This is a genomic window from Enterobacter adelaidei (assembly GCF_041937165.1).
Classification (GTDB): Bacteria; Pseudomonadota; Gammaproteobacteria; order Enterobacterales; family Enterobacteriaceae; genus Enterobacter; species Enterobacter adelaidei.
This window is the reverse complement of record NZ_CP154353.1, coordinates 3547769-3605439: the sequence shown is the minus strand read 5'-3', so window position 1 is coordinate 3605439 and position 57671 is coordinate 3547769. Positions and strand designations below refer to the sequence as shown.

The 57671-nt window shown below is 51.4% G+C and carries 52 protein-coding genes (2 of these 52 running past the window's edge); 20 read left to right on the top strand and 32 right to left on the bottom strand.

Translation table 11 applies throughout. From position 1 onward, the window contains the following. The 8 genes from proX to AAHF05_RS17485 all read right to left on the bottom strand — a co-directional run. Positions 1–32: the 5' end (the start) of a glycine betaine/L-proline ABC transporter substrate-binding protein ProX gene (gene proX, locus AAHF05_RS17520; protein WP_028016799.1), read on the bottom strand. The gene continues 964 nt to the left of window position 1, outside the view; the window shows 32 of its 996 coding nt (coding positions 1–32); it begins with the start codon at positions 30–32; the stop codon falls past the left edge of the window. A gap of 9 nt (positions 33–41) precedes the next feature. Further along, positions 42–1106, bottom strand: coding sequence for a glycine betaine/L-proline ABC transporter permease ProW (gene proW / locus AAHF05_RS17515; RefSeq protein ID WP_028016798.1), 1065 nt, complete (start codon positions 1104–1106; stop codon positions 42–44). Then, entirely contained in the window at positions 1099–2301 is a 1203-nt protein-coding gene (gene proV / locus AAHF05_RS17510; protein ID WP_028016797.1) for a glycine betaine/L-proline ABC transporter ATP-binding protein ProV, read from the bottom strand. Before proV ends, proW begins: the two co-directional genes overlap by 8 nt. Before the next feature lie 330 nt (positions 2302–2631). Continuing rightward, positions 2632–3591, bottom strand: a complete 960-nt coding sequence (gene nrdF, locus AAHF05_RS17505; protein WP_028016796.1) for a class 1b ribonucleoside-diphosphate reductase subunit beta — start codon at positions 3589–3591, stop codon at positions 2632–2634. Between the two features lie 9 nt (positions 3592–3600). Continuing rightward, on the bottom strand, positions 3601–5745 hold the full coding sequence (gene nrdE, locus AAHF05_RS17500) for a class 1b ribonucleoside-diphosphate reductase subunit alpha (protein WP_129324916.1): 2145 nt from the start codon (positions 5743–5745) through the stop codon (positions 3601–3603). Further along, complete coding sequence (nrdI, locus tag AAHF05_RS17495) at positions 5718–6128, bottom strand: class Ib ribonucleoside-diphosphate reductase assembly flavoprotein NrdI (RefSeq protein ID WP_028016794.1); 411 nt, start codon at positions 6126–6128, stop codon at positions 5718–5720. The genes nrdE and nrdI overlap by 28 nt, the downstream gene beginning before the upstream one ends. Further along, positions 6125–6364: a glutaredoxin-like protein NrdH gene (gene nrdH, locus AAHF05_RS17490; RefSeq protein WP_028016793.1), complete on the bottom strand. Its 240-nt coding sequence runs from the start codon at positions 6362–6364 to the stop codon at positions 6125–6127. Before nrdH ends, nrdI begins: the two co-directional genes overlap by 4 nt. Positions 6365–6554: 190 nt before the next feature. Beyond that, on the bottom strand, positions 6555–6881 hold the full coding sequence (locus AAHF05_RS17485) for a DUF883 domain-containing protein (protein ID WP_028016792.1): 327 nt from the start codon (positions 6879–6881) through the stop codon (positions 6555–6557). Between the two features lie 160 nt (positions 6882–7041). Here AAHF05_RS17485 and AAHF05_RS17480 point away from each other — a divergent pair, with 160 nt between their 5' ends. Continuing rightward, the gene (locus tag AAHF05_RS17480; protein WP_006811693.1) at positions 7042–7386 is read left to right on the top strand and encodes a DUF2002 family protein; all 345 of its coding nucleotides are present in this window, start codon (positions 7042–7044) and stop codon (positions 7384–7386) included. A 32-nt stretch (positions 7387–7418) separates the two neighbouring features. Here AAHF05_RS17480 and alaE read toward each other — a convergent pair whose 3' ends face one another. Beyond that, positions 7419–7868 (bottom strand): L-alanine exporter AlaE, encoded by a 450-nt coding sequence (gene alaE, locus AAHF05_RS17475; RefSeq protein ID WP_129324917.1) that lies wholly within the window; start codon positions 7866–7868, stop codon positions 7419–7421. 472 nt (positions 7869–8340) lie between these two features. On the opposite strand from alaE, the gene stpA reads away from it, so the two are divergent. Continuing rightward, positions 8341–8745, top strand: a complete 405-nt coding sequence (gene stpA / locus AAHF05_RS17470) for a DNA-binding protein StpA (protein ID WP_028016790.1) — start codon at positions 8341–8343, stop codon at positions 8743–8745. Between the two features lie 38 nt (positions 8746–8783). Here stpA and AAHF05_RS17465 read toward each other — a convergent pair whose 3' ends face one another. The 4 genes from AAHF05_RS17465 to AAHF05_RS17450 form a co-directional block, all read right to left on the bottom strand. Then, on the bottom strand, positions 8784–8963 hold the full coding sequence (locus tag AAHF05_RS17465; RefSeq protein WP_028016789.1) for a hypothetical protein: 180 nt from the start codon (positions 8961–8963) through the stop codon (positions 8784–8786). Positions 8964–9042: 79 nt separating this feature from the next. Next, positions 9043–9564 (bottom strand): rhodanese family protein, encoded by a 522-nt coding sequence (locus tag AAHF05_RS17460; protein ID WP_028016788.1) that lies wholly within the window; start codon positions 9562–9564, stop codon positions 9043–9045. A gap of 9 nt (positions 9565–9573) precedes the next feature. After that, on the bottom strand, positions 9574–9873 hold the full coding sequence (locus AAHF05_RS17455; RefSeq protein WP_028016787.1) for a helix-turn-helix transcriptional regulator: 300 nt from the start codon (positions 9871–9873) through the stop codon (positions 9574–9576). A 37-nt stretch (positions 9874–9910) separates the two neighbouring features. Further along, entirely contained in the window at positions 9911–10849 is a 939-nt protein-coding gene (locus AAHF05_RS17450; RefSeq protein WP_114978685.1) for a LysR substrate-binding domain-containing protein, read from the bottom strand. A 321-nt stretch (positions 10850–11170) separates the two neighbouring features. Between AAHF05_RS17450 and AAHF05_RS17445 the strand changes: the two genes are divergently transcribed. The 7 genes from AAHF05_RS17445 (at position 11171) to AAHF05_RS17415 (ending at position 19596) form a co-directional block, all read left to right on the top strand. Continuing rightward, on the top strand, positions 11171–11776 hold the full coding sequence (locus AAHF05_RS17445) for an ankyrin repeat domain-containing protein (RefSeq protein WP_028016785.1): 606 nt from the start codon (positions 11171–11173) through the stop codon (positions 11774–11776). Positions 11777–11882: 106 nt separating this feature from the next. Continuing rightward, a complete protein-coding gene (gene fdrA, locus AAHF05_RS17440) occupies positions 11883–13424 on the top strand; it encodes an acyl-CoA synthetase FdrA (protein WP_049008736.1) in 1542 nt (513 codons plus the stop codon). After that, entirely contained in the window at positions 13424–14839 is a 1416-nt protein-coding gene (locus tag AAHF05_RS17435; protein WP_206737120.1) for a DUF1116 domain-containing protein, read from the top strand. The genes fdrA and AAHF05_RS17435 overlap by 1 nt, the downstream gene beginning before the upstream one ends. A gap of 11 nt (positions 14840–14850) precedes the next feature. Further along, positions 14851–16401, top strand: a complete 1551-nt coding sequence (locus AAHF05_RS17430) for a xanthine permease (protein ID WP_129324919.1) — start codon at positions 14851–14853, stop codon at positions 16399–16401. Further along, on the top strand, positions 16398–17354 hold the full coding sequence (locus AAHF05_RS17425; RefSeq protein WP_129324920.1) for a carbamate kinase family protein: 957 nt from the start codon (positions 16398–16400) through the stop codon (positions 17352–17354). The genes AAHF05_RS17430 and AAHF05_RS17425 overlap by 4 nt, the downstream gene beginning before the upstream one ends. A gap of 1 nt (position 17355) precedes the next feature. Continuing rightward, positions 17356–18735 (top strand): amidohydrolase family protein, encoded by a 1380-nt coding sequence (locus AAHF05_RS17420; protein ID WP_129324921.1) that lies wholly within the window; start codon positions 17356–17358, stop codon positions 18733–18735. Between the two features lie 126 nt (positions 18736–18861). Further along, a complete protein-coding gene (locus tag AAHF05_RS17415) occupies positions 18862–19596 on the top strand; it encodes a bifunctional 2-polyprenyl-6-hydroxyphenol methylase/3-demethylubiquinol 3-O-methyltransferase UbiG (RefSeq protein ID WP_129324922.1) in 735 nt (244 codons plus the stop codon). On the opposite strand, the gene AAHF05_RS17410 is transcribed toward AAHF05_RS17415, so the two are convergent. Then, the gene (locus AAHF05_RS17410) at positions 19590–20192 is read right to left on the bottom strand and encodes a short chain dehydrogenase (RefSeq protein ID WP_049008726.1); all 603 of its coding nucleotides are present in this window, start codon (positions 20190–20192) and stop codon (positions 19590–19592) included. The genes AAHF05_RS17415 and AAHF05_RS17410 overlap by 7 nt on opposite strands. A 98-nt stretch (positions 20193–20290) precedes the next feature. Here AAHF05_RS17410 and AAHF05_RS17405 point away from each other — a divergent pair, with 98 nt between their 5' ends. The 3 genes from AAHF05_RS17405 to AAHF05_RS17395 all read left to right on the top strand — a co-directional run bounded on the left by AAHF05_RS17405 (position 20291) and on the right by AAHF05_RS17395 (position 22975). Then, positions 20291–21178, top strand: a complete 888-nt coding sequence (locus AAHF05_RS17405; RefSeq protein ID WP_028016777.1) for a LysR family transcriptional regulator — start codon at positions 20291–20293, stop codon at positions 21176–21178. A 20-nt stretch (positions 21179–21198) separates the two neighbouring features. Next, positions 21199–22380, top strand: a complete 1182-nt coding sequence (locus AAHF05_RS17400; RefSeq protein ID WP_129324923.1) for a PLP-dependent aminotransferase family protein — start codon at positions 21199–21201, stop codon at positions 22378–22380. An 85-nt stretch (positions 22381–22465) separates the two neighbouring features. Beyond that, on the top strand, positions 22466–22975 hold the full coding sequence (locus AAHF05_RS17395; RefSeq protein WP_129324924.1) for a DUF6622 family protein: 510 nt from the start codon (positions 22466–22468) through the stop codon (positions 22973–22975). Positions 22976–22977: 2 nt separating this feature from the next. Here the strand turns inward: AAHF05_RS17395 and nudI are convergent, their stop codons facing one another. From nudI to AAHF05_RS17370, 5 genes are all read right to left on the bottom strand, one after another. Then, positions 22978–23403, bottom strand: coding sequence for a nucleoside triphosphatase NudI (gene nudI, locus AAHF05_RS17390; RefSeq protein WP_128347361.1), 426 nt, complete (start codon positions 23401–23403; stop codon positions 22978–22980). Between the two features lie 203 nt (positions 23404–23606). Beyond that, a complete protein-coding gene (locus AAHF05_RS17385) occupies positions 23607–24776 on the bottom strand; it encodes an HlyD family efflux transporter periplasmic adaptor subunit (RefSeq protein WP_108091060.1) in 1170 nt (389 codons plus the stop codon). A 10-nt stretch (positions 24777–24786) separates the two neighbouring features. Further along, positions 24787–26985 carry a type I secretion system permease/ATPase gene (locus tag AAHF05_RS17380; protein ID WP_129324925.1) on the bottom strand — a complete coding sequence of 733 codons (2199 nt, stop codon included), beginning with the start codon at positions 26983–26985 and terminating at the stop codon, positions 24787–24789. Further along, positions 26982–28385 (bottom strand): TolC family outer membrane protein, encoded by a 1404-nt coding sequence (locus AAHF05_RS17375; RefSeq protein ID WP_129324926.1) that lies wholly within the window; start codon positions 28383–28385, stop codon positions 26982–26984. The genes AAHF05_RS17380 and AAHF05_RS17375 overlap by 4 nt, the downstream gene beginning before the upstream one ends. A gap of 80 nt (positions 28386–28465) precedes the next feature. Further along, positions 28466–38593, bottom strand: a complete 10128-nt coding sequence (locus AAHF05_RS17370; protein WP_129324927.1) for a BapA/Bap/LapF family large adhesin — start codon at positions 38591–38593, stop codon at positions 28466–28468. Between the two features lie 757 nt (positions 38594–39350). Here AAHF05_RS17370 and AAHF05_RS17365 point away from each other — a divergent pair. From AAHF05_RS17365 to AAHF05_RS17355, 3 genes are read left to right on the top strand one after another with little or no spacing between them, the layout of a single operon-like run. Then, on the top strand, positions 39351–39878 hold the full coding sequence (locus AAHF05_RS17365) for a tetratricopeptide repeat protein (protein WP_028016767.1): 528 nt from the start codon (positions 39351–39353) through the stop codon (positions 39876–39878). A gap of 7 nt (positions 39879–39885) precedes the next feature. After that, positions 39886–40416: a sigma-70 family RNA polymerase sigma factor gene (locus AAHF05_RS17360; protein ID WP_129324929.1), complete on the top strand. Its 531-nt coding sequence runs from the start codon at positions 39886–39888 to the stop codon at positions 40414–40416. Further along, positions 40413–41204 carry an anti-sigma factor gene (locus tag AAHF05_RS17355; RefSeq protein ID WP_129324930.1) on the top strand — a complete coding sequence of 264 codons (792 nt, stop codon included), beginning with the start codon at positions 40413–40415 and terminating at the stop codon, positions 41202–41204. Before AAHF05_RS17360 ends, AAHF05_RS17355 begins: the two co-directional genes overlap by 4 nt. On the opposite strand, the gene AAHF05_RS17350 is transcribed toward AAHF05_RS17355, so the two are convergent. The 6 genes from AAHF05_RS17350 to AAHF05_RS17325 form a co-directional block, all read right to left on the bottom strand. After that, the gene (locus AAHF05_RS17350) at positions 41196–41753 is read right to left on the bottom strand and encodes a YceI family protein (RefSeq protein WP_129324931.1); all 558 of its coding nucleotides are present in this window, start codon (positions 41751–41753) and stop codon (positions 41196–41198) included. The genes AAHF05_RS17355 and AAHF05_RS17350 overlap by 9 nt on opposite strands. 61 nt (positions 41754–41814) lie before the next feature. Next, positions 41815–42165, bottom strand: coding sequence for a cupin domain-containing protein (locus AAHF05_RS17345; protein ID WP_108090986.1), 351 nt, complete (start codon positions 42163–42165; stop codon positions 41815–41817). Positions 42166–42252: 87 nt separating this feature from the next. Next, entirely contained in the window at positions 42253–42612 is a 360-nt protein-coding gene (locus AAHF05_RS17340; RefSeq protein WP_028016762.1) for a hypothetical protein, read from the bottom strand. Positions 42613–43487: 875 nt separating this feature from the next. Continuing rightward, a complete protein-coding gene (locus AAHF05_RS17335) occupies positions 43488–43766 on the bottom strand; it encodes a hypothetical protein (protein WP_241173342.1) in 279 nt (92 codons plus the stop codon). Between the two features lie 114 nt (positions 43767–43880). Further along, positions 43881–44351, bottom strand: a complete 471-nt coding sequence (locus tag AAHF05_RS17330) for a hypothetical protein (protein ID WP_129324932.1) — start codon at positions 44349–44351, stop codon at positions 43881–43883. 125 nt (positions 44352–44476) lie between these two features. Continuing rightward, positions 44477–44926: a hypothetical protein gene (locus AAHF05_RS17325; RefSeq protein WP_129324933.1), complete on the bottom strand. Its 450-nt coding sequence runs from the start codon at positions 44924–44926 to the stop codon at positions 44477–44479. Positions 44927–45267: 341 nt separating this feature from the next. Between AAHF05_RS17325 and AAHF05_RS17320 the strand changes: the two genes are divergently transcribed. Genes AAHF05_RS17320 through AAHF05_RS17310 form a run of 3 tightly spaced genes read left to right on the top strand, consistent with a single transcriptional unit; the run spans position 45268 to position 46686 of the window. Continuing rightward, positions 45268–45834 (top strand): hypothetical protein, encoded by a 567-nt coding sequence (locus AAHF05_RS17320; RefSeq protein ID WP_129324934.1) that lies wholly within the window; start codon positions 45268–45270, stop codon positions 45832–45834. A gap of 15 nt (positions 45835–45849) precedes the next feature. Continuing rightward, positions 45850–46401, top strand: coding sequence for a lipoprotein (locus tag AAHF05_RS17315; RefSeq protein ID WP_129324935.1), 552 nt, complete (start codon positions 45850–45852; stop codon positions 46399–46401). Between the two features lie 9 nt (positions 46402–46410). Further along, the gene (locus AAHF05_RS17310) at positions 46411–46686 is read left to right on the top strand and encodes a hypothetical protein (protein WP_129324936.1); all 276 of its coding nucleotides are present in this window, start codon (positions 46411–46413) and stop codon (positions 46684–46686) included. A gap of 121 nt (positions 46687–46807) precedes the next feature. On the opposite strand, the gene AAHF05_RS17305 is transcribed toward AAHF05_RS17310, so the two are convergent. After that, complete coding sequence (locus AAHF05_RS17305) at positions 46808–48652, bottom strand: nuclease-related domain-containing protein (protein WP_332617086.1); 1845 nt, start codon at positions 48650–48652, stop codon at positions 46808–46810. Between the two features lie 711 nt (positions 48653–49363). Between AAHF05_RS17305 and AAHF05_RS17300 the strand changes: the two genes are divergently transcribed. Next, positions 49364–50347 carry a hypothetical protein gene (locus tag AAHF05_RS17300; protein WP_129325493.1) on the top strand — a complete coding sequence of 328 codons (984 nt, stop codon included), beginning with the start codon at positions 49364–49366 and terminating at the stop codon, positions 50345–50347. Between the two features lie 183 nt (positions 50348–50530). Here the strand turns inward: AAHF05_RS17300 and mobQ are convergent, their stop codons facing one another. Continuing rightward, complete coding sequence (mobQ, locus tag AAHF05_RS17295; protein WP_332617084.1) at positions 50531–51991, bottom strand: MobQ family relaxase; 1461 nt, start codon at positions 51989–51991, stop codon at positions 50531–50533. 820 nt (positions 51992–52811) lie between these two features. Here mobQ and AAHF05_RS17290 point away from each other — a divergent pair. Further along, entirely contained in the window at positions 52812–53123 is a 312-nt protein-coding gene (locus AAHF05_RS17290; protein ID WP_129325495.1) for a conjugal transfer protein TraD, read from the top strand. A 363-nt stretch (positions 53124–53486) separates the two neighbouring features. Here the strand turns inward: AAHF05_RS17290 and AAHF05_RS17285 are convergent, their stop codons facing one another. The 5 genes from AAHF05_RS17285 to AAHF05_RS17265 form a co-directional block, all read right to left on the bottom strand. Then, positions 53487–54020, bottom strand: a complete 534-nt coding sequence (locus AAHF05_RS17285; RefSeq protein WP_064798425.1) for a hypothetical protein — start codon at positions 54018–54020, stop codon at positions 53487–53489. Beyond that, complete coding sequence (locus AAHF05_RS17280; protein ID WP_050121906.1) at positions 54017–54868, bottom strand: ParA family protein; 852 nt, start codon at positions 54866–54868, stop codon at positions 54017–54019. Before AAHF05_RS17280 ends, AAHF05_RS17285 begins: the two co-directional genes overlap by 4 nt. Before the next feature lie 384 nt (positions 54869–55252). Next, entirely contained in the window at positions 55253–56272 is a 1020-nt protein-coding gene (locus tag AAHF05_RS17275; RefSeq protein WP_374936391.1) for a hypothetical protein, read from the bottom strand. A gap of 170 nt (positions 56273–56442) precedes the next feature. Then, positions 56443–57372: a hypothetical protein gene (locus tag AAHF05_RS17270; protein ID WP_064798423.1), complete on the bottom strand. Its 930-nt coding sequence runs from the start codon at positions 57370–57372 to the stop codon at positions 56443–56445. A 4-nt stretch (positions 57373–57376) separates the two neighbouring features. Then, positions 57377–57671 carry the end of a hypothetical protein gene (locus AAHF05_RS17265; RefSeq protein ID WP_129325472.1) on the bottom strand. It continues 719 nt past the right edge of the window, so 295 of the gene's 1014 nt are visible here — the last part of the coding sequence; its start codon lies off the right edge, out of view; the stop codon is at positions 57377–57379.

Here is a 57671-nt window from a genome sequence, read left to right as displayed (position 1 = left end):
AACGCTGTGGCAAAAAGTACGCTATGTCGCATCGTTGTTCCTTATTTTATGAATGGGCGGGTGAGTAACCCGACAGGGCCGGTGGTATACCAGCGACGGTTGCCGCGACTGCGTGAATCACGACCGACAGCCTGAGTCAGGCGGTCAAGAATAATGGCGAGGATCACAATCCCGACACCGCCGACGGTCGCCAGCCCCATATCGAGACGGCCGATGCCGCGCAGAACCATCTGCCCCAGACCGCCAACGGCGATCATCGAGGCGATCACCACCATCGACAGGGCCAGCATCAGCGTCTGGTTGACGCCTGCCATGATGGTCGGCATCGCCAGCGGAAGCTGAACCTTAAACAGCATCTGGCGCGGGCTGGCGCCGAAAGAGCGTGACGCTTCGATAAGGTCGGCAGGGACCTGGTTAATCCCCAGAATGGTCAGACGAATAATCGGCGGCAGGGCGAAGATAATTGTCACCACCACGCCCGGCACGTTACCGATGCCGAACAGCATCACGATAGGCACCAGGTAGACGAATGCAGGTGTCGTCTGCATCGCATCCAGCAATGGACGAATGATCTTCGCCGCCCGTGGGCTGCGTGCCAGCCAGATCCCCATCGGCAAACCGATGACAATGCAGAAGAGCAGGGCGGTCAGCACCAGTGCCAGGGTGATCATCGCCTGCGACCACGCGCCAATGGCTCCAATCGCAATCAACGAGATCAGCGTGGCGATCCCCATACCGGCACTACCAAACTGCCAGGCGATCAGGGAAAACAGCACAATCGCCACCGGCGCGGGCATGCCCAGCATCAGCTGCTGGAAGCCGTTGAGAATGTAATCTACCGGGACGCGGATCCCCTGGAATACCGGACGGAAATGGGTGACTACCCAGTCGATCCCTTCCGTCACCCAGCTGTCCAGCGGGATCAGCGTCTTGTGGAACGGGTCCATGATGTTGAAGTGTTCTGGCGCCGGTGCCGGTGCGCTATTGAGCCAGTCTGCCGCGCCGCCGCCATCGGCAGGTGCTGGCGTGGAACCCCACGCATCGGCAGATTGTGCCGCGCTGTCTGCGGCCTCAGTGGTGCCCCACGGGTTTGATTGATCAGCCATTGTTTGCCCCCTCGCGATCTAAAGCCTGCAGCAACATGCGTTTTGAGATGATGCCGACGTACTGGTGTTCTTCACTGACGACGGGTACGGCGCACGGCGCCTGACCCACGTGAGAGAGCAGCTCGCTGAGTGGCGTTTCGGCATCGACGGCAAGCGGAGTGTCGATTACCGCCGCATCAATTCCCTGGTTTTCGCTCAGGGCGGTTTTCAGGGAGTCGATGGAAACCACGCCGACAAATTTATTGCCGCGTTCAACCAGATAACCGTATTCCCGGTCTTCATCCTGCAACAGCTTCAGTGCGGAGCGTGGGCCAAATCCAGGCGTTTTACGGATAATGCCGTTCGGTGTACGGCGGGCAATATCTTTGGCGCTAAAGACCTGGCTAATATCCACGCCGCGGAAGAAGGTTCGCACATAATCATTCGCCGGATTATTGAGAATTTCATCCGGCGTGCCGACCTGTACGACTTCGCCATTTTGCATAATGGCAATACGATCGCCAATACGCATCGCTTCATCGAGATCGTGGGAAATAAAGACAATCGTACGTTGATGTTTGGCCTGTAATTTTACCAGCTCATCCTGCATCTCGGTGCGAATTAAAGGATCGAGCGCTGAGAAGGCTTCATCCATTAATAATATGTCTGGATTAATGGCTAATGCTCGGGCTAATCCCACACGCTGACGCATACCGCCGGAGAGTTCATCCGGGTAGGCATGAGCATAATTTTCCAGCCCTACCTGACGCAGTGCATCAAGGGCTTTTTCCTGGCGTTCCTGAGCCGGCGTGCCGGCTAATTCCATGCCGAAAGCGGTATTATCCAGCACCGTCATGTGCGGCATCAGCGCGAATGACTGGAACACCATTGCAATCTTCTTTCTGCGCACCTCGCGAAGCTCGGCGTCTGATATTCTGGCGATATCCACGCCGTCAATCAGTACCTGTCCGCGGGTGGGTTCAATCAGGCGATTGAGAAGGCGAACCATAGTGGATTTACCCGAACCGGATAATCCCATGATGACAAAAATCTCGCCTTCTTCAATGGCCAGACTGGCGTCTTTAACGCCAAGCGATAGCCCGGTTTTTTCCAGAATTTGCTCTTTCGTAAGGCCTTTCTCAATATATTTGAATGCGCGCTGCGGGTGCTCGCCAAATACTTTATAAAGATTTTTCACTTCTAATTTAATTGCCATGCAATAGAGAGTGTCCTGTTATTTGTTTATGCCGATATGATTACCATGGTAAATTGTTAACGGGCATAACCCTAACATACTGAGAATCTGAGACAACCCTGGGTTTGCTTATGGCATGAATTTTGCCGTAAGCGAAACGGCTGAATTTCCCATGAGCAAAGGGCTGAGCGTGATTTGAATTTTTCTCAATTTTTTGTTGCGGTATCGGGGAATTTCGCCTGAAATGGAGCAATTCAGGCGAATATGGCATGGACATTACAGTGTAGTTGCTATGCAAATAGTGACGAGAAAAATATCTATTTATATTAAATTAACGAACGTTAGTGGTGATTAAAAATCCCAGTCCTCATCTTCTGTCTCTACTGCTTTACCCATTACATACGAGGAGCCCGATCCGGAAAAGAAATCGTGGTTCTCGTCAGCGTTGGGTGACAGCGCCGCCAGGATCGCCGGGTTCACTTCCGCCATCTCTGGTGGGAATAACGCGTCGTAACCGAGATTCATCAGCGCTTTGTTGGCGTTGTAGCAGAGGAACGCCTTCACGTCTTCCTCCCAGCCGGTTCCGGCATACAGTTCCTCGGTATAGCTCAGCTCGTTATCGTACAAATCCATCAGTAAATCGAGCGCGAAGCCTTTGAGTTCCTCGCGCTTTTGCTCGCTGACTTTCTCCAGTCCTTTCTGATACTTATAGCCAATGTAATACCCATGCACCGCCTCATCGCGAATGATCAGGCGAATCAAATCAGCAGTGTTGGTCAATTTGCCACGGCTGGACCAGTACATCGGCAGCCAGAAGCCGGAATAGAAAAGAAAAGATTCCAGAAACACACTGGCGATCTTCTTCTTCAGCGGCTCATCAGCCTGATAATGCGCCAGCACCAGATTCGCCTTGCGCTGTAATGACTCGCTCTCTTCGCTCCAGGTATACGCCGCATCCACGTCTTTGGTCTGGCACAGTGTGGAGAAAATCGAACTGTAGGAGCGAGCATGCACCGCCTCCATAAAGCTGATGTTCGACATCACCGCCTCTTCATGTGGCGTCAGCGCGTCGGTCATCAGGGCAGGCGCACCCACGGTGTTCTGGATGGTGTCCAGCAACGTGAGTCCGGTAAAGACGCGGATTGTCAGCTGTTGTTCGGCGTGGTTCAGCGTTTGCCAGGCCGGGATATCGTTGGAGAGCGGCACCTTTTCCGGCAGCCAGAAGTTGCTGGTGAGCCGGTTCCACACCTCCAGATCTTTATCGTCCTGAATTTTATTCCAGTTAACGGCACTCACGCGTGATAGTTTCATCCTTTCTCCTTACAGCGCGCAGGATACGCAGCCTTCGATTTCGGTGCCTTCCAGCGCAAGCTGACGCAGGCGAATGTAGTACAGCGTCTTGATGCCTTTCTTCCAGGCATAAATCTGCGCCCTGTTGATATCGCGGGTGGTGGCGGTATCCGGGAAGAAGAGCGTCAGCGACAGTCCCTGGTCCACGTGTTTTGTTGCCTCGGCGTAGGTGTCGATAATCTTTTCCGGCCCGATTTCATAGGCGTCCTGATACAGCGCCAGATTGTCGTTGGTCATAAACGGAGCAGGGTAATAAACGCGCCCGGTTTTGCCTTCCTTGCGGATCTCTATTTTCGACACAATCGGATGAATACTCGACGTGGCATGGTTGATGTAAGAGATCGAGCCGGTCGGTGGCACCGCCTGCAGGTTCTGGTTGTAGATGCCGTGCCGCATTACGTCATCACGCAGCTGTTGCCACATCGCGCGCGTGGGCAGGGTGATACCTGAACGGGCAAATAGCTGGCGTACTTTCCCGGTTTTTGGCTGCCAGTCGCCTTCCAGATACTGGCTAAAATATTCGCCACTGGCGTAGCGCGACTGTTCAAAACCGGCGAAGCGCTGGTTGCGCTCGCGCGCCAGCATCATTGAGGTATGCAGCGCATGCCAGGTGATGGTGTAAAAATAGAGGTTGGTGAAATCCAGCCCTTCCGGGCTGCCGTAGGCGATACCTTCCCTCGCCAGATAACCGTGCAGGTTCATCTGCCCAAGACCGATGGCGTGCGACGCGGTATTTCCCGCTTCAACAGAAGGCACGCTGCGGATGTGGCTCATGTCTGACACCGCCGTCAGCCCGCGAATGGCGGTTTCAACCGTGCGGCCAAAATCCGGGGAATCCATGGTGTGGGCAATATTCAGCGACCCGAGGTTGCAGGAGATATCTTTGCCGATGTCCGCGTAGTCCAGGTTTTCATCATAGGTCGACGCGCTGTTGACCTGCAAAATCTCCGAGCACAGGTTGCTCATGTTAATGCGGCCGGCAATCGGGTTGGCGCGATTCACCGTATCTTCATACATGATGTATGGATAGCCGGACTCAAACTGAATTTCGGCAAGCGTCTGGAAGAAATCGCGTGCGTTGATGTAGGTTTTACGAATGCGTTCGTCGGCTACCAGGTCGTCGTACAGCGCACTGATAGCGACATCCCCGAACGCTTTCCCATAGATACGCTCGATATCGTAAGGTGAGAACAGCGCCATGTCGGCATTCTCTTTGGCGAGGGCAAAGGTGATATCCGGGATCGCCACGCCGAGCGACAGCGTTTTGATGCGGATTTTTTCATCGGCGTTTTCGCGTTTGGTGTCGAGAAAACGCAGAATATCCGGATGGTGCGCGTGCAGATACACCGCGCCTGCCCCCTGGCGTGCGCCAAGCTGGTTGGCATAGGAGAAGGCATCTTCCAGCATTTTCATCACCGGGATCACGCCGGAGGACTGGTTTTCAATGCGCTTAATTGGCGCACCGGCTTCACGCAGGTTAGAGAGCAAAAACGCCACGCCGCCGCCGCGTTTGGAAAGCTGCAGCGCCGAATTCACCGCGCGACCAATCGACTCCATATTGTCTTCGATACGCAGCAGGAAGCAGGAAACCAGCTCGCCGCGCTGGGCTTTGCCACAGTTAAGGAAGGTCGGTGTGGCGGGCTGGAAGCGGCCGGAGAGGATCTCCGCCATCAGCCGTTCAGCCAGTGCTTCATCGCCCTGAGCCAGCGTCAGCGCCACCATCACCACGCGATCTTCAAAACTTTCGAGGTAGCGTTTACAGTCGAACGTTTTCAGCGTGTAGCTGGTGTAATACTTCCACGCGCCGAGGAAGGTCTGGAAACGAAAACCGCTGGCGTGCGCGCGTTCGAACAACCTCACCACGAAGGCGCGATCATAACGGGTGAGGACGCGTTCTTCGTAATAGCCTTCATTGACCAGATAGTCGAGCCGCGCATTCTGGCTTTCAAACGTTACGCTATTGGGGCGGACATGGGCGGCGAAAAAGGCGTCCACTGCCTCGTGGTCTTTGCCAAACTGGATGTGCCCCTCGCGGTCATAGAGGTTAAGCATCGCGTTTAATGCGTGGTAATCCGGTGTCGCCTGAATTACCCGTTCTGCGGTTGTCGTTGCCAAAATTCCTTCACTCCTTTACGCACGTTCTCTACGTCCTGCTGTGTCCCCATCAGTTCGAAACGATAGAGATACGGCACGCCGCATTTTTGAGAGATAACATCCCCGGCGCGACCAAAGGCGTCACCGAAATTGCGATTACCCGCCGCGATCACGCCGCGAATACGCTGTCTGTTATGGGGATCGTTAAGAAAGCGGATCACCTGGCGGGGAACTGCCCCCGCCGTACCGCCGCCGCCATAGCTGGGCACCACCAGTATGTAAGGTTCCTCTACCTGGATCCGCTCTCGCTCGTTCAGCGGAATGCGGGTCGCAGGCAGCCCGAGGCGCTCGATAAAGCGGAGCGTGTTTTCCGAGCTGCTGGAGAAGAAAACCAGTCCGCTCATGCCCTGGCGGCCTGAGCGGCGAGGCGGTTGATCATATCCGGACGGAAACCTGACCAGCTGGTTTCCCCGGCAACCACCACCGGAAGCTGGCGAAAACCCTGCGCGCGCAGGATATCGGCTGCTTCTGGCTGCTGGTCGATATTCACCATCTCAAATGCCACCCCGCGGCTTTCCATCGCACGTTTAGTCGCATGGCACTGAACGCAATCGTTACGTGTGTAAATAATAATGCTCATGATTCGTATTTCCATTTAAAATGAGAGCACGGCGCGTATGTACGCGTCAGATTTGTGTGTCTTGCTAAAGGAGATACTAGATGTAGTTATCCTAAGTTTCAACCATACAAGATATGGGAAATTTAGATTGATTTTGCCCCGATGATGAGCACAACGGGGCAGGGTGGGCTGTGCGGGTTTTTCAGGCGGGTTACTTACGCAAGTTAAGCAGGGCACCCACAAAGATACCGACGGCGGCTACTGTGCCCAGCGTACAGAGCGGTCTTTCGCGAACAAAGGTGCTTGCACAGCTGACGGCATCACAGGCAGCCTGAGTCGTACGCGAACGGCCGTTCATCCGCGCGCGGGTTTCACGGAGCAGAGACTGAGCCTTACGTTTTGCGGCATCCGCTTCGTCCTTCGCGTCAGTTCCCCAGGATTTCAGTACCTCTTCCAGTGAGTCAGCTAATTGGCTGACATCATTACGAATATCCTGAGCGTCGTCGTTAATATCGTTTCGGTTCGTTCTGTTAAACATACGATCCTCCGTAATTTTGTGTTCCCGCTTAGTTTAGTTCAGAAATGTAATATCTGAAGTGCATCACGCGTTATCCGGCAGTTTATGGAATATTCTGAAAGCCCTGCTAATGCTGAATACTGTAAGGTTGCCGGGCAGGAAAAGATAACGAGGAAAAGATATGTATTTACGACCTGATGAGGTGGCGCGCGTTCTTGAAAAAGAGGGATTCACCATGGATGAGGTGACATCAAAAGCGTATGGATATCGCCGTGGTGAGAATTATGTTTACGTTAATCGTGAAGCCAGAATGGGACGTACCGCGCTCATTATTCACCCGACACTGAAAGACAGAAGTTTGTCATTTGCTGAGCCAGCCTCGGATATTAAAACCTGCGATCATTATCAGCAATTTCCGCTCTATTTAGGCGGCGAGACGCATGAACATTATGGTATTCCGCATGGCTTCAGTTCACGTATGGCACTGGAGCGGTTTTTGAAGGGACTGTTTGGCGACGTACAGTAAATCAGCGACTGGCGTGCGCCAGTCGCCTCACATTACGCTTTGGCCTGATTGTACTGTCTGACCTTGAACAGGCGGCGACAGTAGTCGAGAAAATAGCCGTACACCGCACCCATCAGCATTGAAATCACAATATTCGAACTGACCGCCGCGACGATCTGGTGCCAGTCTGCGCCGACTGTCAGCAGAATAGCTACGTAAACCGGGGACTGGAACGTCACATACGCCAGAACGTCGGCCAGGTTTTTGACCCAGCCAGCGGGGCTGATACGGCGTGCGAGGCGCATGACCGCATCACGGTATAATCCATAAGGCCAGGCAATAATAATGTTGACCGGGATTGCCACCAGACGAGAAGAAAGTGACTGCTCGAAGGTCATTCCGGAGAGGAATATTTCAATCAGCATGTTCACGACAGAACAGTAGACAACCATCGCGAAAGTATCCGCTACCGCATGGCGAAGGCGTGATTGCGGTGAGAACATGTCTGAACTCCTTGAGAAGAACACAATAAAAACGATTTTCCCGCAGCGATTAGTGCTTTAGGTTGGTTTGCTTGACGTGTATAGCGTATATCTCTGCGTTTAAACTAACAACTAGTGAATAATTTTTATTTAGTCGCGTTTTGTCCACAAAATTCTCTAAAATTGATTGTTTTTTGTTCGGTTCGTTATATTGTGTCTTTTCGGGGTGTTTTTTTATAAAAATCAGATGGTTGATTCTGTTGGTCTGAAGGGTGGTGCCAGGAGGGGCTTTTTTTGGAACAGTATGCTGTAATTTGGCTTAACGTTGACCATTTCTGTCGGTGCTGGGGTTGTGCGCGAATATTATTATTGTCGATATTTAAAGATATTTACACTATTGTCAGGAAAGTCCTGTGGGTAGATATTTAGACAGAAATGAATTATTCTGACTGTGATTTATCTATTTACCCCAAAGAAAAGGTTTCCAAATAATATGTCTTTGACGTTACAGAATCTTAATAATATCCGAACTCTGCGCGCCATGGCGCGTGAATTATCCCTGGACGTTCTTGAGGAAATGCTGGAAAAGGTCAGGGTCGTTGCTGAAGAGAAACGTAGTGAACTGGCGGAATTAGAGCAGCAGCGTACTGAGCAGCAGGAAAAAATTAACGCTCTGCTGGAACGGATGAAAGCCGATGGTATTTCACCGACTGACCTGTTAGGTTCAGATCTGGCGCAGGCAGGAAAGACGGCGAAAAAACGTAAAGCGCGTGAAGCAAAATATCGTTTTATTGACCAGAACGGTGAAGAAAAAACGTGGACTGGCCAGGGACGTACGCCGAAGCCAATTGCCAGTGCGCTGGCAAACGGTAAATCACTGGATGATTTTCTGATCTAATCCGTGAGCCGGACGGATCACTCCGTCCGGTTGTCTGTTCAGCAGACGCCGAAATCACCGTCTTCGGTATACAGAGCCAGATCGCTGGCTTTCAGGGTATATTTCTCGCCTTGTTCATTGCTGGCCTGTACCGCCACAACGCTGTCACCCTCAACTTCAATGACTTTCAGTTTCGGACCGCCTTTACGCGGTTGCACATAATCACCGACAGAAAACATATTACCTCCTCATCGTTTTAGTGAACTTCACCTTAGCCCACGCGCGCTGCCGGGTACAGTGTAATTCACGGATTACTGCTTATGAGGTACGCCGGTTCCATGGCATCACTTTCAGCAGTCGTGCCATACCGCAGAAACCTGTCAGACCTGCGAACAGCAGCCCGGCCCCCACAAAACCGCTGAGCAGGAAAAAGCTGCTTGAGACGCTATAGCCCAGCACCACACCACAGAGAATCAACAGCCCGGCGGCAATTTGCACCTGACGCATCAGCGGGAGCGGCTGCGATTTGTCCTCGACAGTCAGCAGTCCAGCCTGCTTCCAGCCCTGAATGCCACCTTCGACGACAAATGCCTGAGCGGGGGCAGCAGCCTGTGCAAGGCGGTCAGCATTTCCGGACGTCCGGGCGCCGGACTGACAGTGAAAAATCACGGTTTCACCCGCCCGTGTAGTAAGCCCGCCGGGTAAGGTGTCCAGCGGTATGGACTGTGCAGCCGGAATATGCTCGCGGGCATACTCATCGGCATCACGAATATCAATCAGTTTTGCACCTTCGGCAACGCGCGCTTTGGCCTGCTGCGGTGATAGAAGAGGAAGTGACATGGCGGCTCCTTACGGGCAATAAAGGGTTTTCAGGGTGCTGATAAGCTGATGTACAGCATCGTTTTTAATGAAATAGAGAATGCGCTGCGCTTCGCGGCTGCTGTCGATAAGCCCTTCTTCACGCATACGCGCCAGATGCTGCGACGTGGCGGAGGGGCTAAGTCCCGTTGCGCGAGCCAGCTCCCCCGCGCTGGTGCCGGGAGCACCGCACAGCGTGCAGAGGATCAGCAGCCGACGCGGGTTGCTCATCGCTTTTAAGAGTCCTGCGGCCTGCTCAGCGCTGGCCTGAAGTTGTTCGAGTTCAGTCATAATAGTTTAGAGTTTACTTAATTAAGCAAATTCTAAACTAATTTATTGCTTCGCGCCACAAGAGATCGCTATAGATGTGGGTCAGCACCCCCGCAGGGCCAAATTGTTGTTTGATCCAGCGCGTGACCTGGCCGGTCGCCGCATGCTGCGTGGCGAGCAGCATGCGTGAGTCCTGACGTGGATTATTAATGCGCCGGGTGACTAACAAGCCTTCTTCCACCGCCTCGCGGGCCATATACTCGGGCAAGAAACCGATCCCTTCCCCCAGGATCTGACACTGACATTTGGTGTTGAAATCCGGCACCAGAATCGCCTCCTGCCCGTGCAGCAACCAGCCGACCTTTTTGTTAATGGTATGGGCGGTATCTTCCACCATGATGTTGGGATACAGGCGTAGCTGGCTCTCTGCTATTGGTTCCGGGACGAAGGCCAGCGGATGTTCCGGAGCGATGGCGAATACCCAGCGGATAGCGCCAATCTCGGTGTAATCAATGCCACCGCCGTCGAGCAGCGTGTCCGGCGCGCCAATGGCAATATTGGCCTGGTTGTTGATGATGGAGTCCCAGACGCCGTTATACACCTCGGTCGTCACGGTTATCTGGCAGGTGGGAAACTGCTTTTTCAGCACCTGCAGCAGCCGCGCGGTATGGCGTGGGGTGTATAAAAGCTGATTAATACAGATGCGTACTCGCGCTTCAATGCCCTGAGAAATGGTGTCTATCCCGCGTTTGATGGCATAAAAATCATTCAACAGATCGGTGGCTTTGCGATAAAAGTAAAAGCCGGACTCGGTCAACTCAATGCTGCGTGTGTTGCGCACAAACAGCACAACGTCTAAGCCGGTCTCCATCCGCTTGATGGTGTAACTGATGGCCGAGGTGGTGACACCCAGCTCGGTAGCGGCCTTGCTGAAACTGCCGAAGCGTGCGGCGGTGGTAAAGGCCAGCAGGTTCTCTTCGGTAAAGATAGAATTCATATCACTGCTCCTGTGAGCCATCAGTTTTGAACATATTTTAACAGCGTTGTTACAACGCATTTGAAGCCGATCACAGTTCTGACTTTTTGCTGTAAGTCGCGCATAGCAAGGCTTTGTCAGGCATAAGCAGAATGCAGCCTTACGCGTTAAAAAGCGCGAAAACATAAGGAAAAGATTGCACGGCCGCACGTTTTGGCTGAATTGTTGAATTTAACTCAATAATGAATTGACTGTCGATGAATCATTTTTAAGCGGATTCTTTTATGACCAGGCTGTTGCTATTCTCAGGTCAACAGAAATAAAAACATCGGGAGTCTGAATATGTCTGGAACTGAACTCGTTACTGAATTTCTGCTGGCGGCAGAAGAGGGCAATAGCGATGCGCTAAAAGCCTGCCTGGAGAAAGGCGTGGATATTAACGCCACCAACCGTCAGAAAAGAACCGCGGTTATTATTGCCAGCCTGAAAAAGCATTATTCTTGTGTGGAGTTATTAATTGCCGCCGGCGCGGATATTGATAAACAAGACCAGACCTGTTTTAACCCCTTCCTGATTAGCTGCCTGACGAACGATTTAACCCTGCTGCGCATCGTCCTTCCGGCAAATCCGGATCTCGACCGTCTGACGCGTTTCGGTGGCGTGGGTATTACACCCGCCAGTGAAAAAGGGCACGTGGAAATAGTGCGCGAATTACTGGAGAAAACCGATATTAACGTTAACCACACCAACTTTGTTGGCTGGACACCGCTGCTGGAAGCCATCGTTTTAAATGACGGCGGCGCGAAGCAGCAGGAAATTGTAAAGCTGCTGCTGAATCACGGCGCGAACCCGCACATGACCGATAAATACGGAAAAACGCCGCTCGAACTGGCGCGAGAAAAAGGCTTCACCGCAATCGCTGACCTGCTGCTGGCGGCGGGCGCGTAACCTATCCGGCCAGCCTTAGCCGGCTGGCAACCCTGACATTAAGCATTTTACCGGCGTGCATTTTGCACGACGGCGGCCCGCTTTTATCCTCTTTCAGGAGAAAATAATGCCAACGAAAATCGTCATAAAAAAGAATACCTACTTCGATTCGGTTTCATTAATGTCCGTTTCGACCAAAGCCAATAAATTGCCGGGCGTTGAGCAGGCCTTTGTGGCCATGGCGACGGAGATGAACAAAGGCGTCTTAAAAAATCTCGGATTATTAACGCCGGAATTAAATGAGGCCAAAAACGGCGACCTGATGATCGTGATTAAAGGCGATGCGGCAAATGAAGAAACGCTGGCGGCCATTGAAGCGCTGTTCACGCGTAAAGAGAGCGCGGGATCCCATGAAGCGCGCTATGCGACGATTGCCAGCGCCAAAACCCATCGCCCGGACAGCAACCTTGCTGTGATTTCCGTCAATGGCACCTTCGCCGCTCGTGAAGCGCGCCAGGCGCTGGAGAACGATCTCAACGTGATGTTGTTTTCCGATAACGTGTCACTCGACGACGAGCTGGCGCTGAAGCAACTGGCGCACCAGAAAGGGCTGCTGATGATGGGACCGGACTGCGGCACCGCCATTATCAACGGCGCGGGGTTGTGCTTCGCCAACGCGGTGCGCCGCGGACCGATTGGTATTGTCGGCGCCTCCGGTACCGGCAGCCAGGAGCTGAGCGTGCGCATTCACGAATTCGGCGGCGGCGTGTCACAGTTGATTGGCACCGGAGGGCGCGATCTCAGCGAGAAAATCGGCGGCCTGATGATGCTCGACGCCATCGAGATGCTGGAGGCGGACGACGCCACGCAGGTGATTGCACTTATCTCCAAACCGCCTGCACCAGCGGTCGCTGAAAAGGTGTTGGCCCGCGCCCGTGCCTGCCGTAAGCCTGTGGTTGTCTGTTTCCTGGGCCGCAATGAACCACCTGCCGATGAAGACGGGCTGCAGTTTGCCCGTGGCACTAAAGAAGCCGCCCTGAAAGCTGTCCTGCTCACCGGCATCAAAAAAGAGTCACTTGATCTGCATCCTCTCAACTGGCCGCTGATCGAAGAGGTGCGTGCCCGTCTGACTCCACAGCAGAAGTACATTCGCGGGCTGTTCTGCGGCGGCACGCTGTGCGATGAAGCCATGTTTGCCGCGCTGGAGAAATTCGACAACGTCTACAGCAACATTCAGCCGGATCCAACAAAACGCCTGAGCGACATCAACGTCAGTAAAGCCCATACCTTCCTCGACTTTGGTGACGACGACTTCACTAACGGCAAACCGCACCCGATGATCGACCCGACTAACCGCATCAGCCGCCTGTTGCAGGAAGCGCGCGATCCGGAGGTGGGGGTGATCGTTATGGACTTCGTGCTGGGCTTTGGCGCACACGACGATCCGGTAGGGGTGATGCTCGACGCCATTAACGAGGCGCAGGCAATTGCGAAAGCTGACAACCGACCGCTGGAAATTCTGGGCTACGTGCTGGGCACTGACCAGGATCCACAGTCGCTGGTGCAGCAGTGCCAGCTTCTGACCGATGCAGGTGTGATTTGGGCCAGCAGCAGCACCAATACCGGATTACTGGCGCGTGAATTTGTCTGCAAAGGGGAGAAAGCATAATGACGACTTTATTTAACCAGCCGCTGAACGTGATTAACGTTGGTATTGCGATGTTCAGTGACGACCTCAAAAAACAGCACGTGCCCGTCACCCAACTCGACTGGACACCGCCGGGGCAGGGCAATATGCAGGTGGTGGAAGCGCTGGACCAGCTGGCGAGTAAACCACTGGCGGAAAAAATTGCCGCGGCCAACACCCTCGCCCTCGAGCGCATTATTCAGTCCCATCCGGTGCTGGTAGGTTACGACCAGGCGATCAACGTCGTGCCAGGCATGACCCGCACCACTATTTTGCATGCTGGTCCACCGGTGACGTGGGAAAACATGTGTGGCGCGATGAAAGGTGCTGTTACCGGCGCGCTGGTGTTTGAAGGGTTGGCAAAAGATATCCGCGACGCCGAACGCGTGGCGGCTTCCGGAGAAATCACCTTCTCGCCGTGCCACGAACACGACTGTGTAGGCTCCATGGCGGGCGTCACTTCTGCCTCAATGTTTATGCACATCGTCGAAAACAAAACCTACGGCAACCGCGCGTTCACCAACTTAAGCGAGCAGATGGCGAAAATTCTGCGTATGGGCGCGAATGATCAGAGCGTGATTGACCGCCTGAACTGGATGCGCGACGTGCTCGGCCCGATGCTGCGCGACGCCATGAACATCATCGGTGAAATCGATCTGCGCTTAATGCTGGCGCAGGCACTGCACATGGGCGACGAGTGCCACAACCGCAACAACGCGGGCACCACGCTGCTGATCCAGGCGCTGACGCCGGGGTTGATTCAGGCGGGCTACCCGGTAGAGCAGCAGTGCGAGGTCTTTGAGTTTGTTGCCAGCAGCGACTACTTCTCCGGCCCGACGTGGATGGCGATGTGTAAAGCCGCGCTGGACGCCGCTCACGGCATTGAATACAGCACCGTAGTGACCACCATGGCGCGTAACGGCTATGAATTCGGCCTGCGTATTTCCGGCCTGCCCGGACAATGGTTTACCGGCCCGGCGCAGCAGGTCATTGGCCCGATGTTCGCGGGCTACAAACCGGAAGACTCCGGGCTGGATATCGGCGACAGCGCCATCACCGAAACCTACGGCATTGGCGGCTTTGCGATGGCAACCGCCCCGGCGATTGTGGCGCTGGTGGGCGGTACGGTTGAGGAAGCCATCGACTTCTCTCGCCAGATGCGCGAAATCACCCTTGGTGAAAACCCGAATGTCACCATTCCGCTGCTGTCGTTTATGGGCATTCCTACTGCCATCGACATCACCAGAGTGGCGGGCAGCGGCATTCTGCCGGTGATCAACACCGCGATTGCCCACAAGGACGCCGGAATCGGCATGATTGGGGCGGGCATTGTTCACCCGCCGTTTAGCTGTTTTGAAAAGGCGCTGTTGACCTTCCGCGATCGCTACTTTTTATAAGGCATGCATCCATGAAAAACATGAAACTGGAGTGGAAAAGAGGTGACTGGGCGGCCTATTTCGGGCTCATGACCAACAACCTAACCAATTTGCTGACCATGATGGGGTTGCTCATTTTTGTCGTCGGCATCCCGAAGGAGATTGTTTATGGACGCATCGCGCCAGCCTTCGGGCTGGCGGTACTGGTAGCGAGCGTCTGCTATGCGTGGTTTGGCCTGCAGATGGCACGCCAGACCGGGCGTACTGACGTCACTGCGCTGCCGTCCGGCCCGAGCGCGCCGTCGATTTTTACCGTGACCTTCCTGGTATTAATGCCGGTTTATCAGCAGACCGGTGATGCGGAATTTGCCATCCAGATCGGTCTGGTGTGGTGCTTCGTGGAAGCGATGATCCTGGCGGGTGGTTCATTTTTAGGAGAAACCATCCGCAAGATGATCCCGCGTACCGTGCTGCTGTCGTGCCTGTCTGGTTTAGGGTTGCTGCTGCTGGCGATGAACCCGATGCTGCAGGCGTTTGAGGCGCCAACGGTGTCATTCATCGTGCTGCTGCTGATCTTCATCAACTGGTTTGGCAAAAAGCCGATCTTCGCCCGCATCCCGACAGGGCTGTTGCTGTTGGTTGCCGGTACGGCCCTGGCGTGGATCTCTGGCCTGCAAAGCCCGGAAGCGATCAAGGCGTCGATGTCATCGTTCGGCTTTAACCCGCCGTCCGTGCATATCGAAGGCTTTATGCAGGGCCTGCCGCACGCGCTGCCGTACCTTGCCTCGGCGGTTCCTCTGGGGCTGGCAAACTACATCTTTGACCTGGAAAACATTGAGAGTGCTCACGCTGCAGGGGATGAATACCCAACCCGCAAAGTGATGCTGGCAAATGGTCTGGCATCAATGCTTGGCTGCCTGATGGGTAACCCGTTCCCCGTGACGGTCTATGTTGGCCATGCGGGCTGGAAAGCGATGGGAGCCAGCATTGGCTATACGCTGGCGTCGGGTGTGACCATGTTCATCGTGCCGCTGTTCGGGCTGGGGGCGTTTATGCTCGCCATCATTCCGATGACCGCCATCGTGCCGATTCTGGTGTTTATCGGCGTGGTGACCGCCAACCAGGTGGTGAGAGAAACCCCCAAAGTGGAAGTGCCCGTGATCTTCATCTGTCTGTTCCCGTGGATCGCCAACTGGGCGCTGACCATGATGAACAGCGTGATGGGGGCGGCGGGCACCAGCGCGGCAAAAATCGGTACCGATGTGCTGCACAGCAAAGGCATCTACTACGAAGGGCTGGTGCATCTGGGGAATGGCGCACCGCTTGCCAGCATGCTGTGGGGTTGTATCGCCATCTTCGCCATCATCAATAAACCGCTGCGCGGTGCCGTTGCGGCGGCTGTCGGTGCGTTGCTGGCGCTGTTTGGGGTGATCCACGCCCCGGTGGTGGGCTTTGCCGAAGGCAGTTCGCTGATGTTTGTCACGGCGTATCTGATGATGAGCGGCATGTTTGTGGTGAAACATTTCCTTGATAGCCGGGAAGCGGCGAGCGCTGAAATTACTGTTGCGAAGGAACACGTATGAAAGAGCTTATGGTCGTCGCCATCGGCGGCAACAGCATTATCAAAGATAACGCCAGCCAGTCGATTGAACATCAGGCGCTGGCGGTCAAAGCGGTGGCAGAGTCGGTGCTGGAGATGCTGGCATCCGACTACGACATTGTGCTCACGCACGGAAACGGCCCCCAGGTGGGGCTGGATCTGCGCCGCGCCGAAATCGCCCACGAGCGGGAAGGGCTGCCGCTGACTCCGCTGGCGAACTGTGTGGCAGATACGCAGGGCGGTATTGGTTACCTGATCCAGCAGGCGTTAAATAACCGCCTTGCCGCACGCGGGGAGCAAAAAGCGGTCACGGTCGTTACTCAGGTGGAGGTGGATAAAAATGATCCGGGCTTCACCCATCCCACTAAACCCATCGGCGCGTTCTTTAGTGAAGTGCAGCGCGATGAGCTGCAACTCGCCCACCCGGACTGGCATTTTGTTGAGGACTCTGGCCGGGGTTATCGCCGCGTAGTGGCGTCTCCACAGCCGTTGAGGATTGTCGAAGCCGATGCCATCAAGACGCTGACGCAGAAAGGTTTTGTGGTGATTGGCGCGGGCGGCGGCGGTATTCCGGTGGTTCGCACACCTGAAGGTGATTACCAGAGCGTCGATGCGGTGATTGATAAGGATCTCTCCACCGCATTGCTGGCACGTGAGATCCACGCTGATGTGCTGGCGATCACCACCGGCGTGGAAAAAGTGTGTATCAACTTCGGCAAGCCAAATCAGCAGGCGCTGGACACCGTCAACGTGGCGCAGATGTCGCGGTATATGGATGAAGGCCATTTCCCGGCGGGCAGCATGCTGCCCAAAATCATCGCCTCGCTGGAATTTTTAAACCACGGCGGCAAGCGGGTGATCATCACCTCGCCGGACAGCCTGCCTGCGGCGCTGCGCGGTGAAACCGGCACCCATATTGTTAATGAAGGAAGATAAGATGAGTGAAAACAAAAGCCGACGCGAGTTTATCAGCCAGAGCGGCAAAATGGTCACCGCCTGCGCACTGTTTGGTGCGACCGGATCTGTCGCGTATGCTGCGGATACTGCGAAGCCAACCTGCGAGACGGGCAAACCGATGAGCATCACCGCAAAACACTATTATCTGGATAACGTCCTGCTGGAAGCCGGGTTCAATTTCGACGGCGGCGTGGCGACCAGCACCCGCACCGAGCTGAAAACGCTGGAGATTAAAGACGGGAGGATCGCCACCCTGCGGGATAACAAAAGCCACGCTGATGCCACGCTGCCGCACTACGATGCGGGCAGTAAACTGATGCTGCCGGCGATGCGCGACATGCACATCCATCTCGATAAAACCTTCTATGGCGGCCCGTGGCGCTCCCTGAACCGCCCGGCGGGCACCACCATTCAGGACATGATCCGCCTGGAGCAGAAGCTGCTGCCGGAATTACAGCCCTATACGCAGGAGCGGGCAGAAAAGCTGATCGACCTGATCCAGTCCAAAGGGTCTACCATCGCCCGCAGCCACTGCAATATTGAGCCGGTTTCCGGCCTGAAAAACCTGGAAAATTTACAGGCGGTACTGGCGCGCCGTAAACCCGGTTTCGACTGCGAAATCGTCGCCTTCCCGCAGCACGGCCTGCTGCTATCGAACTCTGAAAAACTGATGCGTGAGGCGATGCAGGCCGGCGCGCACTACGTGGGTGGACTCGATCCCACCAACGTGGATGGCGCGATGGAGAAATCCCTCGACACCATGTTCCAGATTGCGCTGGACTACGACAAAGGAGTGGACATTCACCTGCACGAAACCAGCCCGGCGGGTGTGGCAGCGGTGAATTACATGGTGGAAACCGTGGAGAAAACGCCAGAGCTGAAGGGCAAACTGACCATCAGCCATGCTTTCGCGCTGGCCACGCTCAACGAACAGCAGGTGGATGAGATCGCCACCCGCATGGCAGCACAGCAGGTAACCATCGCCTCTACCGTGCCGATTGGCACTCTACATATGCCGCTAAAGCAGTTGCGGGATAAAGGCGTGTTTGTGATGACGGGTACCGACAGCGTAATCGACCACTGGTCTCCGTATGGCCTGGGGGACATGCTGGAAAAAGCCAACCTGTACGCTCAGCTTTATATTCGACCAAACGAGCAGACGCTCTCCCGCGCGCTCGGCATCGCTACCGGCGACGTGCTGCCGCTGAACGACAAAGGCGAGCGCGTGTGGCCGAAAGCGCAGGACGACGCCAGCTTTGTGCTGGTGGACGCCTCCTGCTCCGCCGAAGCCGTAGCGCGTATTTCCCCGCGCACCGCGACGTTCCATAATGGCAACCTCGTTTGGGGCTCGGTGGGCTAATGTGGTGCCGGGTGGCGGCTTCGCCTTACCCGGCCTACTGAAACCTTCAAATCGTAGGCCGGGTAAGCGCAGCGCCACCCGGCAATGTTTTATACTGGGAATCACATTCTTAAAGAGGGATCTGCCATGGCACAAAACATCTACGACAACCCGGCGTTTTTCGAAGGCTATGCCCAGCTTCCGCGCTCGGTGCAGGGGCTGGACGGCGCGCCGGAGTGGCCTGCGTTAAAAAGCATGCTGCCGGAGTTAACCGGTAAATCGGTTATTGATCTCGGCTGCGGATACGGCTGGTTCTGCCGCGCGGCGCGTGAGCTGGGCGCGTCTGACGTAATGGGCGTTGATATCTCAGAAAAGATGCTCGCCCGTGCGGCGGAGTTGACCCACGATGACGGGATTCGCTATCAACGCAGCGATCTGGAATCTCTTAAGCTCAACGAGAACAGCCTCGATCTGATCTACAGCTCGCTGGCGCTACACTACCTGCCGGAACTGGACACGCTATTCGCCAACGTTCAGCGCGCGCTCAAGCCCGGCGGCAGCCTGGTCTTTTCGATGGAACACCCGATTTACACCTGCGCTACGCGTCAGGGCTGGCTGACCGACGATAACGGAGAGCGGTTCTGGGGTGTGAACCATTATCAGGACGAAGGCCAGCGCGTCAGCAACTGGCTGGCAGACGGGGTGATCAAATACCACCGCACGCTGGGCACCACGCTTAACGCGTTGATCAAGGCCGGATTAACTCTGAGCGAAATCAACGAATGGGGGCCAACGCAGGCTCAAATTGACGCCTGGCCTGCACTGGCCGAAGAGGCGGAACGTCCGATGCTGGTACTCATTTCCGCCCGAAAGGGTCAATAACCCACCTTATACACCCGCCCGCTCTGCACGCCTTCTACGCTGCGACGATAGACCTGGGCGACGGTCGCGGCGGGCACGCTTTCAAAGCCCGGGAAGAAACCGTCGTAGGCTTCAGCAGATTCGGTGAGTACCGTTGGGCTAATCAGGTTGATGCGGATCCCGCGCGGCAGTTCGCAGGCTGCGGCGCGAACAAACCCTTCCAGCGCGGCATTTACCGTGGTGGCATTCACCCCCTGCGCAATCGGCTCGTGCGCCACAATTCCGCTGATTAGCGTAATTGATCCACCTTCGTTCAGGTAATGCTGGCCGGTCAGCGCCAGGCGCACCTGTCCGAGCAGTTTATCCTGCAGGCCCTGGTTGAAATCACTGTCTTTCATCGTGGCGAGCGGACCGAAGTACAAACCCCCGCTGGCAGAGACAATGGCATCCACCGGGCCGATTTTCTCAAACAGTGCCTGCACGCTCGCCTGGGAAGTGATATCCACCTGATAGTCGCCCTGCGTGCGACCTACGCGGATAACCTCGTGACGACGACTCAACTCTTCCGTCACTGCCCGACCGACTGTACCGCTGGCACCAATAATGACAATTTTCATCGCTGACTCCTTAATGTTGTGAGCCTTCATTCTTTAATAAATAAAAATGCAGATAAACTGGGCTAAAGTTAGAAGATTACTAACCAGAGGTTTGGAATATGGATAAGCTTCGCAGCATGGAGACCTTTATTGCCGTGGTTGAAAGCGGCAGTTTCACCGGTGCGGCGGCACGGCTGGAGATGTCGGCGGTGATGGTGGGGAAGTATATTGCGTTGCTGGAGTCTCAACTTGGTACGCGTCTTCTGGAGCGTAATACGCGACGCCAGAGCCTGACCGACGCCGGACGGGTCTATTTCGACGAGGCGAAGCGGGTACTGGAGCAGGTTGCCATCGCCGAAAGCGCGGTCGAGCGCCTGCGCGCAACACCTGCTGGCACGCTGCGGGTAACGGCCCCCACGTCCTTTGGCGGCTGCGTGATTGCACCGCTCACCGCCACCTTTTTGCAACGCTACCCGGAAGTGCGCGTGGAGCTGGATCTGACCAATCGGATGGTGGATCTGGTGGAGGAGGGCGTCGATCTGGCCATCCGCATTGGCGACATTCGCAACGACGACCTGGTCGCGAAATACCTCTGTCCTTATCGAATGGTGATCTGCGCCGCGCCTGATTATCTGGCGCACTACGGCACGCCACAAACGCCTGCCGATCTGGTGGATCATCTTTGCCTGTCCCACAGCGTGTGGACTGCACGCAATGAATGGCGGCTGCCGGGTGTCGAAGGGGAGGTGCGCTGGAAGCGTGATGCCATCCTAAGATGCAACGACGGCTACGGGCTGCGGATGGCCGCAAGAGCCGGGGCGGGGCTGTTATTACAACCGGAAGTGCTGGTCGCGGAAGAGCTGGAAAGTGGTCGGCTGGTGCGGGTGCTGGAGGATTACATTCCAGAGCCAAGACCGGTGCATTTGTTGTGGCGTCAGGATTTACGCCCGCTCCCTAAGCTAACAGAATTTATCGCCCATATTCTGCTAAGATTGGGCACAATATAATAAAAGAAGGTAAGCAAAGAATGTCTGTGAATAAACTCGCCAGCAGCGCGCAGGGCCTGCAATCATCTGCCATCCGTGAATTATTAAAACATAGCAAAATGGCAGGGGTCATTTCGCTGGGCGGGGGTATTCCTAACCCTGCATTGTTCGATCATGAAGGCCTAAAAATGGCCGCTGATGCCGTATTATCCCAGCATTTTGGCGAAGCTTTCCAGTACGGTCTGACCGAAGGTGTTCCTGGGCTACGGGAAGAAATTCAGCGCATCTGTGAAGGGCGTGGGATCCGCTGTAAGGCGGATGATGTGGTCGTGACCTCTGGTTCACAGCAATCACTTGACGTGCTGGCGCGTGCATTAATTAACCCTGGCGATACCGTCGTCGTCGAGCGTCCAACGTATCTTGCCGCACTGCAGGTATTTGGCCTGGCGCAGGCACATTTTGAATCCGTGGGTACCGATGCTGACGGAATGAAAGTGGATGAGCTCGAAGCGCTGGTGGCCAATAAACCCATTAAAGCGGTTTATATTGTGCCGACATTTGGTAACCCGGGTGGGGTAACCCTTTCTGAACCGCGTCGTAAACAGCTGGTGGAATTATCGAAGCGTTATGACTTCGTGATTATTGAAGACGATCCGTACAGCGAAATTAATTACACCGATGAAGTTTTCCGCCCGTTAATTGCCCACGCCAAAGATATCGGTAACGAAGAGAACGTGGTGTATACCTCAACCTTCTCTAAAATTCTTGCGCCAGGCACCCGCGTGGGCTGGGTGCTGGTACCGGAGTGGCTGAAACGCGCGGTGGTGAATCTCAAGCAAACCACCGATCTGCACACCAGCACGCTGTCACAGCTGATGACGTACGAATACCTGAAAACGGGTCGTCTGGCCGATCAGATTAAAATGATCCGCGAAGCCTATCGCCAGAAATACCAGACGTTCGCAACAGAACTGGAAGCCGAGCTGGGTGATGTGATGTCATTCCACAAGCCGAAGGGCGGCATGTTCCTGTGGGCGACTATGAAAAATGGGAGTAATACCACTCGCTGGCTGGAAAAAACGTTAAGTAACGGCGTAGTATTTGTTCCGGGCGAATTTTTCTACTGCAATGAGCCAGACCATTCGACGCTGCGTATGTCGTTTGTCACGCCAACGGATGAAGAGCTGAAAGAGGCGGTTCAACGCCTGAAAAAATCGCTGTAAAAGACCTGCGCATAATGGCGTCTCCGCCGTTATGCGTAACATTCTTGCAGCGCGGCCAAAGCCGCGATCTTTCATGGTGATCTCCATGTTTGAATTTCTGATCGGTGTCGTTACGCACACGCCCGTCTGGGTGTGGGTGCTGTTTATCTTCCTTATCTCCCGCGGCATTAAAGCCCGCCAGCCGACTACCGTCACGCTGGAGAGGCTTGCTGTCATTCCGGCTATCTTTCTTATCTGGGATATCTACGATCTGGTGGTCTATCGCACGCTCACTCCCGAGACTGTCATATTGTGGGCGGCGGGGATCCTTGCCGGTGCTGCGCTGGGGTATTTCCTGATTAAGCAGGCGGTTATCACCCGCGCAGAGGCGCCGCGCAGCCTTTACCGCCAGGCAGACTACACGGCGCTGCCGCTTATGATGCTGGCGTTTGGGGTGAAGTATGTGCTGGGCGTGATGAGCGCGGTCTCTCCGCAGACGATGCAGCAGCCCGCCATGAGCGCGCTGGCGATCGTCTCTGGCGGTGTGTTTGCTGGTGTGTTTCTCGGGAAATTTGCGCGCTATGTTGGCGTGTATGTCGCCCGTGTTCCGGTCTGAATTTACAGCAGGCCTTTCTGCGCGAAGGTAATGCGCGTGGCTTCATTGAGATCAAGCTCTTTTAACGATTCCGGACTAACCCAGGCGATCTCCTGAAACTCGTCATTAAAAGTGACTGCCCGGTTGGCGCTGAGGCAGTCAAAGATCAGATAGATCATATAAATCTCCTCAGTGGTGCCATCGGGGTAGGTTTTCACCCTGATGTCATCGCGAAAAGCCCATGGCGTGACCGAGACGATGTCCAGTGCGTCGCCCAGCTCTTCACGGATCTCACGACGCAACGCCTGCTCCATGGTTTCGCCCGGCTCCATTCCGCCACCGGAGAGAGCCCATTGGCCGGGGAACACGCCGCGATCGTCGGCCATTTTGCACAGCAGATAGGCCCCGTCGTTCTGGATGATGGGGCAGACAATGGTTCGTTGGCGCATGATTTCTTCCTGAAAAATGAGTTTGGGCTACTGTAACAGATGAGCCTGGCAGGATATGTCGCTGATGTTTGATTTTATCTCCTCGGCTATCCGCATTGTGTTGTAGGTTCAGGGTCCAGGCCGGGTAAGGCGAAGCCGCCACCCGGCAATCCGGACTCACCCCAGCACGCGAGCGGCTTCAGGAAATGATGTAAGGTGTTTTATCACCGCTCCCTCAGCGCCTCTTTCGCCCGGTTAAACGGCTTGATCAGATAATCCAGCACCGTTTTCTCTCCGGTCTTAATGTCCACCGTTGCAATCATCCCCGGCACAATCGAAAAGTGCCTGCCCGCTTTATTCACCAGGTAGTCCTGGCTGGTGCGGATAAAGACCCGGTAATAGAACACCTCCGGCTTGGCCTCGTCCTGAATAGTGTCCGGGGAAATCGTCTCCACGACCCCGTGCAGCCCGCCGTAAATGGCGTAATCGTAGGCGGTGATCTTCACCAGCGCCTCCTGGTTCGGGTGGATAAAGGCGATATCGCGCGGCGAGAGGCGGGTTTCAATCAGCAGATGATCGTCCACCGGCACAATCTCCATCAGCTCGCCGTTGGGCGGGATCACGCCGCCGATGGTGGTGACCTTGATGTTTTTCACGATCCCGCGCACCGGGGATTTTACGGTCAGACGGGTGACGGAGTCCTGGCGGCCTTTGAGGATCGCCGAAACCATATCCACCTCCGCGTTGGCTTTGGATAACGCCTCGCGGGCCTGAACGTAATACTGGGAGCGCACATCGGTGAGCTTCAGCTCCAGGTCACTTTTTTGCCGCTGCAACCGTAGCACCTCTACGTGGCTGGCAGCGCCGGTTTTCACCAGACGTTGGGTGATCGCCAGCTCTTTATTCGCCAGGTCTAACGCGGCGCGCAGCTCTCGCTGGGTGTCATCCAGTTGTGCGCGGCGGGAGTTGTAGAGTCGTGTTTCATCGGCAATCAGATCCGGCCATTTTGCCAGCGAAGGGGGAAACTTCAGCGGGAGATCGTTCACTTCGGCGTACAGGCGCGCGCTGGAGGCCAGTGAAGCGCGGTAGCGCGCCGCGCTTTCGCCGACGTTCGATTCGGAACGCGTCGGATCAAGCCGCGCCAGCACCTGCCCGGCCTGCACCTGATCCCCTTCGTGGACGTTCAGTTCGGTGAGGATCCCGCCGTCAAGCGACTGCAATACCTGCTCGCGCGAGCTGGGGATCACTTTACCCGAGCCGGTTGACACCTCATCCAGCACGCCAAACCACGCCCAGACGCCCAGCACCACAAACATCAGCAGCGAGAAGATCACGATCCGTCGCGCACCGGTGTAGCCGCTTTCGGAGTCGAGGGCGTTATCCAGATCGTCCATTGCCGCCACGTCACGCTGACTGATTTTCATTTTTCCACTCCCGTCCGGTTGCTGCCTGCTGCTGCTGTTGCTGCATGCGGCTGTTGCTCAGCGCCTGTGCTTTTGGCGCGTCCATCACCAGCATTCCCTCTTTGAGCACCACCACCCGCTCTACCAGTTCCAGCACCGGTACGCGGTGCGTGGCGACAATCAGGGTGCGGTGCCCGAGCCAGTCCCCCAGACGCTGGATAAATTCCCGCTCGGTGTGCTCGTCCAGCGACGCGGTGGGTTCATCCATCAGCACAATATTCGGATCGCGCAGGAGCATCCGCGCCAGCAGAATCGACTGGCGTTGTCCGCCGGATAATCCCACGCCGTTTTCCATGATCGGGTAATCCAGCCCCTTGGGCAGCTTCTGCACGAAGCCGGCCGCGCCGGTCAGCTCCAGCGCCTCGAAAATCTCCTCGTCGGTGGCGCGCGGCATGCCGAGGGTGATGTTTTCGCGCAGGGTGCCGTAAAACAGCCTCGCGTTCTGGGTCATAAAGCCGACGTTGCGCCGGACGTCAGCGACGTCGAGATGCGGCAGGCTGAAGTTATCAAGCCGCAGCTCGCCGGCCGCCAGATCCATCCCCCCCGCCATGGCCTGCAGCAGGGTCGATTTGCCCGCGCCGTTGCGCCCGAGGATCGCCACTTTCTCACCCGGGCGGATCTCCAGCCGGTTAATGCGCAGCGCCATGCGCGGATCGTCCGGCTGATAGCGGAACTGCGCCTGCTCGAAGAGATAGTGACCGCGCAACACGTCCTGGCGGATCGGCGTCTCTTCGCGCTGATTTTCGGTGGGAAGCTGCATGATGCTGTCCAGCCCCTCTTTGGCCGCTTTAACCTGCTGCCAGCGGGCCAGCACGCCGCACAGCGTCGCCATGGGGGCGATCATGCGTGAAGCCAGCATCGACGCGGCAACCACCGAGCCTGTGGTCAGGGTGCCGTCGATCACCATCGGCGCACCGACCACAATCACGCCAGCGTAGACCAGGCTCTGAATCGTCATCCCCCAGCTGATCAGGTTCTGCGTCAGTTCGCGGGTTCGCAGGCCGGATTCCGCGGTGATCTGGATATAGCTGTTCCACTGCTGCAAAAAGCGGTTTTCCGCCTGCATCAGCTTGATGTCCTCCAGCCCCTGCACGCTCTCCACCAGCACGGCATTGCGTAGGGTCGATTCATGGGCCGACTGTTTCGCCAGTTCCGCCAGCTTCTTCTGCAGCAGCAGGCCGGGCAGAACCATGATCACCGCCGCCACCGGCGCGATCCACGCCAGCTGCGGGGCGATGATCGCCAGCACCACCACAAACAGTAGGAAGAATGGCAGGTCGACAATCGTGGAAATGGTGGAGGAGGTCACCATCTCGCGGATCTGCTCCAGCTCGCGCAGCTGAGAGATAAAACTGCCGGTGGAGCGGGGGATCGCGCTGTTGCGCAGGCGCAGGGCGTGGCCGAATACGCGATCCGAGACGCGCATATCCGAGCGCTTGCCCAGCAGATCCATAATGTGTCCGCGCGCCACGCGCAGCACAAAGCCAAACAGCGTGGCGATCAACACCCCAATCGTCAGGACGTAAAGCGTCGGGTAGGACTGGGCGGGGATCACCCGGTCGTAGACCTGCATGGAAAAGACGATCCCGGAAAGCGACAGCACGTTGATAAAGAGGGCTGCCAGCATCACCCAGCTGTAGGGGCGCAAGTCGCGCATCACCAGCCGGTAAAGCCAGTCCGGACGGTATTTTGATATATACGCGTCCACGCGGCTGTCCTTCAGCGCGGCGAGTGGACGCAGGGCAATGACGTGGCGGATAGCGGGCAGCATCGCCGTCATCGACAGCCGGTTGGTGTAGGTCTCGTCGTCGAAAAAGCTGACCTCCAGGGTATCTTCGCCGTTGAAATGCTCGATCACGCCGATCCTGCCGTCATTCATCGCCACCACCACCGGCAGACGCCAGCTGTTGATAGCCTCCTGGCCGCCGGTAAGCAACTGAAACGATAGCCCCGCATCTCGTGCCAGTTGGGTGAGGGCGGGCACCATCGGTTTGCCTTTCAGCCACGGCGCACCCGCCAGCAGTGCGCCAGGAGAGCAGGCGACGCGGTAGCGCGTGGCGACAAAACCAAAGGCCTGTGCCCACTGGGCCAGCGCCTCATCCGTCATCGTTTCACCCTGCGGGATTTCGCGTTGCTTCATGGCTGGATCTCCACGGTCTGGATGGTGCGGTTATCAAGATCGAACGCGTGACGCAATTGCCCGGTGTTATAAAGGCAGTTGAGCTGCAGTTGGTGCAGCTGGCCAAGGGTCTGCTGCTGGGTGAAGCGCGCCTGATAGACCTCCTGCTCGGCGTTGAGTACGTCAAGCAGCGGGCGTGAGCCGAGATCGAGATATTGCTGCTGGTACAGCTCGCGGGTGCGGGCGCTGAGGGCTTCCTGGCGGCCCTGGATTTGCAGCGTGCTTTGCAGGCTCATCACCTGGCTGCGGGCTTCCAGCAGTTTCTGGCGGACGTCAAGACGCGTGCGCTGAATGGTGGATTGCGCCGCTTCCACCGCGTGTCCGGCAGCGTTACGCCGGGCGGTGAGGCCGCCGCCCTGATAGAGCGGCATCTGCACCTTCACCCACGCGGAATACTGGGTACGATCCCGCGTTTCGCTCCCCGCATAGCGATCGTTCATATAATGGCGCACTTCTGGCTCCAGCGAGACAGTCGGCGTCATTTGCGCGTCGGCGTAGTCAAGGTTTGCCTGGGCGACGTTAGCCTGTGCCCATGCGGCAAGTACCGCGGGAACCAGACGGTCGTCCGGCTCGGCGATATCGCAGCTCCGCCCCAGCCTTTGCGGAAAATCATTGCTGATATCGTTCAGGCTGTTCCAGCCGAGAAAACTCATCAGCGTGGCGCGGGCGCTGTCGAGACTGGCCTGATACTGCATCAACTGAGCGCGAGCGCCTTCAATACGCGCATCGGTCTGTACGACGTCAGAGAGCGACGTGGCCCCTTCGTCGTTACGCTGGCGGGTCAGTGTGCCAATGGAGGAGAGAGCCTCAAGCTGCTCTTTCGCGGTCTCAACCATCTGCTGCCAGGTTTGTACCTGCACCATGGCGACAGCGGTATCGTGGGCGATGGTGTCGATGCTGACCAACACGTTGGCCTGCTGCTGGGCAACCCCGGCATTTTCGGCACGCACCTGACTTGCTACCTTGCCAAAATCGTAAAGCATTTGTGAGAGGGAGAGCACCATCGACGGCGTAAAGCCGTTCTGGTCGCCGTCATGGGAATAACCGTTGTCCACGCCGGCATTAATCTGCGGATAGTATTTTGATTTAGCAACGTCCACCTCTTCGCTCTGCTGGTAGAGTTTTCCCACGGCCTCGCTGATGGCCGGGTGCCAGGTGACGGCACGGTTGACGGCTTCGCCAAGCTGCAATGAGCCGGGCGCGGCTTTACCGGCCACAGGGGCCACGCGACCATTGAGTGAGGGGAGTTCCTGCGTTTCGCGGAGTTGTCCGGTATTGATGGTCGCCGCCGGGTTCGCGCTGAGAGCGGGCACAGATATCAGGCAGCACGAGAGCCACCAGTAAGGCATCTTCATTCCCATGTCATGTCCCTAATAAATATGTACAGCTTTATTATTTATGCCCGGGCGCTGTGCGCCCGGGTCATCTCTTGCAGGTGCTATCAGGTAATGATGTGTTGCTGGTTCACAAGCTCGTCGTAGGTGGTCTGAACGCCATCAAGCGTAACGAGCGTGGTATTAGTGTAGGTGCTCCCTGCACCATCACGGTCGATGGAGATCACGGTATTGCCATTACTATTAGTGACATGGAGATAATTTCCGAGCGTTGAGGCGCTACCGTTCCAGCCCACCAGCAGATCGCCAATGTCGATTTTGTCCCCCTGCGCCAGCGAGAAGCCGGTCCAGTGGTCGCCCACGGTGCTGCTGACGTTCCCACCTGTGGCATTCCCCACCGTATTGTTCAGCACCTGGTAAATCAGCGTGTCGCCGTAGGCGGTGCCGGTGATGACGTCGTTATGTTCAGAGCTGATGAACTGCGGCGCCATGTTGATGGTCAGCGTGGCACTGTCCGTTTTCCCGGTCGCATCGCTCAGGGTGTAGTTGAAGGTCTCCTTCGAGGTAATGGATGAGAGCGACACCCCGCTGTTGAGGGTATAGGTGTAATGGCCGTCAGCGCCAATCGCCAGGACGCCGTAATGGCCGGTGATATTTACCGTGGCGCTGCCGGTATACGGATCCAGCGTGGTGGTCACGCCGTTGTAGCCGGTCACGCTCAGGCGGGTATCCACCGAGTGCAGCTGGTCCATCACGCCGCCGGAATCGGTGCCGTCAAAGATATTGCCGTTGACGGTGTGGCTTCCGGTGACGTCGAAATCACTCAGCGAGTAGGTGGTGCCATTCACGCTTGGGGTAATGGTGATAGTCCCGACGCTGAGCCCAGGCACGCTGCCGGTATAGCTCAGCGTATAGGTTCCGGCGTTGAGATCCAGCCCGGTCAGTGGGACGTCAATATTGCCGCCCAGCAAAGAGCCGCCGCTGAAGGAACCGGTACGAATAGCGCCCGAGCTGTCACTGAGCGTCCAGTTTACCGTCAGCCCGCCCAGCGACAGTCCCGAATCGACATGGAAGTGCAGTGACGCGTTGTGCAGCGCGGTGTTCGCGTCGACCACAAAGGTCCCGCTACCAGTGCCCTGAGTTGACGAAAACAACGCTGTCGTCCAGCTGGCGGTGCCCACGGTCGTATCCGAGTAGACCGATGTGTGGTGCACCGAGGTGAGGTCCATCGTAGCGCTGACATCGTTGACTGCATCCATCGCCTGAGCGGTTGGGGTGATGTTAAGCGATGCCGTATCCTTCGAGCCGTCAGGCGCGGTCACGGTGTAGACGAAGGTATCAGGCGTGCTGATATGGTCTGCACCCACACCTGCTCTCAGGGTATAGGTGTACTGCCCGGACGAATTAATAGTCAGCGTGCCGTATTCACCCTGAATGGTGGTCAGGCCGCTGCTGTTGACCGCCACGCCGTTCACTTCCGTGACCACCGTGCCTGCCGGAACTGGGTCATTCACCAGCACGTCGCCCGTGGTGGTTTCGCTGATACTCGCCACGCTGTAGACATGATCCTGCAGGACGCTCAGCGTGTAGCCTGTCAGAACGGCGATCCCGGATGCGGTATTCAGCAGGAACAGATACTCCCCGGCGGGAAGGTTCAGCGTCAATTGCTGCGAGGTACCGCCCAACAGCGGGGCGCGCAGCCAGCCTGGCTCAACGCGGACCTGCTCGAAGGTCTGGGTCGCGTTGTTGAACTTATAGACATACAGATCGAACACCGATGCCAGGGCTACGCCACCAACGGAGGCCTGAATGGTCATGGTGCGGGTGGTGCCTTCCTCCACGTTATAGATGATGGGGTTGGTCATATCGTCCAGCAGGTTAAGCCCCAGCGTACTGCCGAGATTCACCCCCACCACCGTAAAACCACCCTGCGACGAAGCACCGTTATTGATTTCACTTACGGTAGTGTCAAAGGTCAGCGAGGCAGTGTCGTCCACCGCCACAATACCGTTGACGACGGTACCGGCACCCAGGGACAGCACCAGGTTCGCCGACGCGCTGGCACCGTTATGGGTGATGGTGTAGGTGAAACTCTCCGTCCGGCCAATGACCGCGGCGCTGGTATCGGTCAGATTGTAGGTGTAACTGCCGTCGCGGTTAACGGTCAGCGTACCGTATTTGCCCTGGATCACGGTGCCGTCGGCGTTAATGCTGGTGGTGACACCCAGCGCGTTGGTGACTGCGGAGACCGTGGTCCCGGCCGGGGCGTTGTCGCTGCCAGCAGTTGGGTCTGTATCGAGGATCACGTTCCCGTTCAGGCTGGTCTCACCCGTGACCGTACCCGGGCCAGTCTCTTTCACCGCGACATCCAGACTGGTGTAAGAGCCGGTTGCCAGCAGGTTGGTGTTATAGCTGAGGACACGATAGTTGCCGTCAGCCAGCCCGCTCAGGTTCAGTGATACGCCGGTGGCCCCGAGGGTCAACAGATCGGCAAACTGCGGTTGTCCGGTGTCGACGACGGTGGTCCAGGTGCTGCCGTTCCAGTGTTGCACCACCAGCTCAAGAGTGTTGAGCAGAGAGAGTACCGCGCCCGTAGCGTTGGCATTCACCACGATATCTGCGCTGCCGCCGCTGACTACGGTGAAGTTCACCTGGGCGGTGTCATTCCCCAGCAGCGTCAGGACGTTGCCCACGGCGCCAACCAGCAGGAAGCCGTAATCGCTGTACTGAGTATTGGTGACGGTTGCCGTGGTACTGAGGTTCAGCTCTTCGACGTTGTTGCTGGCGGAGAGCGGCAGCACTGGCGCAAGAGCCGAACCAGACAGCGAGGTGTTGCCTGCTGCATCGGTGGCGGTGATCTGCAGCGTCTGGCCTTCGATCTGTTTGTTAATGAAGGTATAGCTGTACGTGCCGTTGCTGCCCGCAATGGTGGTCACCGTCGAACCATCCGCAAGGCGGATACTGACGGTGCTGCCGGCTTCGGCATTCCCGGTCAGGACGCTACCGTCGACGTTAAAGGTTCCGGTCGGTGCCGTGGGGGCGGTCGTATCGACGATTATCGTCGTCACGGCTGACGCCACGCTGGTGTTGCCCGCCGCATCGGTAGCCGTGGCGGTGAAGTTATGCGTACCCTCCGTCAGCGTGGTGGTGGTTTGCGGCAGGGTCCAGTTGCCGCTGCCATCGGCGGTCACCGTGCCCACCAGCGTGATGCCATCGTAGATCCGGACCGTGGCATTCGCTTCGGCAGTCCCGGTCAGCGTTGGACGCGTGTCGTTGGTCGGATTCGTACCGGTCACCGGACCGGTAACGCTGCCGACATCATCAATCACTGAACTGATGACCGGCGCACCTGGCGCAGCGGTATCGACGTTAATCACATACCCGGCGGTTGGCGCGCTGGCGTTGCCCACCGCATCCGTGGCGGTAAAGGTCAGCGTGTGTGCACCGTTGCTCAGCGCCGGAGATGGCGTATAGCTCCACGCCCCGCCGGTCGCCGTCACGCTGCCGATCTGTACGCCGTTATCAAAGATTTTCACCGTCGATCCGGCTTCCGCCGTGCCGGTGATAGTTGGCTGGGCATCGTTGGTGAACCCGCCGTTGGCAACCGGCGTCGCCGCATTGCCCACGTCATCCAGGATACTGGTCAGCACCGGCAGCGCAGGCGGCGTGGTGTCAATTGTCAGGCTGAAGCTTGTTGAGGACACGCTGGTGTTGCCAGCCGCATCCGTGGCCTGGGCGGTGAAGCTGTGCGGACCGGTTGTAAACGTGGTGGTGAGCAGGATGCTCCAGCTGCCGCTGGCATCCGCGGTGCCTGTTCCGACCAGCGTCGCGCCTTCGTAGATTTTCACGGTGGCAAACGGTTCGCTGGTTCCGACAAGCCGCGGTACGGTATCGTCGGTGGTTTGTCCGGACGTGAGCGGGCCGGTGATAGTGCCCACGTCGTCTATCGCCTGGCTGATAACCGGCGCGTTTGGCGCGAGGGTATCAACAATCAACGTAAAGCCAGGTGAAGGCAGGCTGATGTTGCCCGCCGCATCGGTGACGGTGGCGGTCCAGGTATGGCTTCCGTTGACCAGTGGCGTTGACGGCGTAAAGCTCCACGCGCCGCTTCCGTCCGCCTGCGCGGTGCCAACCGGCTGCCCGTTTTCATAAACGGTCACCGTGGCGTTGGCGGTCGCAGTGCCGCTCAGCGTCGGCGTGGTGTCGTCGGTGCTTTGCCCGGAAGAGAGCGGAGTTTGTATGCTGCCCACGTTGTCTGCCGCAGTCGAAATGACCGGCGCAGACGGCACGACCGTATCCACGGTCAGGTTAAACGGTGCCGTCGTGCTGCCAGTGTTGCCTGCCGTGTCGGTCGCGTTGAAGGTGATGGCATGTGGCCCATCGCTTAAATCGGTACCCGGGGTAAAGCTCCAGTTGCCCAGAGCATTCACCACTGCGGTGCCAACTTCGTTGCCGTCGACAATGACATGCACCGAGGCACCCACTTCGCCCGTGCCGTTGAAGGTCGGACGCGCGTCGTTGGTGGCACCGCCAGACGTGAGCGTCCCCGTGACCGGACCGACATCGTCGATGACGCTGGTAACCACTGGCGCACCGGGACCTGTGGTATCCACGGTAAAGGCGAAGACCGACGAGTTAGCCGAGGCGTTGCCTGCCACATCCGTTGCATAAGCGCGAAGGGCGTAGCTGCCATCGCCCAGCGGCGTGGTCGGTGTAAAGGACCAGTTCCCGTTTCCATCAACGGTAGCCAGGCCAATCTGCGTACCGTTATTCATGATGTGGATGGTGCTGTCCGCCTGCCCGGTACCACTAATCGTCGGCGTGTTGTCGTTGGTGACCTGACCGCTGGTGAGGTTGCCCGTGACGCCGCCGGGGACGTTGTCATTTACCGTATCCAGCGTTGGCACCGTTGGCGCCGTCAGGTCCACCACCACGCTCCAGGTATTTGATACCTGGCTGACGTTGCCCAGCGGATCGGTCGCCCGAACGGTAAAGCTGTGCGAGCCTTCGCCGAGCGCGGTGTCAGGAGTGAAGGTCCAGGCGCCAGTGCCATCAGCCGTAACCACGGCAATCTGCGTGCCGCCGTCGAAAATCGTCACCACGCTGTTTGCTTCTGCGGTGCCTGAAAGGGTTGGCGTGGCGTCGTTAGTGGGGGCGCCGCCGATCACGGTGGTGGCGGTATTGCCAACGTTGTCCGTAACATCAGTGATGACTGGCGTGGTGGAAACCGTATCCACCACAACGGTGAAGCCCGCAGAAGGTGCGCTCTGATTCCCGGCCGGATCGGTCTCGCGGATAGTGAGAATATTAGCGCCGTCCGTCAGTACCGGTGTGGTAAAGCTCCAGGTGCCGGTATTGCCAACCACCACGCTGCCCAGCAGCGTTCCGTTGTTATAGACGGAGATGGTATCCCCCACCGCGCCGGTGCCGGTGAGCGTCGGCTGGTTATCGTTGGTGGACTGACCGCTGGTCAGCGGTCCGGTGCCAGGGCCCACGTCGTCAATCACCGCGCCGATGGTTGGCGTGCCCGGTGCTGTCAGGTCGACGGTGACACCAGCGGCCGGAGAACGACCGCTTGTCAGGCCATTGAGGGTCGCGGTTACCTCAAAGGTGTGCAGACCCTCGCCAAGCGCGGCTGGCGTATAGCTCCAGTTGCCGTTGCCGTCGGCGGTTACCGTCGACACGGGCGTTACACCGCCGTCCAGGTAGATGGTGATCAGGCTTCCCGCCTCGGCCGTGCCGGTAAGCGTTGGCGTGGTGTCGTTGGTAGTTTTGCCTTTCACATCGCCGGTGACCGGATCCGCGTCATCGACAATCGCCGTGATGACGGGCACGTCAGGAAGATTCGGAAGCGTACCGCTGACGTTGTAAGTCGCATCAGGGCTGGTACGTCCGGACGCATCGGTTGCGGTCACGGTCAGGGTCGCGCCATCCTGCGGGGCCGGGCTGACCGCGATGGAGAAGTTGCCCCCGGTCGCAATCCCGGTACCAATGACGTTTCCGCCGCTATCCTTAACGGTAATGAGTGCTCCAGCCTCGGCGGTTCCGGTCAGCGGGGTACCTTCTGGAGCAAGGCTAAGACCACCAGGGGCGGTTGGATCCTGGGTATCCACCGTCACGCTGAGCGGGGCTGAAGTTCCTGAAGCGTTACCCGCAGCATCGGTAGCGGAGACAGTGAAGGTATGCGGGCCGTCTGAGAGCGTTGTGCCTGCGGTCCAGCTCCAGCTGCCGTCCGGTTGTATGATTACTGGCACCCCCGACGGAGTACCGTCGACGGAGACAATAACGGTGGTTCCCGGTTCGCTGGTCCCGGTGAGGGTAGGTATTCCGTCTCGGGTGTAGAGCACGTTGTTGGTGAGCTGGCTGTCTGAGACGGCATTAATCTGCGGTATCCCAGGCGCAACAGTATCGAGGGTGACGGTAAAGACCGAACTCGGCGCGCTAAGGTTGCCAGCCGCATCCACACCCGCAACGGTGATATGCAGCGGGCCGTCGGTTTGTGCTGGCAGGGTAAAGGACCATTCGCCAGTACCACTCGCCGTCACGCGTCCAAGCTCGACGCCGTTGTTGTAGACGATCACCGTCCCGCCGATTTCGCCAGTACCGCCGACCGTCGGCGTCGAATCTCCGGTATAGCCACCATCCGGCGCGCCGCCCACGGCGCCAATCACCGGTGTAGCCGGCGCCACGGTATCCACCGTGATTGTTATCCCCGGCGAGGAGCCAGAGACATTGCCCGCTTCGTCGGTGGCGGTTGCGGTGTATTCGTGGTTCCCCTCAGCGATGTTACTGCCAGGGCGCCAGCTCCAGTTGCCGCTGCTGTCTACCGTGGCGGTGCCGACGACCGACGCCGCGCCGCCATTTACGCTGTCATAAATAGTGATAACGTCGTTCGCCGTTCCGGTGCCGCTCAGAACCGGACGCGGATCGTTGGTCGTTTCGCCATCGGCAACAGGGCCGGTTATCTGGGTGACGCTGTCGGTGACGATCGGTGCCGCAGGCGTAGCCGGCGGGTCGGTATCAATGGTGATGGTGACCGGCTGCGACGGGGCGCTTTCGTTGCCCGTACCGTCCATGTTGGTGACGGTCAGCGTAATGTCATAGGTGCCGACGGGCAGCGGGGATGGCGGCGTCCAGGACCAGTTACCGGTATTGTCCACGACAGCGTCGCCGATTTTGACGCCGTTGCCGTAGATGGTCACGGTATCGCCCGCCGTGCCGGTACCGCTCAGGGTCGGCGTGGTATCGCGAGTGATTTCGCCCGGGTTCAGCGGCGTTTGTATTACGCCGCCGTCAGGGTTGACGGTAATGGCCGGGGTATCCGGCGTGGCGGGTGCCACGGTATCTACCGTCAGTACAAACGGGCTGGAAACGGTGGTATTACCTGCGGCATCCGTAGCGTGAACGGTCAGCGAATGTGGACCATCGGTGAGTGGGGTAATGGGGGTAAAACTCCAGCCGCCATTGCCGTCGAGGATGGCGGTGCCGAGCAGGGTTGTGCCGTCATAGACGGCGAGCGTTGCTCCAGAAGGGGCGCTACCCTGCAGCAGCGGCTGGGTGTCATCCGTGGTATCCCCGCTGCTGAGTGGGCCTTTAATACTGCCGACGTCATCGGTCACGCTGGCGATGGTCGCTGCCAGAGGGGGAGTGGTGTCGACAGTAAAGGTGAAGCCGTTTGAGGCAAGACTGGTGTTACCCGCCGCGTCGGTTGCGACAACGGTAAAGGTATGCGCGCCGTTACCGAGCGGTGTGGTTGGGGTAAAGGTCCACGCGCCGTTGCTGTCCGCCACTACCGTGTCAACATCTGCACCATCCAGACGGATGGTGACCGTCGAGCCCGGTTCCGCGGTGCCGTTGAGCGTCGGCGTAGTGTCGTTGGTGCTGTCGTTGGGGTTGAGCGCACCGAGGTGCTCGGGCACATCATCTATCACCTGGGTAATCACCGGAGCCGCAGGCGCGACGCTGTCAATCGTCAGAGTCCAGGTGCTGGAGACGCCGCTTGAGTTACCTGCCGCGTCGGTCGCCACGGCGGTCAGGGCGTGTTGACCCTCGCTGATAGGGCTTGAAGGGGTAAAGATCCACGCACCGCCACCATCGGCGACGGTGGTACCCAGATCGACCCCGTCCACCCTGATAGTTACCGTCGCATTGGGTTCAGCGGTGCCGCTGAGCGTTGGGGTTGCGTCATTGGTGGTGGCATTTTGGCCGAGCGGGCCAACACTTCCCCCGGGCACATCGTCCACGACTTGTGAAATCACCGGGGCTGCAGGTGCCGTCCCGTCGACGTTAATTGTCCACGAGGCAGATATTCCGCTCTGGTTACCGGCGGGATCCGTCGCCTTTGCCGTGAGCACGTACGTGCCATCGGCCAGCGGTGAGGGCGGCGTAAAGCTCCACAGGCCGGATTGTGGAACAACCACCGTGCCGAGAACATCGCTGCCGTTAGAAATCGTAATGGTCGAGCCCGCCTCGCCCGTACCGTTAATGGTTGGGGCCCGGTCATTGGTCAGTCCATTCGGGCCCACGGGGCCGGTGGTGGCCTGTACGTCATCAATCACCGATACGATGATCGGGATCTGCGGCGGGGTAATGTCCGGTGCCGCCGCGGAAGTGGTTGGACTGGTGTTGCCTGCCGTGTCGGTGGCGTCAGCGGTCAGGATTTCGCCGTTGAGCTTCGGTGGGTTCAGCGTCACGCTAAAGTTACCCTGACTATCGGCAACAACTGGGGTGCCAACGAGTGCGCCGCCTTCACGGATGGTCACCGTGCTGCCCGGCTCTGCGGTACCGCTGATGGTGCCGCCATCATTTGATACCACGAGATTTCCAGGAGCAGACGGCGGGGTGGTATCTACGGTGAAGGTAACAGGCGCGGATGCCGTGCTCTGGTTTCCGGCGGCATCGGTTTCAGTGACGGTGATGGAGTGCGTTCCTTCCGGGAGCGGTCCATTGGGTGTGATGCTCCAGGTACCGTTGGGGAGCACCGTCGTGGTGCCAATGACCACGCCGTTATCGTAAATGGTGATGGTTCCACCGGGCTCCCCTGTTCCTGCCAGGAGCGGTTGCGTCGCATCGGTCAGCGTGCCCGAAGTGATAGCTCCTCTGACAGACCCCGTGTCGTCAGTCAGCAGAATCGCGGTCGGTGTAGTCGGAGGCGTCAGATCGACTGTGAGGGTGAAAACCGGTGAGGCGGGTCCGGTATTGCCCGCGGCGTCGGTTGCCCGGACGGTAATCTGGTGGGTGCTTTCGCTCAGGTCGACTGACGGGGTGAATGTCCATGTACCGTTGCTGGCGACGACCGCCGTGCCAATGGCGATACCGCCGTCATAAATCGTCACGGTGGAGCCGGGTTCGGCGGTGCCGGTGAGCTGCGGCCGCTGATCGTTAGTGCTGCCGCCGTTGGTTACCGCCCCCGTCTGAGGAGCGATATCGTCGATCACGCTGCCGATCGTTGGCGCATCAGGTGCGGTGAGATCCGGTGCGGTCACATTTGTGCCCTGACTGGTATTCCCGGCGCTGTCCGTTGCGGTGGCTGTTACCTGTTCGCCGTTGGTCAGCGGTGTTCCGAGGGTGACGGTAAACGAGCCGTCACTGCCGGTTTTACCTGTGCCAACCACATTGCCATTAGTATCTTTCAGGGTGATTGTACTGCCGGGTTCTGCGGTACCGGTGACGGTTTTACCGTCTGATGAGAACTGGAGACTGGAAGGCGCATTCGGCGGCGTCGTATCCGGGTCGGCTGGATCGGTCGGGTCCGTCGGGTCAGTGGGCGTGGTAGGGTCAGTACTGCTGTTATGGTCACTGCCGCCACCTCCACCACCGCTGCCACTCGCCGCCGCTGCGATGCCGCCTGCTGCGACAATGCCGCCCAGTGCCCATGGCCAGATGGCGGCACCACCGGCATCACTCCCTGATGCGGCAAGCAACACGTCCATGGAGGCTATGGATTCATACGAGGCGGCCCCGGTAGGGTCTTCAATCCACCATAGTGCGCCATTGCTGTCCTGCAGAACCAACTGGCTTGCCCCCTGCGCGTCAGTGACGTAGAAATTTTTAAGGGTGATCACCTCGCCGGAATGCAGTGTCACCAGCAGATCGTTTCCACTGCGCGCGAAGTGGGAGACATCGGCCCGCTCTACATGAAGTTCAACAATAGAGGAATGGCTCAGCGTAACCTGTGTGCCTTCCGTGGTCGTTTCCACGCCAGTAAGTTTCGATATAACAGAGATTTGGCTCATTTAGTTATTACTCCAGCAGGTGTGTCATGAACGGCGAGTAAGACGAGCCATCTCTGCAGAAGGTAAAGGGCGCCCCCGGCGCAGTCGCTGTTATACGCAGCACTGACCGTTGTTTTTAGCGCGCACGATGCCCGCCAGTATTCAGAGTGGCAACATCAGAGCGAATCTAATGACTTATAAAACAGAACCGTTTTTATGGGTGTTTAGTGTCTTGTATAACCCTGTAATTAATAGAGGAATTATTTTTGAGATATAAAAATGATATAGACAGAAAACACGGGTTGTGCAACTTTGGCTTTTGTAAATAAAGGTAGAAACAATAACGTGGCATTTATATATTGTGGTTTCCAATGATTTAATTTATTTAAATATTTGTTTTTGATGGTTATTTTTTTTGCTGTGCAATGTTATTTTTAATGAGGTTTATACAGTGCGATAATTGGTAGGGAATGTTTTTAATATAATGAAAAACGTGGTTGTTTAAGTGTGCTTAATATTCATTTAAGTTAGGGTAACATTTTTGATGTAAGATATATTATGTCGCTTGAAGGATAAAATATATTGTTGTGCGGAGTTAAAATTCTGCTATCACCCGCAAACAATAACATTAAGTTAAGGGTGAAATAAGCTTATTCATTGTCATGAGTCCGACGACATCAGCATGATTTTGGACAGCAAAAAACTTGCGGGGAGAATGAATAAAAATCGTGAGTCGGGCGTTTACTGACGTCACCCCCTTCTTACCCTGGAGCTTTATATGAACACGACCTCTCTTCGTTTGATCCCGGTACTGATTTTTACCCTGCTGTCCCCACTGGCGCTGGCAATGGGCAATAATAGTACCGAGAGCAAAACGCCTGACTGCCCATCAGGGCAGGTGTATGACAGTGCAACCCAGAAATGTGTACCCGACAAGAGCAGCAGCCTGAGCGATCAGGACAAAACCAACTATGCGTACCATCTTGCTAAGAAAGGGGAGTATCAGGCGGCGCTGAATCTCCTTGATTCGCTGAAAAATGGCAATACGGCTGAAGCGTGGAACTATCGCGGTTATGCCACACGCAAACTGGGACGTACAGATGAGGGTATTGGTTATTACCAGCGTGCGCTGGCGATCGCCCCGGATTATGCCAAAGCCCGTGAATACCTGGGTGAGGCATGGATGGTCAAGGGACGGCCTGACCTCGCGAAAGAACAGTTGAAGGTAATAGCAGGCATATGTGGCCAGTCCTGCGAGGAGTACCGCGATCTGCAGGCTGCCATCAACGGACAGCCGGAATCCTGAGTTTCTCGTGGAGGGAAAACCTATCGCTACCAGTGAGGTTCGTCAACAGTTAGCGGCACACCTGGCGCGTCTCTGGCGCTATGGGCTGGTGTTGTCGCGAAACAGGGATATCGCCGAAGAGCTGGTTCAGTCCACCTGCGTGCGTGCGCTCGAAAGGAGTAGCCAGTATACGCCTGGCACGCGCATCGACAGGTGGCTGTTTGCGATATTGCACTCCATCTGGATCTCCGAGCTTCGGGCACGACATGTCCGCCAGGGGCAGGGATTTGTCGCCAGCGACGAACTTCTGGCACAGGACACCCGTGAGCAGGATGAAACGCGCCTGCATTATCTGAAGGTGATGCAGCGCGTCAATGCACTACCGGAAGCCCAGCGCAATACGGTTTTTTTGGTTTATGTCGAAGGTTTTACCTATCAGGAGGCAGCGGACACCCTGGCTGTGCCGATTGGTACTGTAATGAGCCGACTGGCGACGGCGCGGGCAACGCTTGCGAAGTCTGCCGAGGCAATGCCTCCGGTAAAGGAGAAGCGCTCTTGAATTCGCACCGTTTTACACCGCCTTATAACGACGATGCTATCGTGGCATGGATAGATGGCGAGATGTGCCGTGCAGACGCACAACACTTTGAAGAACAGCTGAGAAGTGATGAACACCTCTCCGGGCGAACCGCTGAGCTAATGAAAAGCAATCAGGACTACTCCGGAGCTTTTGCTTCCCTGCTGGATGACGCACCCCTTGAGAAGATGCAGGCGCGTCTGGCGGCACTTCCCGAACCACACTCTTCCACGCCGGTGGGCGTAAGCAGACGCGCACTGATTGCTGCGTCGGTCAGTTTTTTGATGGTCGGTTCCGGGCTGGGGTATCTGTTGCGGCCAGCCTCCGCCCCTGATGATGAAAACGCCCATATTCGTGACCTCGAAGCGCAATACATGTCTTTGTATAGCGTAGAAACACTGCTGGATATGGACAGCGCACCGCCTGTTCTGCAACGCGGCCTGGAACGGGCCGCACAGGATATCGGCATGAAATTGCAGATGTCGCAGCTTATTCTGCAGGGTGCAGAACTCAAAATGGTGCGCATGCTGCGCTATGAAACCACCTCTATCGCGCAGATTGCCTGGATCAACGCCGACTACGACCCGATGGCGCTCTGTATCTCTCCTGTTGATGAGAAGACGACGGCTTCTCTTCAACAGGAGCAGCGGCACAGTATGAACCTGGTGTGGTGGCAGGATGCGGGCTATCAGTTTGTCCTGATAGGCCGAAACCCGCCGTCTCACTTGCAGAGCAACGCAGAACAGCTGCAACGCCTGATCTCAGGATGAGGGGATTGTGTTCGTCTGAATCGCAATAGCGATGGCAATACGATCGTCAACGACCAGGGCAAATTTATCCATCCCGTAGGACGCGCGCGAAATCGCTGTGGTGGCATTCAGCGTGAGGGCTTGCGCATGCGGGTCTTCCACAACGGCTTCCAGAATCACCGGGCGGGCAATATTTCGCACGGTCAGCGTACCGAACACTCTGAATCGTCCGGCACTCTGGGCGACCACGCGAGAGCTGATAAACTCAATCGTCGGATAGCGCTCAGATTCAAAAAACATATCGCTTTTTAGCTGCCAGGTGAGCAGGCTGTTTGAGGCCACCAGGGTCGCAACGGGAATAGTGACGTGAATATAGTCATCGACATCGTGATTCGGGTTAAGCGTCACGGCACCCGTCACGCCACTGAATGTCGCCCAGGAGAGGATACCGCCGAAAGCATGCCAGGATAGCCGGATGGTGGTGTTATTGGTGTCGATGATGTAGCTCTGCGGGACGGCTAACGCCCACGGGCAGACCAAAACAAGCAATATAATCAGGCGTCGTAGCATCTCAGGATCTCTTTTGGGGGCGCTGGGAGTAAACGCGTCACACCAGGGATCTATTCGGCTTTTATGCGTCGGGATTTTTAATGATATCAACCGAGATTTCGACGGCGGTAACCTGGCCACGGTTTTCCAGCCAGTGAACCGTATTGTGATCCTCCGGCCAGCCGACACCGGGACCGTAATCGGTGGCGAGCCCGTTACGATGGTCGGTGATCGTCCCCTCCAGGATAAACACGGTACCGGGCCGATCGATATGATCATGCACCGGACCAAAAACCGCGCCGGGAGCGAGTGTCACCCTGCGCATGCGAAGCTGTCGCCCGTCCATGCCTGCGATCTCCGGGCCCAGATCGACGATGGAGAGTAGTTCAACGGTGACGCCCTGGGTTTCTGGTGCGATTTCTTTGTGGCTCATGATGATGCCCCCCTGTGACAAGTTTAGTCTTCAGGAAGCAAAGTAGGTGGGAATAAAAAAGGCCGCGTTTGCGGCCTTTCGAAGGGGTTATTCAGTGACTTTCTTTTCCAGCTCGCTGGCACCTTCTTTGGTTTTGTTCCAGCCCTTCTCAGCACCTTCTTTGGTGGCATCCCACCCTTTCTCGGTGCCTTCTTTAGTTTTATGCCAGGCTTTCTGGGAATCTTCGCTGACCTTGCTGCCAAAGCTCTCGCTTTTACCTTCCGCAGCATGCTTTTGTTTCAGCTTCAGCTCTTCACCTTTGTTCTGCTCTTCGTGCAGTTTTTGCTTCGCCTCGTTGGCGTTTGCGTTCGCCGCAGCGACGGTATCGTCAGTTGCATGTGTTGTGGTCGCAGCAAATACTGGGGAAGCCAGCAGAACGGCAGATAATGCGATAATTGTTTTTTTCATAATATCCTCATTTAACGTTATCGGTTATGAGCGTGATTCAGCATGGCACAGACGAAGCGGGGTGGCTTTAGGAAAAAACTGTAATGAGATCAACATGCCCTGACGTGGGGTATTTCGCCTGAGGATTATCCAAAGGATAAAACACCTATTTCCGCGAGGGCGGCGAGGGTCAGGAGAATGAATATTATGACGGTTATGGGTCTGTACATGGTGGGGTTCCTTCCGGGTTGGGCGGCTATTCCGTAGCGCTGGGTGTGCTTTTTAATTTTTCATAGGGGAAGGGAGGTGTCGTTGATGTTTGTCAATATGAGTGGCTAATTGGCCGGAGAGGTGGATAGCGTCATGTATTTTTTCAGTCCGATGTCTCGTTTCACGTCTTTCGGCACTGAATCAAAAGGCGATCTCAAACTAGGCTCGTCAGAGGTTTTTATCATCCACAGACGACCACTGCTTAACCTGAAATGGATGCTATCTGCTGTAAGTGATAAGTCTTCAAAAATGCCCGTCAAATACGCATTACCTAAACGAATAATCTACTTAACGCCATCGCGAATATCGATAAGGGCGATGGTCAGAGATTCCTCGAAAATGACATCATCTGTCAGAAAAAGGATGTAGCGCTGGTTATTCACCTGAACTGCTGCCTCCAGTACGTGCCCGGGAACGAGAATACCTGTGCTTTTGCCATCGAGTACAACATCACACTGAGCCTGGGTTAACTCAGTGGCTTCGCGGGTTAATATCAGAGAGATTGATTGAACCTGTTGTTTGTGGTAAAGAATACAAGCAATAACATCATAGTTTTAATCGTTCCTGTGCACAAAATCAATACATTATACGGTATAGACATTAGTTCCATCCTGAGTTCAAATTTTTTATTTGGGTTTGTGATTATCTTTAGCCGAGCGGATTTCTTCAGGTGATATATTATCAATGCGATTTTTAAATTTCCTTGAAAATCTGTTTTTCTCAATGCATTTTTTCTCGGCCTCTTCCTGATTATTAATGTAGTATTCGATTGTATTGCCGTTATCTAAGTCATAAATGACAGAAATCAAGATATTAATATTCTCATCTCTACTGTCATGTGTAATGTCAAACTTAGATATTAACTTTGATACAACAACGTAATTTGGAGGCAAAGTAGTTGTCATGATGAGTATTCCATAAAATGGATGGTTGATGTATAGGCGTGTTTTTAGGAGACACAGCAGGTTAGTGTCTTATTAAAATAAATATAATGTTATGATCGAATAGTTAATTACTTATTATGGTTTGTTTTTTATCTCTCTATTAGGAAATGGAAACTCAAGATAATCGTCAGCAAGATTATTATCTTTTATGGCATTCCACCATCTTTCTCTATAGTCCTGTTGATTACACAAAATTCTTTGTCTTTGCATTTCATCAAGGATGAATTCCTTTTTATCCGGCCATTCCTCCTGAAGTCTGCGAACCGTTCTGAAGAGAATGTTTTTATGTAAAGCTACACGAAAGAAATTTTGTTTATATCCCTCAAGACGTTGCTCATAATCAGCCACAACCTTCTTATGGCTGTTGATTGTGTTATTCAACTGCATCTGTATTCTGCTAACCCTATCATTAGCCATAGACGCTTCAAACTGCGACTGTTGAGAATCCAGCCTTGCCTCATTTGCCTGTTGGTAAGAGTCTACAATTTCTCTATTACGTTGCGCCGCATTATAATCATAATTCCAAAACGGATTTTTTCCAGACATAAATATACCTCGATATCAATTATTCTATGTGTATATAATTAAACATTAATTTGCTAAAAAGCAAATAATTCTATTAATTAATATCATTAGTCAGATATTTATTTTCCTTTTGTTTAATACTTTGTTTATGAGTCAAAGAAAATATGGTTATTAAATACCTCCACCCATTGCTCGCAAATATAATGTGCGTGAGATGGAACCCTGAACGTCCAGACTGGATTTAATACATCATCAGTCATAATACAGATCTCGGCATCATCGGATCTGCAATCAGGCAGCGAGTAGTTGATTTCCCTGATGTTGCTATATGGATATATAAATGTGCTGTTCATATTTTTACGCAATGTCGAAGACATTACGTTTTTCTTTATATTATTTTTACGCAACTGCTTGGCAGTTACGTTTTTCTTTATATTATGGTTAAAGAGAAGAACCGAGCGTTGCATTAAATTAATGGTGAAGCCCGCCTGTTCGTATTCGTAAGACAAAGCAGCATCGCTGAATGAGTCAACAAAAGCGATTTTTTGATCTTTTTCGAAGATTTCCATAGAGCTTCGCTCGTTGTTGTTTTCCATGCTCATCCCTCGCTGTTTTACTGCTTTATCTCAGCCCAGCATAGTCGCCAGCGCCAACATACTCAAGCAAAATGATCTGTAAAATCGATCGATTAATTTATATTAATAGTCATTAACGATTAAAAAAGATTTATCGATCGATTTTTTAATTGATTTAATCGATCGATGTATTGCTTTCGATAGTCTGTAGCTATCATTTGTTTTGTATCGATCGATTTAAACGATGTGACGAATACTAAAAATAATTCAATTCTATCAATTGATTAGACGATAACTCCTGATCTGTAGGTCAGTGCGCCGGGATTGGGGTATACAAATCTGACTAAATCCTTGAGGAATAAATGAAAGGAAATAACTTATTACCACTGGTGGTCTCTCTGGTGTTTCTTTCTGGCTGCCAGCAGCTCAATGATGGCGTGAATAAAGTTAATGGAGCAATCAGTTCTTCGTTGTCTTCAGTAGGTAAAGCGCTGGGGGGAACCGCCTCCACTCAAAGCCTTGGACCGGAATCACCTGTGTCTGGCCTTGGCCCTGTCTGCAAAGACTATGAAGAAAACGCAATGGCAGCAGAGAAAAAATGGACGGGCAAACGGATCTCAATCGCAAATGCGACTGTTCTTGAAGTTACGAAAGGCAGAAGTGCCAGCGATATGATGACGGGAATGCCTAAATCAGCCCCTAACTATTATCTGCTCTTTAAAACAGCCGATACAAGCTACTGCGGCGGAATGGTTTGGATCAATTACTACTCTGGCCTTGATGATGCCGTTCTGACTTACAAGAAAGGTCAGAAAGTCAGTGTCACTGGAACAGTCAACAACTTCGAAGTCCGTGGGTTCGCTACCGTCAACAACGCCGATATGCCAGTACGTCTTGTTGTTCTGAGAAACGGCACAATCAATCATTAATTCCGGGATAACACTATGCGTAAATTTTTACTCGTGGCAGGTCTTGCTGCTCTTTTATCGGGATGCGGTGAAAAAGGCGATTTTGAGAAAGCGATCAACGCAAAAATATCACAATCAAAGCTGTGCTACTCACTGCAGGACAACGACATTGTGTTCAATAAAGGTTTCCCCATCCGGGTTAATCACGGCTATCGTTCTGCTGGATACAGTGCCAGTGATGAAATCCTGAATGGTCTTGTTGAACAAGGGCTGCTCACTGTTTCACAGCAGTCTAACGGCTTTAGCAGTGTTGATGTTCTGGAAGTAACAGACAAAGGCCAAGAGGTTGAGTTTTGGGATCGCAAAGATGGTGCCTGTGTGGGGCACAGTACCGTCGATAAGATTACAGAATGGACAGAAGCCGGTGAAGATGGAATGAAGATTGTTCGCGTATCTTATCGGTGGAAGCTGGCTGACGTTCCTTCGTGGCTGGACAAAAGCGCGTTCGCTGGTGTGAAAGGGATGAACGAACCTGTTGAAAGTGTCATAGCTCTTGTTAAAACTAGCAATGGCTGGAAAGCGAACTAAGGGGCTATCATGGAAAACAATACCATCAAGTGTCCATTCTGCCTAAAAGAGAGCCAAAGAGGTGTGCATGTCTGCATTGGCTGCATGGCAACTGTTTTATATGGAACATATCCGGTCTGGTATGCGTTTGTAGTTATTCTGCTGGGTTTTGGATTGTCTGCTTTGATTGGTATATCATCAGGTATAGCAGGGGCGACTATCAGTCTACCGATAATTGGTGTTATGGGGTTTATTGTCGGGAAGGTTATATTTTCTGATAATGTTGTGTTCAGGCGAAACATGTAGTTCAAATACTGCCTGTGATCTTAACCACGCCTTATCAAACAGACGTGGTTTTTTTCTTGAAGAACCTCAGCTGAAACTTCAATTCTTACGGAGGATTAATGATGATTTAATCTGGACCAACTTATTCAATATCCATAGATGTAGAAATTATTCCATCTTTTGTATTAATAACAAACAGATGGTGTTTGCTTTTTATTTTTCTTATTGTTTCTTCTTGATTAGAAACTAACTCGAGATTCTTAATGAAGTCCTCAGCGGAAAATTTTCTTTTACTATGATGGCTTAACGCCCATAATAATGACTCCTTACTTATTATATATGTGTTGTCTTTCTTTTTGAAATTAATAGGAAGGCAGTTTACAACAATAGTGATAATTTTGTTTTTATCGAAATGATTATTTAACTTCTCTTCAATTTCACTTTTTAAAATGCAAGCTCCCTCTCTAAGCCTACTTACTTGTATAACAGAGTTGTCTATCATTTTTTTTATTCTATATGCTTTTGTCATGTCACTAAATGAGACAAATGTATTTTTACACTCAATTATAAATAGTGTGTTCTCATGGCAGAATAAAGCATCATATTCGTATTCCTCTATTTTATTATTTATTTTTATTTTGGAATGATACTGCGAGCAGTTAAGACCTTTTTTATTCAATGATTCTCGAATGAATCTTTCAAAACCCTCACCTTTTATAGATAAATCAGCATTAATGCTTCCTAAATTAGATATGAGTGCGTTTACTGGGTCTAATAATTCCGTTATAGCCTTGAACATATAAATAAAGCCATCTTTGGATTGTATAAATGGAGTGTCAAATAAATCTTTACTATTTGATGAAAAGCTTAACTTATCAATTATTCGCTCTGATTTTTCTAAACTTTCAACTCCAATTTCCATAAGTTCCTGTGCTAAAAAAATTTTAGATATTTTAAAAAAAATAGTTTTATTGTGGTTCTGTATGATATTCAATGCAACTATATATCCGAGGCACCATTCTCTCAGCGTCAATCCGTGAAATAAAAAGGAATCGTTATCAATGTCTAAAAATAAGATATCCTGAATTTGCTCTTTTAATTTTAGATATATATTATTAGTTTTGTAATTTCTTTTGCTTTTTTTGAAATTATAATTATGAATTGTGTCATAATAAAGATATTCATTTTTAGGACATGGTATATCATATAGGTTCATTTCTAAAAATATTGGGCTATTCATTACTACTTGGTTGAATTTTATTTTTTTATGTATTTTTTTTATTGAATTTGAAACATCGTCCTCAAAATAAAATGATCTTCTAAAGTAAAAATCACTTACACACCAAGTATTGGTATGTGTAATGTATTCACTAAAATCTGTTATTGTATCATCGTCATATAAAAGACTGGTGTGGTCGATAGATGTACTTTCATCTATAGAAATTATTTTACTTTTTTTGTCGCTGAAAAAATATTTTAAGCTGGCACATATACATGATGAATAATGCTGGATAAGCATATCATAGTTAATTTGTGCTTTTATTTTATTTTCATAAATAATACTAACGAGATGTTCTTTTTTTATTTTTTTGCTTTTTGCGAGTTCGTCTCTCAATAAATTTAGTTGAGCGTTGGAAATGTGTAAAAAATCCATCGGAGTATATTTAGCGGTTTGTTTGCCAAAAGGCGACGTAAGGAGGTATTTTAATATTTTCCCTCGAACTTCAACTTCAATACTGACCAAGTCGGAAAGGTATTTTAAATAGTTATACGTTTGATGAAAAGATAATCCTTTGAAAAAAATAGCTGATTGAGCTAAGTGCTGTACACTCTCTGGCGTAGTGAATTGTCGTTCTTTATCACGAACAAGATTTTTTATTAAAATCAAGACTTTTTCTTCACCAGCAGCTTTAATTGATTCTATATTTACATCTGTGATGTTAAATGTATGAAAAAAATTTTTAATTATTACTTCTACATTATTCACATTCTACTCCAGTTTATAATCTTGCTGATATTTCATCAGCGATGGATGTTTAATTATGCCACATCTGTCCTGAGAATACGAAATTAATATTAGCATGAGTTTTTTTGTTAAAATATCTACAGCTGTTATACATTCCTTAATGTAGAGATGCTCTTAAAAATAGGTTAGTAGTTTTAATTTATTAACGAAATTGGCATTACGATATCTTAGTAGTAAAAATACAATGAGAACAATGCTACTAAATAACTTTGCGTGCTGTTAGATAACTTGACGAGGAATGACTATTTATCTGCAAAGGAATCTAGCAGGTAAATGTTCAAAAATCGTATCGGACTGCTCATTTCATGCAGATGATTCATCTGGTAATGACCGTTACCGATTTTGCCAAAATGTTCTGTGCCGCTCGCAGTGTAAATGGTTTACTTCATATAGCATTTAAGGACTGAAAGGCTTCTGAGCTGGTCACTCTTCCCGTAGTCCTTTCGCCGATATATTTCATCTCTACAATCATCATGATCTGACTAAAGTGGAGTGGTAATGCGCAAAGTTTTTTGAGACGAAGTTAACATGCTAATATCTAATAAAATAATTGTAAAAATTATACTTCTTAGTTAATCTGTTCTAACAGCATTTGAAAAAATGCATCATAAACCTTTTATAGAGGTGGTTTTGATACTTTACAAGTTTATTTAGTAAAGCAAAGGGGGAAATATGAATGGTGCTCAGGGAATTAAAAATATTCAAATACATGCAACCACAAGATATCCAGTTGTATCTGCTTATGAATTTGAGTTTTTAAAAAATGAAGAGGTAGTCCAAAAGCTACTAGAGCCTTGTACTATATATTTTATAATTCAACGTCCTCTATTATATATGAACAACTTTTCTTCTGAAAATGGATGGATTTCTTTTGAAATATCTGATGATACTGACGCAAAGCCGCTATCGTGCACTTTTAATCCATCAGATAATGGTCTTTGCTCTCCAGATGAAGAGTTAATAATTGAGGCTTCTTTTTATAAAAAAACAGCTGATACTGAGCAGCCATTTAACACAATGGCCGGCTTTAAGCTATTTACACTTGATAACGAATTTTTAGGATGGTTTAGTTCGCAGGTATTCCTTTATAATTTCTTGTCTGGGAAATTCAAAGCAAGTGTTACTGGTGATATAGCACCATATCTAGAATATACAGTTCATTATATCGGGAAAGCTTTTTCGCAAGATATATGGAAAAGACTCACTGGTCACCACAAAATGCAAAAAATATTAACAATTGAAGACTCTCTCAATACAAAAGCTCTCAAGGCTCCTTTTGAAATATCTCTATTAATGCTTGATATCGATGGGTATGATGAACAAAATATTTTCCCAGTGTTTGATTTCGCAGTTCCTGATGATTTGGAAGCTATAGTCTATAACTTCGATTATGATGAAAGTAATACCTCGTTTGAAGATTACTACGCACCAAAGTTATTACCAAAAGCTCCTGAGTTAACAACTGAAATAGAGGCTTTTTTGGTAAATAAATTTAAGCCAAGCTACAATGATGTTTTGTTTATTAATTATCCACATATAAAAGATGGCACTAGGGATGCGGGTTATACGTGTTGTTCACTGGTAATTGATAATCTGCCAGCAATATTGAAAACAACTACTCATACTCAACACATAATTCTGCCAAAAAATTCGTAGCCACTTGCTGAATACGGGCTTTGCAAACGTGTACTGGTCCCGCGACATGCATGTTTGCTCCTTGCCAAAAACAGACTGTAAGCTCTGGCTTGAGAAAAAACACTTCATGCTTGTTTGATACATCTAAATTGAAATTCCAGTTTGTGAAGTCAACAGCCAGAGTTATCTGTTTCTATTAAATGCTTATGGCTTTAATGATAGATGTTTTCTGCTTATTATCGGTACGGGTGTCGAGGAAGGGTCATAATCCGGTTCGTCATCTACTTTATGCTGTTCCTCTTTAGTACGATGTGGAAAGCGTCTGACCTCATCTGGTGCTGGACTATAAGTGCCATTGTTAAATCTGGTACGCCTTTCATACTCAGCGCGTGACACATAGATGCCTTGAATCTCATCAAAAACATAGTTGTCAGCAATACGCTTATCGTGTTCCGCATCAACAGGAATTGGCTTCTTCTTATACCAGATGAATTTCTCTTTGAATAAACAGACCATATAGGTGGTTAAACGCTTAAACAGACCATTTTGATGCGGTTTAACCTGTTTTCTGCTGTGCATAGGAGCGCGGTTCATCGCTCTGGTTTTTTTGGAAGAGGAGATTTTCAGTTTAGTGGATTTATTTGGTTCAGGAGCAACCAGAACAGGAGTTCCTTCTCCTCTCATACCAACTTTAGTGGCCTTATTGGGAGCGCGGTAGGATTTTACGGCTGGTTTTCTGCTTGTGGTAGGGGACACAATCGACTGATGTTTTTCTCTTGTAGAGAAGTCAGGGATAACGATTTCTTCGGGTTTTGGAAGAACAGATATCGTAAAGCTTCTGACATTAACGACGATTTCAAGGTCAAGCTCACTGAATGTTTTGTAGACTTCAACGGCTTCTTGCTTGGCAGCATCACAAACAGCCTGTTCTGCGGCTCTTTGTTCTTGAGCAGCTTTACTGCGCCATCTGGCACTATGGATACGTTTCATTGCAGGGCGGTTTGTTTCAGCGGCTTTAGCAAGCCATAGCGCTTGTTCTTCATTGTCCAGAGCAGCCGCCGCTTTTTCTAAAGCCTCTTCGTGCTGGGCCTGAAGGGAACGATGATCAATACGTTCTGGCGAACCAGCAGCAGCGAGGTAGCTGTTAGCCATTGATGCCCATGACTCACGCCAGAGCACAGACATTTTTCTGTCGTTCCAGCTTCTTTCTTTTTTACCAAAACCTTCCGGGCCTATGGTTTTTAATGTCAACATAACGTGAGCATGAGGATTATCACTATCGAGATCGTGGAAAGCAATATCGGCAATCATGCCTTTATCAACGAAATTTTTCTGACAATACTCAAGGACAAGTCTTTTCTTGTCGTCATTGTTTAACTCAGCAGGTATGGCAACATCGAAATAACGGGCTGTTTGACCGTTGTTCTGGCGCTCAACCCTCTCAACTTCATTCCATAATGCTGTAGAGTCTTTTACGATATGTTCTGGAGCATTAACAGGAGCTAATATGAAATGTCCGCACAAATCGGTACGGCGGCTATAATCATACGTATCACCTGTTCTTTCATCTGTTATACGTGTACGGGCATGATAGGCAGCTTTCGCAACGGAAGATCTGCCCTCACTTCGTTTCACAATTTTAAAATCCAGATGAAAAATAGCCATACAATAAAAACAACCTCAATATAAATTTAAATATCAAACCAAAATATAAATCTCCAATACGACTCAGCTGGTTTTAGTTTTTCGTAAGAAAAACTGTGTTGTTGACGTTGACCTTGGTTTTGCTTTTAGCCTGCGGCAGCAACCGTCGGTAGACCCCACACACTGCGTAGCAGTGTATAGGTGGGCATTGCTTTATTTTTATATCTCCTAAAGGAGCTAAAAATAACGACAATGTGAAAAGTTTTTCCATACTTAAATAATAACGCTAGTTTTAAAGTCTGTGAAATTAATGAGGATGAAATCGGATAAACGGTTGAAGTAGAGTAATAATATTCGGTGTTTTGGTTTTAGAGAGCGCCCGTAAGGGCAAAGGTAGTTAAATTAGTCTCCCGCCGTAAGGCGGGAAAGCGGGAATTAGATGGAGTTGTGAAAATAATAGATACTTTTATGTGTTGCACAATTCACAGGTTAAGGCCAGAAATCAGAAACTAAAAACAATAAATGAAATTATTTTCATTGATTTGATAAAATAAGTAACGGGGAGAGTGTCAGGTATTTAACGTTAGTAGTTGTACTCGTCTGTGTTGCATAATTTTATTTTGAGCTTACTGATATCTCATTTTTAAAACCAAAACACTATTTTTCGGGATGAATCCCATCATTAACAGGGCAAGCCTGTTCAGCTACTGATTGTCTGAAACAATCATCTCGCGCTGCGTAATTCAATCTGGAATGCAAAGCATTCAAACTTCTGCCTATGGTTTGACCTTTTCTTTTTTTAATTGTATTTCATGTTTTTACACTAAAAGGAAAAGTAATTATGAATATAGATGATAAAAAGAGAGAGCCAAGAACAGAAAAAACAATTAAGCAAAAAATAGCATCAGCGCAGATGCGTTTGAATCGTCTCAAGACCAAAGAGAAATCGTTATCCAAGAGTGCTGAAACACGCCTGAAGATCATCCTTGGTGCTGAAGTAGCTAAAGCTGTGGGCTGTAAAGTAGAAGAGGTGGATAAGGAGTTGATATTAGGACTGATATTACAATCATCGAATATTAGCATTGAAGATAAAGCAAAATTAAAATTACGAGGAAAAAGATATCTTGAGGATATGGTTGGGAGGCAGAAATGAAGTGCCTATAGCCATGAGGAACCTATATATAATTTGATGCGTTAGCTTGACATATATAATCTTATGATTTATTTAAATGGTAGGTATTTTATCCTATGTTGATGTTCCGAGCGCCCCAATAAGCTGTGAGCCGATCGATCCAGAGTGAATAGGATAGAAATATAAATGCTATTATCTATCTCTGGCTCTTTTATAGGAAACAGCGACGGGGAAAGGAGTGTCAGCTAATAGCAGCCTTTTAAAATGCTCTCTGTCAGATAGCGGGGTAGGTTATGGAGTAGTCTGAGATTATAATTTTATTCGAAATTTTAATGAGATAAAAATGGCATCTTAAGGATGCCATTTCGGCAATCATTTTCAATTCTAATTATTATGCTCTTTCTTCATTATAAAATTAGCTAGGAGTTGATAGTCATCATTGCTTTCCTTTACATCATTTGAAGCTATTGCATTTGTTACAATGCTTATTAGTTCATCGTGAGGAAGTTTTACCAAATGGTTCATTAAAGAGGAAATTGTATCTTTCCTCGTTTTTCTTATTTTGAAATCTTTGGTAATGGCCTCACCAAATCGTCGAAATTCCTCATTAGAGGATAAAACTTCATTGTTTCTTAACATTAGATCCAATTTTGATAAGGTTTTAAATTTCTCAGGGTCTTTATTTTTTATATTTCTAACAGAGTATGACAAAGCAATCTTATTGATGTCATGGTTAATTTTCTTTGGAGTGTGACGAATTGGTGATAAATTATCTTTTCCTGAAAGATATTTAAGCAAATCCGCACCTTTACCATACGTGTTTAAGAGATCAACAGCTGATTGGATCTCTGTTTCAGTGTAATCTTCGAGTATTTTAGCAATACTCAATGCCAGTGAAATTATATTTTTTTTACTCATTTTAGTCCAATGACCTCCAAAAACCTGTTACCTACTTCATTGAATTCATCTTTAACATAATGATGAGCATAATCGGTTAAGAAAATCGGCGTTCCCTGACGTGAACCTGTTGGATAAGAATCTGAGTGATGGGCAACTTCATCAAATACAGCCCAGCCTAGTTGTTTTGCAAGTTTTTTAACATCAGATTTTGATGATTTTTGTTCAGGAGGTGGATTACTTCTTCTCGCATCATTGAATATAATTCCAGCCATTTCAAGAGATTGATTTTGATGCATTAAACTAAATTCTTGCAACGATCTCCCTAACAAGGGAAGACCGATGGTAGCTAAAAATTCTGGCTTAACTGGTACAACAACGTATCGACTTGAACGATATGCTGCATTTGTTAGAATGGACTCTGTAGGAGCACAGTCTATTAGTATTAAATCGTAATTATCACTTACTTGAGATAAAAACTGTGGCAATAAATGTGCTTTCTCTGTAGGGTTTTTAAGTGTCCATGCCAATTCAAGACGGGAAGGTATTAGATCAAGTAGGCTTCCATCATTCCAGCGATGTAACCGATGTATAACTTCTTTCGGTTCTAGAGCTGATGGCGCACCCTTTGTCTGTTTAGGCGCAGAAAATTGTTCAAAAATATCCACAACGGTAAGTTTATCAGAATTTAAATATTCCAGATACTTTTGAGCGCCCATAAAATATTGACTTAAATTAGATTGTGGATCTAAATCAATCGCTAATACTCTAAGATTTGCTTGCCATGCTGAAAACCAAGCCAAATTGAAGGTAAGAGTAGTTTTCCCAACACCACCTTTCATATTTATCAATGATACTGCAACAGTCATATTTTTTCTCCATTATTATTTATCTTATAAATCTTAAATATAGTTTATAAACCTTTTCACCTGATAAGTTTATGGCTATATAAATGATGAAAATAGCATATCACAACGAATAATAGACATTAGTTTTAATAACATATAATTATATAAAGGTGGTTTTTAATCACCAATATGAATTAATGCTTGATTCTTTTGAAAAAATATACTCGTGATCATTGAAATTTCATTCATACTCGACAACCAAAATAATCACATTACTAGTATTTATTATTTTACGTGGGGTAATGTTTGGCCCTGTAGCATATATGAAGTATGAGTGCCACCGTGTATCTTTTTTAAATTAATTTTGTATATCAACAGGGTGGACTCATCTCCTAATATCATAGTTTAACTTGCATCATTATCTATAACAGTTTTACTATTCTTCGCACTTCTTTCCGAAAGAATCTCATTGTATTTGAGTTCTATTAGATCTTTTAAGGAGAAATCAATTCTTTGCGATACGGTTTTCTTTGCATCCGGGTTAATGTTGTTATCCATTGTGACTCTTGAACAAAAGAAAATAAACTCACTTTCTTCATGGATATCGCTTTTTTTGCTGGGGGTACTAAATGAAAAAACAATTTTACATCTTCCCGAATTCTGCCCAAATGAAAAAGGATATTCAATTTCCATCTTCAAAATATGTATGTGTTTGTAATATTTCTCATCAGAGATCAGGAATATATCATTGAGTCGGTCACCATCAATTTTTATTCTTTTTACGGTTTTATTCATCCACGAAATCTGCGGGTCATTTGGTATTTTGGGGCCATTTTGATCCAAATTTATTTCGATGTTATCAACTGTTCCAAGAGATAAGTTTGGTTTTTTCCCTGCTGTTAACCTTTTGAAAAACCTCACTCTCTCTTCGTTATCGAATGCTCCGAAAGTAATGATGTTTGGGTGCTCAGATTTTACAATATTTAAGTCATGTAATTTTTTTGATATTTCAGTTGCTATTTTTTTATTTATTTTTTCTGTTTCTTTAGATGAGTGAGTTGTTAGGAGATCCAATTTTAACTGATTTCCCGAACGTTCAATAATAATCTCACCAGAGAAGTCCAGATCTCTTTCTATCCAATCTTTGCTATAGTCTTTTCTGTTAACCTTGTAGCTGATCTTAATTCTGTTGTTGTCTTCAATAACAACATCTGGAAAATCTACAAAGTTAATGCTATCGACGTCTGAAATTAATAAGTTACTATTTAATTGCTCGTCAAATAATCCTTTGAGAGGAGAAACCCAATCTAAATTATCTGCTGTAAGTTCATGAGACAGCGTTTTTTTCTTTGGTATAGATTCTCTATTTATACTGGATTCAATTAAATTTGAAAACTCATCAGGTTTAAGAATGGTTGATGCCAAAAGCGGAACTGTGATCGATTTATCGGACTCTCCAATAAAAATTCCTTTGCTTTTTAATGTATTATGAATCTCGCCATAGGAAATATGTTCACTATTTTAAAGAACCCTTAATTCATTACCAGAAAGTATTGTGGATCTTATATCGAATTTCGTGTCCATATAAAAAATCCTTATTCTAAGAAACTTAACATCGAACGGTTGAATGAGAATGGAATGATTTCTTCCTCCCTGTTTGAGAAATGCATTCTTGCTATTTTTGCTTCTTGCTCATGTTTTGTCGGGTTGTAATCTGGCATGCCAATTCTTATTTCTTGAACTAAGCCACTAGAAAATTGCAGTGAATAAGCAATTAACTTTTTGTAAGAATCAAGAGAGAAGGATTGATTGGCGTAGAAAATGAGACTAATTGCGTTTCCATCATTTATAGTAAACGGTATTACTTCAGATGCAATTAGTTCCAATGGTAGACTGTTTCCACTCCGATTCTCTTCGACCAAAATAGCTGAACCTATTTTAGGGTAAAAAAAACTAATTTTCTTGTCACTGAATCGATTTTTTATATCATCTACTATTTTTAAAAGAAATGAAGCTCTGGCATTATCAATTAAATACATAGGGTATTTAATGTTTTGTTCAACACGGATTGTAGATAATATAGAAATAATATCGCATTCTATATTTTCTTTGTCATTGTGAAGCCAAATAATCAAACCTATATTAACTTTGTTTTTTCTGGAGTTATTAGCTATGTTTAAAGCTTTTAGCTCAGGGCTATGTCTTGCGCAGTCGATTGTTTCTTGTAGTTCTTTTATGTAATTTTTAAATTTTGATTTTAATGTACCTTCGGCAGGATATTTTTTGATATTATTTTTAACAGAGATGTGAACTATGTTAGTCGTTTCGTCATGAAATGGATTGTGGTAAATATAAATTTGGTCTTCACCATGTGTCGAACGTTGCTTTCCTTTTTCGGACAGATGTTCGGGGGTATTGCATTTTATAGACACATTATGCAAAGACATTAACCACCCAATGCTGGATAAAATATTAGTGGTTAGTTTTTCCCCGATCTCGCCTGATTTTTTAGAGTCTTCACCCATTTTATTATTCCTTTATGGTGATATCGATTATGGCCTGAATTTTGTTATCTACTTTTGTAACTGAAACATTGTCAATATGATGATTTTTATCTGTTATTAATAAACTGATTCCATCATCAATTTTAGTTTTGTTTGATATTTTTTTTGCCACAGGTAATAAATCTTTTGACTCAATGATTATATCATCAGATAATTCAAAACCGAATTTCTCACTAACTCTGGTGAGAACTGTATCAACATCTTCGCTATTAAGGTGTTTTTTTGCTATATCTTTTATATCTTTTAAAGAAATCTCATCT

Bases quoted from the DNA above. Each gene is read 5' to 3' on its own strand.
- mobQ (WP_332617084.1), bottom strand. From the start codon at position 51,991: ATGGCTATTTTTCATCTGGATTTTAAAATTGTGAAACGAAGTGAGGGC.
- AAHF05_RS17410 (WP_049008726.1), bottom strand. From the start codon at position 20,192: ATGAAAATTGTCATTATTGGTGCCAGCGGTACAGTCGGTCGGGCAGTG.
- nudI (WP_128347361.1), bottom strand. From the start codon at position 23,403: ATGCGCCAACGAACCATTGTCTGCCCCATCATCCAGAACGACGGGGCC.
- AAHF05_RS17425 (WP_129324920.1), top strand. From the start codon at position 16,398: ATGAAAGAGCTTATGGTCGTCGCCATCGGCGGCAACAGCATTATCAAA.
- AAHF05_RS17420 (WP_129324921.1), top strand. From the start codon at position 17,356: ATGAGTGAAAACAAAAGCCGACGCGAGTTTATCAGCCAGAGCGGCAAA.
- AAHF05_RS17415 (WP_129324922.1), top strand. From the start codon at position 18,862: ATGGCACAAAACATCTACGACAACCCGGCGTTTTTCGAAGGCTATGCC.
- AAHF05_RS17435 (WP_206737120.1), top strand. From the start codon at position 13,424: ATGACGACTTTATTTAACCAGCCGCTGAACGTGATTAACGTTGGTATT.
- AAHF05_RS17455 (WP_028016787.1), bottom strand. From the start codon at position 9,873: ATGACTGAACTCGAACAACTTCAGGCCAGCGCTGAGCAGGCCGCAGGA.
- nrdF (WP_028016796.1), bottom strand. From the start codon at position 3,591: ATGAAACTATCACGCGTGAGTGCCGTTAACTGGAATAAAATTCAGGAC.
- proV (WP_028016797.1), bottom strand. From the start codon at position 2,301: ATGGCAATTAAATTAGAAGTGAAAAATCTTTATAAAGTATTTGGCGAG.
- AAHF05_RS17365 (WP_028016767.1), top strand. From the start codon at position 39,351: ATGAACACGACCTCTCTTCGTTTGATCCCGGTACTGATTTTTACCCTG.
- AAHF05_RS17465 (WP_028016789.1), bottom strand. From the start codon at position 8,963: ATGTTTTCTGTCGGTGATTATGTGCAACCGCGTAAAGGCGGTCCGAAA.
- AAHF05_RS17385 (WP_108091060.1), bottom strand. From the start codon at position 24,776: ATGGACGATCTGGATAACGCCCTCGACTCCGAAAGCGGCTACACCGGT.
- AAHF05_RS17315 (WP_129324935.1), top strand. From the start codon at position 45,850: ATGCGTAAATTTTTACTCGTGGCAGGTCTTGCTGCTCTTTTATCGGGA.
- alaE (WP_129324917.1), bottom strand. From the start codon at position 7,868: ATGTTCTCACCGCAATCACGCCTTCGCCATGCGGTAGCGGATACTTTC.
- nrdI (WP_028016794.1), bottom strand. From the start codon at position 6,128: ATGAGCGGACTGGTTTTCTTCTCCAGCAGCTCGGAAAACACGCTCCGC.
- AAHF05_RS17280 (WP_050121906.1), bottom strand. From the start codon at position 54,868: ATGACTGTTGCAGTATCATTGATAAATATGAAAGGTGGTGTTGGGAAA.
- nrdH (WP_028016793.1), bottom strand. From the start codon at position 6,364: ATGAGCATTATTATTTACACACGTAACGATTGCGTTCAGTGCCATGCG.
- AAHF05_RS17370 (WP_129324927.1), bottom strand. From the start codon at position 38,593: ATGAGCCAAATCTCTGTTATATCGAAACTTACTGGCGTGGAAACGACC.
- AAHF05_RS17270 (WP_064798423.1), bottom strand. From the start codon at position 57,372: ATGGGTGAAGACTCTAAAAAATCAGGCGAGATCGGGGAAAAACTAACC.
- AAHF05_RS17405 (WP_028016777.1), top strand. From the start codon at position 20,291: ATGGATAAGCTTCGCAGCATGGAGACCTTTATTGCCGTGGTTGAAAGC.
- AAHF05_RS17335 (WP_241173342.1), bottom strand. From the start codon at position 43,766: ATGACAACTACTTTGCCTCCAAATTACGTTGTTGTATCAAAGTTAATA.
- AAHF05_RS17300 (WP_129325493.1), top strand. From the start codon at position 49,364: ATGAATGGTGCTCAGGGAATTAAAAATATTCAAATACATGCAACCACA.
- AAHF05_RS17320 (WP_129324934.1), top strand. From the start codon at position 45,268: ATGAAAGGAAATAACTTATTACCACTGGTGGTCTCTCTGGTGTTTCTT.
- AAHF05_RS17480 (WP_006811693.1), top strand. From the start codon at position 7,042: ATGTATTTACGACCTGATGAGGTGGCGCGCGTTCTTGAAAAAGAGGGA.
- AAHF05_RS17460 (WP_028016788.1), bottom strand. From the start codon at position 9,564: ATGTCACTTCCTCTTCTATCACCGCAGCAGGCCAAAGCGCGCGTTGCC.
- AAHF05_RS17395 (WP_129324924.1), top strand. From the start codon at position 22,466: ATGTTTGAATTTCTGATCGGTGTCGTTACGCACACGCCCGTCTGGGTG.
- proW (WP_028016798.1), bottom strand. From the start codon at position 1,106: ATGGCTGATCAATCAAACCCGTGGGGCACCACTGAGGCCGCAGACAGC.
- AAHF05_RS17450 (WP_114978685.1), bottom strand. From the start codon at position 10,849: ATGAATTCTATCTTTACCGAAGAGAACCTGCTGGCCTTTACCACCGCC.
- AAHF05_RS17325 (WP_129324933.1), bottom strand. From the start codon at position 44,926: ATGGAAAACAACAACGAGCGAAGCTCTATGGAAATCTTCGAAAAAGAT.
- AAHF05_RS17310 (WP_129324936.1), top strand. From the start codon at position 46,411: ATGGAAAACAATACCATCAAGTGTCCATTCTGCCTAAAAGAGAGCCAA.
- AAHF05_RS17340 (WP_028016762.1), bottom strand. From the start codon at position 42,612: ATGAAAAAAACAATTATCGCATTATCTGCCGTTCTGCTGGCTTCCCCA.
- fdrA (WP_049008736.1), top strand. From the start codon at position 11,883: ATGCCAACGAAAATCGTCATAAAAAAGAATACCTACTTCGATTCGGTT.
- AAHF05_RS17330 (WP_129324932.1), bottom strand. From the start codon at position 44,351: ATGTCTGGAAAAAATCCGTTTTGGAATTATGATTATAATGCGGCGCAA.
- AAHF05_RS17445 (WP_028016785.1), top strand. From the start codon at position 11,171: ATGTCTGGAACTGAACTCGTTACTGAATTTCTGCTGGCGGCAGAAGAG.
- AAHF05_RS17380 (WP_129324925.1), bottom strand. From the start codon at position 26,985: ATGAAGCAACGCGAAATCCCGCAGGGTGAAACGATGACGGATGAGGCG.
- stpA (WP_028016790.1), top strand. From the start codon at position 8,341: ATGTCTTTGACGTTACAGAATCTTAATAATATCCGAACTCTGCGCGCC.
- AAHF05_RS17375 (WP_129324926.1), bottom strand. From the start codon at position 28,385: ATGGGAATGAAGATGCCTTACTGGTGGCTCTCGTGCTGCCTGATATCT.
- AAHF05_RS17400 (WP_129324923.1), top strand. From the start codon at position 21,199: ATGTCTGTGAATAAACTCGCCAGCAGCGCGCAGGGCCTGCAATCATCT.
- AAHF05_RS17290 (WP_129325495.1), top strand. From the start codon at position 52,812: ATGAATATAGATGATAAAAAGAGAGAGCCAAGAACAGAAAAAACAATT.
- AAHF05_RS17350 (WP_129324931.1), bottom strand. From the start codon at position 41,753: ATGCTACGACGCCTGATTATATTGCTTGTTTTGGTCTGCCCGTGGGCG.
- AAHF05_RS17285 (WP_064798425.1), bottom strand. From the start codon at position 54,020: ATGAGTAAAAAAAATATAATTTCACTGGCATTGAGTATTGCTAAAATA.
- AAHF05_RS17345 (WP_108090986.1), bottom strand. From the start codon at position 42,165: ATGAGCCACAAAGAAATCGCACCAGAAACCCAGGGCGTCACCGTTGAA.
- AAHF05_RS17430 (WP_129324919.1), top strand. From the start codon at position 14,851: ATGAAAAACATGAAACTGGAGTGGAAAAGAGGTGACTGGGCGGCCTAT.
- AAHF05_RS17485 (WP_028016792.1), bottom strand. From the start codon at position 6,881: ATGTTTAACAGAACGAACCGAAACGATATTAACGACGACGCTCAGGAT.